Genomic DNA, 57,030 nt, shown 5'->3' with positions numbered 1-57,030 from the left:
CCCCTCGGCCGGATCATCCCGAGCCGCCCGGGTCGCATCGTGACCACGGACCGGACCGTGAACGAGCCGTCCAGATAGGCCACGTCGATCGGGAACCGCATGCCGAAGGTGTGCACGCTGTTCGTCCGCACGATGAGCAGCGCCCCCGCGATCCCGTCCCGGCCGAGCAGCCCCCGCCGCCGTGTCCGGTACGAGGCCGCCACATCCAGCGGGATCTCCCGCGCGGCCACCGTCAACGTCCCCGTCCCGTCCGCCCATTTCCCCATGCGGCAGACCGTAGCGGCCCGGGCGCCTAGGGTCTCGTCCGTGTACGTCACGCTGATCGCCGTCGCCGCCCTGTGGGGGGCCGCCGTCGGGCTGCTCGTGCCCCGGGCCGCGTACCGTCTCTCCGTCGAGCCGGAGGAGCCGTGGCGGGACCGCTGTCCCGCAGGGCACGTCCTCGTCGGGCCCGGGCGCGGCTGGCTCGGCGGGCCCGGGCGGCAGGCCTGCGCGACCACCGCGAGCCCGTTCCTCGCGCCGCTGCTCACCGCCCTCGCCTGCGCCGCGCTCGCCGCCGCCACCGGCGGGCCCCGGCCCGAGCTCGCGGTCTGGCTGCTCGGCGCGCCCTTCGCCGTGCTCCTCGCCTGCGTGGACGCGCGCGTGTACCGGCTTCCGGACGCCCTGACCCTGCCGCTCGCCCTCGCCGTCCCGCTGCTCCTCGGCGGTGCCGAACTCCTCCCGTACGACGCCGGATCCTGGATCCACGCGTTGCTCGGCGGGCTCGTCCTCGGCGGGGCCTATCTGGTGCTGTTCCGGATCAACCCGAGCCAGCTCGGCCTCGGCGACGTGAAGCTGGCGGTCCCGCTGGGCGCCGCCCTCGGCTGGTACGGCTGGGGCGTGCTCTTCGCGGGGGCCTTCGCCGGCTTCCTCCTCGGCGCGGTGTACGGCCTCGGTCTCGTCCTGCTGCGCCGCGCCGACCGCTCCTCGGCGATCCCCTTCGGCCCCTTCATGCTGGGTGGCGGCCTGCTCGGCCTCCTCCTCGGCGCGTTCACCGCCCTCCCCTGAAGGCCCGCCCCCAGGGCCCGCCCCCAGGGCCCGCCCCCAGGGCCCGCCCCCAGGGCCCGCCCCCAGGGCCCGCCCCCAGGGCCCGCCCCCGGGGCCCGCCCTTCGGGTCTGCCTTGCGATCGCACGCGCCAGACACCGCTGCCTAATCCGGCCGGACCCGAAGGGCAGGCCCTAGCATCGCCGCACATGCGGACAATTGCGACCGAACCGCCCCTACGAGCCAGGGTGCCCGCGCGCCCCGTGCCCTGGTACCGCCGCCCCGCTCCCGTTCCCTGGGGCTGGGCCGCCGGGCTCTTCCTCCTCTACTCGGCCGTCGCCGTGCGCCGCCACCAGCTCCTGCGCACCACCGGCTACGACCTCGGCATCTTCGAGCAGGCCGTCCGCGCCTACGCCGAACTCCGGGCGCCCGTCGCCCCCTTGCGCGGCGAGGGCTTCCACCTCCTCGGCGACCACTTCCACCCGCTGCTCGCCGTCCTCGCCCCCCTCTACCGGCTCTGGCCCTCCCCGCTCTGCCTGCTCCTCGCCCAGTCCGCGCTGCTCGCCCTCGCCGTCGTCCCCCTCGCCCGCCGCGCCGGTGCCGTCCTCGGGCCCGCGGCCGCGCACACCGTCGCCGCCGGGTACGGGCTGAGCTGGGGCGTCGCCTCCGCCGCCGCCTTCGACTTCCACGAGGTCGCGCTCGCCGTCCCGCTGCTCTCCTTCTCCCTCGAAGCGCTCGCCCGGCGCCGCTGGCGTCCGGCCGTCGCCTGGGCGGCGCCGCTGCTGCTCGTCAAGGAGGACCTGGGGTTCACGCTCGCGGCCGTCGGCGCGTACATCGCCCTCAAGGGGCCTCGCGGTCTGGGGCTCGTCACCGTCGCCACCGGTGTCCTCGGCTCGCTCCTGGAGGTCGAGGTCCTGCTGCCGGCCTTCAACCCGGGCGGCTACGCCCACGGCGGCAACCTCGCCGACGGTCAGGGCTCCCTGCTCGCCACCCTCGCCCAGGCCCCGCTCGACCTGCTGCGCCCCGAGGTCAAGGCGGTCACCCTGATCCTGGTCTTCGCCCCGTCCGCGCTGCTCGCGCTCCGCTCACCGCTCGCGCTGATCGCCGTCCCCACGCTCGGCTGGCGGCTGCTCTCCGAGAACGGCTTCCACTGGGGCACGGCCTTCCACTACAGCGCGATCCTCATGCCCGTCGTCCTCGCCGGCCTCGTCGACGTGCTCGGCAGGCGGGCCCCCGACCGGCGTGAGCTGCGGGCCGTCCTCGCGACGGTGCTCGTCGTGACGGTCGTCCTGCTCCCGTCCTTCCCCCTCGCCCAGCTCGCCCAGCGGGCCACCTGGCACACCACGCCGCACGTGGCGGCGGCCCGCGCGCTGCTCGCCCGCATCCCGGACGGCGCCACCGTCGCGGCCTCGAACCGGCTCGCGCCGCAGCTGACCGCGCGCTGCACGGTCGTCCTGTTCCCGACGTTCCCGGTGGGCGGCGAGCTCTACCGCCGCGACGTCCCGCGCATCCCGGCGCCGACCGCCGCGTGGATCGTCCACGACGAGCGGGCGCCCGAGGCCTGGCCCCATCCCTCGGGCCACTGGCCCTACCCCCTGGAGCGGCAGCGGGCCGAGCTGGAGGCCGCGACCCGGACGTACGGCTACGAGGTCGTCGCCCGCCGTGACGGCATCACCCTGCTGCACCGGCGGGCGGACGCCTGACCTGCCGGAAGGCAGTCCTCCGCGGCCCCTCGCGTCAACGCCGCGCCCTTGCGGGGCGGTCCCTCTTCGGAGGGACGGAACCCCGCCGCCACGCCGGGGCGCAAACCCGCCACGGGGCCCCGGAGCCCTTGTGGCGCCTGGGATCCGGCCCATCGGGCACGGTTCGTTCGGCGCACGTGGCGCGCAACACGACTAACGAAGGGTTATGGTGGAAACCCCCCCCTCGGGCCGGTCCGTATCCCCCCCACGGACCGGCCCGTTTTTCTTGCTCCGGTTCCCCACCGGGGCCGTCAGCCCCGGCCGGCCCAGATGTTCGTGCCCTCGGTGTCGATGGCGAAGGAGTCGATCTCCTTCAGCTCCTCCTCCGACAGCGGCGCCCCGTGCAGGGCCGCCACGTTCTCCTCCAGCTGGGCGACGCTGGACGCGCCGATCAGCGCCGAGGTCATCCGCTCGTCCCGCAGCACCCACGACAGCGCCAGCTGGGCGAGGGACTGCCCGCGGCGCTCGGCGATGTCCGCGAGGCCGCGCAGTCGCCGCAGCACCTCGTCGGAGAGCAGGTTCGGGTCGAGGGACTTGCCCTGGGTGGCCCGCGAGCCCTCCGGGATGCCCTTCAGGTACTTGTTGGTGAGCAGCCCCTGCGCGAGCGGCACGAAGGAGATGCAGCCCATGCCGGCCGCCTCCAGGGTGTCGAGGAGGGCGTCCTCCTCGGTCCACCGGTTGATCATGGAGTACGAGGGCTGGTGGATGAGCGGCCGGATGCCCATGTCCTGGAGGATCCGGGCGGCCTCGGCGGTCTGCTCGCTGTTGTACGAGGAGACGCCGACGTACAGCGCCTTGCCCTGCTGGACGGCGGAGGCCAGGGCCCCCATCGTCTCCTCCAGCGGGGTGTGCGGGTCGAAGCGGTGCGAGTAGAAGATGTCGACGTAGTCGAGGCCCATCCGGTCCAGGGAGGCGTCGAGCGAGGACAGCAGGTACTTGCGGGAGCCCCACTCGCCGTACGGCCCGGGGTGCATCAGGTAGCCGGCCTTCGTCGAGACGATCAGCTCGTCCCGGTAGGGCGCGAAGTCCTGGGCGAAGATCTTGCCGAAGTTCAGCTCGGCGGAGCCGGGCGGCGGCCCGTAGTTGTTCGCCAGGTCGAAGTGGGTGACGCCGAGGTCGAAGGCGCGGCGCAGGATCGCGCGCTGGTTGTCCAGGGCCTTGTCGTCGCCGAAGTTGTGCCAGAGGCCGAGGGAGATCGCCGGGAGCTTGAGGCCGCTGCGGCCCGTGCGCCGGTACTCCATGGAGTCGTAGCGGTCCGCGGAGGCGCGGTAGAGGGGGGAATCAGTCACGTATCTCTGCTTATCACGGACTTGTGACAGTCCCGGGCTGGGAGCTCGTTACCCGTCCGCAGTAGTGTGGCGGCTTCGGGGGCCGACACTGCATGGAGGGGTAAAGAACAGTGAACCTGCGCGACCTGGTGTACGGGCTCTACGCACGCCGGGTGGAAGGCCGCCTCGACCACACCCAGGTGCCCAAGCACATCGGCGTCATCCTCGACGGGAACCGTCGCTGGGCCAAGGCGTCCGGCGGGACCCCCGAGCAGGGACACAAGGCCGGCGCGGACAAGATCCAGGAGCTGCTCGGCTGGTGCGCCGAGACGGACGTCGAGGTCGTGACGCTCTGGATGCTCTCCACGGACAACCTGAACCGCCCGGAGGAGCAGCTCGTCCCGCTGCTCGGCATCATCGAGAACGCGGTGCGCGCGCTGGCCGCCGACGGCCGCTGGCGGGTCCACCACGTCGGCACGATGGACCTGCTGCCCGCCCGTACGCAGACCGTGCTGAAGGAGGCCGAGCAGGCCACCCACGGCAACACCGGGATACTCGTGAACGTCGCCGTGGGCTACGGCGGACGGCAGGAGATCGCGGACGCGGTGCGCTCGCTCCTCCTGGAGCACGCGGAGCGGGGGACGAGCTTCGAGGAGCTCGCCGAGATCGTCGACGTCGAGCACATCTCGGAGCACCTGTACACGCGTGGCCAGCCCGACCCGGACCTGGTGATCCGTACCAGCGGCGAGCAGCGGCTCTCCGGGTTCATGCTGTGGCAGAGCGCCCATTCCGAGTACTACTTCTGCGAGGTCCACTGGCCGGCCTTCCGGAAGGTCGACTTCCTGCGGGCGCTGCGGGACTACGCGGCCCGGCACCGGCGCTACGGCGCCTGACCCTCCACGGACACCTCAACCGGACATTCCCGGTCGGAATCGATCACCTCGTGTTCATGAACACGTCGTCATATGCCATGGCATGGCAAGGCGTGTTCGAGGGCATATCCCCAGTGAAGTGAGCGGCACGGAGACCGCCACCCGGGAGGCCCCTTGCACCAGGACGACCGTGCGGGACACGTACGGGAGAAGCGGAGGGCCGTGGTTCGGCCCGCGCATGGCGGCCTGAGCCCGGTCCCATTCCGCAGCGACACCGGTTCCGTCGCACCCCGACCTCACAGGGGTCTTCCGAGGGGGTCTGTCCTTCCGTGGTGACCAGCACGAAGCGCCGCCTTTCCGACCGGCGCACCTATGTTCTCGACACCAGCGTCCTGCTGGCCGACCCCAACGCCGTCTCGCGCTTCGAGGAGCACGAGGTGGTGCTCCCGATCGTCGTCGTGACGGAGCTGGAGGCCAAGCGGCACCACCCCGAACTCGGGTACTTCGCCCGGCAGGCGCTGCGCCTGCTGGACGACTTCCGGGTCCGGTACGGACGCCTGGACGCCCCGCTCCCCATCGGGGACCTGGGTGGCACCCTGCGTGTCGAACTCAACCATTCCGACCCCGGCGTCCTGCCCGCCGGCTACAGGTTGGGGGACAACGACTCACGGATCCTCGCGGTCGCGCGCAACCTCCAGGCGGAGGGGTACGACGTCACGGTCGTCTCCAAAGACCTGCCGCTGCGCATCAAGGCCTCCTCGGTCGGGCTCCTCGCCGAGGAGTACCGCGCGGAGCTCGCCATCACGGACACCAACGGCTGGACCGGGATGTCCGAGCTGGCGCTCTCCGGGGAGCAGGTCGACCTGCTCTACGAGCAGAACACGCTGTACGTCCCGGAGGCCGCCGAGCTTCCGGTCCACACGGGCCTGGTGCTCCAGTCCGAGCGCGGCAAGGCGCTCGGCCGGGTCACCGCCGAGGGGAACGTACGGCTCGTCCGCGGCGACCGGGAGGCCTTCGGGCTGCACGGCCGCAGCGCCGAGCAGCGGATCGCGCTCGACCTGCTGCTCGACCCGGACGTCGGCATCATCTCGATGGGCGGCCGGGCCGGCACCGGCAAGTCCGCGCTCGCGCTCTGCGCGGGCCTGGAGGCCGTCCTGGAGCGCCGGCAGCACCAGAAGGTGATGGTCTTCCGTCCGCTGTACGCGGTCGGCGGCCAGGAGCTCGGATACCTGCCGGGCAGCGAGTCCGAGAAGATGAGCCCGTGGGCCCAGGCCGTCTTCGACACGCTGTCCTCGGTCGCGGGCCGGGAGGTCATCGAGGAGGTGCTCGGCCGCGGGATGCTGGAGGTCCTGCCGCTCACCCACATCCGGGGCCGCTCGCTCCACGACGCCTTCGTCATCGTGGACGAGGCCCAGTCCCTGGAGCGGAACGTCCTGTTGACCGTTCTGTCCCGTATCGGGGCGAATTCGCGGGTCGTCCTGACCCATGACGTCGCCCAGCGCGACAACCTCCGGGTCGGCCGGTACGACGGAGTCGTCGCCGTGGTCGAGAAACTGAAGGGGCATCCGCTCTTCGCCCACGTCACCCTCACCCGCTCCGAGCGTTCGCAGATCGCCGCGCTCGTGACGGAGATGCTGGAGGACAATCAGCTCTGACCGATTCGTACCCGTCTGTGCGGGTAAGGCAGTTGGCGCCGCCCGGCAAAGCCCAGGAGCTTAGCCGGGCGGCGCCCCGCTGTCCCGTGGATCCGTCAAAACACCTGCGTCCACTGAGGTGTGAGCTTTCACACGCAACACGGAATTGCCTTGCGGCCTCGCCGTCCGGCAGAGTCTTGCTTCCGTCAGGCCCCGCATACGGCACACGTGCACCCTCAGGGGTGCGCACCGCACCACACAACTCCACAGCCGTAGCCGTATGCCGCCCACAGCACCACGGGCCCGTGTCTTCTGTGACCCCGTACGTCGGAGACCAGTGCCAGGGGCAAGATTTCGCCCGCGTGGTCACCTGTGCGGGCGTGCTGGAAGGAAACCGTGTGAGCCGGATCTCGGTCCGGGGATTCGCGGTGGCTTCGGCCACTGCGGTCACCACTGTCGGCGCCATCGCCGGTGTTGCCACGGGCAACGCCGCGCAGCCTTCGGACGACAACTTCGAGGCCACCGCGGCCGGCACCACGCTGCTCGCGGACATTCCCGCGGGCGAGCAGGCCCAGGTGCAGGTCTCGTCCCTCTCGGAGCAGGCCGACGTCCAGGCTGCCGCCGCCGACGCCGCCGCCAAGAAGTCCGCGGAGGAGTCCGCCCGCATCCGCGCCGCCAAGGACGCCGAGGCGAAGAAGGAGGCCGCCGACAAGGCGGCCGCCGAGGCCAAGGCGGAGAAGGAGCGCAAGGAGGCCGAGGAGCGCGCCAACCGTTCCTCCATCCGCAGCGCCACGTCCTTCGCCACCCAGGGCTCGTACAGCATCGCCGAGGTCAAGGCGATGGCCCGGCAGATGATGCCGTCCGACCAGTTCTCGTGCTTCAGCAACATCGTGGACCACGAGTCCGGCTGGAACTACCGCGCGACCAACCCGTCCTCGGGTGCCTACGGTCTCGTGCAGGCGCTGCCCGGCTACAAGATGGCCTCCGCCGGCGCCGACTGGCAGACCAACCCGGCCACCCAGATCAAGTGGGGCCTCAACTACATGGACAGCCGCTACGGCAGCCCGTGCGGTGCCTGGTCCTTCTGGCAGGCCAACCGCTGGTACTAGTACCGCGCGCTCAACCTCCGAGAGCCCCTCGCCGTCCTACGGTGAGGGGCTTCTTGCGTGTAGGTTCGCGAGGAAGAGTGAGCGGGGGAAGAGGAAAGAGATGTCCGGAGTGCCAGGCTGGCTCGGCCGGCTGGGCGAGAGCCTGAGCCGCATGGGAGAACGACTCGACGAGGCCCGGGCGGAGGCGGAGCGGGAAGACCCGCTCGGTCCGCCCTACGAGGCTGTTCGCGAGGTCCCGCAGGACGCACCGCGCGCGGCCGCCCCCGCACGGCCGGACGTCGACCCGGACACCGCCGCACCCCTCCCGGACACCGGGACCGCGGCGACCGAGGCCGCCCCCGCCGAGCCGGGCCGCTCCGTGCCCGCACCCCCCTCATACGCACCGGCCGTCGCTGCCCGCCCCGACCCCGTCGCCGCCATCCCCTGGGGCATGCGCGTGGCCGCCGAGGCGGGCTGGCGGCTGCTCGTCCTCGCGGGCACGGTCTGGGTGCTGATGAAGGTGATCAGCTCCGTGCAGCTGGTCGTCCTCGCCTTCGTCGCCGCGCTCCTCGTCACCGCCCTGCTCCAGCCCACCGTGGCCATGCTGCGCCGCAAGGGCCTGCCCCGCGGACTCGCCACCGCCGTCACCGCCGTCTCCGGCTTCGTCGTCATGGGCCTCGTCGGCTGGTTCGTGGTCTGGCAGGTCATGGACAACATCGACAACCTGTCCGACCGCGTCAAGGACGGCATCGAGGAACTCAAGCACTGGCTGCTCGACAGCCCGTTCCACGTCACCGAGCAGCAGATCAACGACATCGCCAAGAACCTCAGCGAGGCCATCGGCGCCAACGCCGAGCAGATCACCTCCGCCGGACTCCAGGGCGTCACCGTCATCGTGGAAGCCATGACCGGCATCCTGCTGGCCATGTTCTGCACCCTCTTCCTGCTCTACGACGGGAAGAAGGTCTGGGAGTGGACGCTCAAGCTGGTGCCCGCCCAGGCCCGGCCCGGCGTCGCCGGCGCCGGACCGCGCGCCTGGCGCACCCTCACCGCCTATGTGCGCGGCACCGTCCTCGTCGCCCTCATCGACGCCGTCTTCATCGGCCTCGGACTCTGGTTCCTCGACGTGCCGATGGCGGTGCCGCTGGCCGTCTTCATCTTCCTCTTCGCCTTCATCCCGCTGGTCGGCGCGGTCATCTCCGGAGCCCTCGCCTGCGTCGTCGCCCTCGTCACCAACGGCGTGTTCACCGCCCTCATGGTGCTCGTCGTCGTCCTCGCCGTGCAGCAGATCGAAGGCCACGTCCTCCAGCCGTTCATCCTGGGCCGGGCCGTCCGCGTCCACCCCCTCGCCGTCGTCCTCGCCGTCGCCGCCGGCGGCCTCACCGCGGGAATCGGCGGCGCCGTCGTCGCCGTTCCGCTGGTCGCCGTCCTCAACACGGTCGTCGGCTACCTGCGCGCGTACAGCACCGAACAGGCCCTCCGCAGCACCCCGGAGCCGCGCGGGGCCACGGCCTTCGCCGTCGCACCGGTCCCGGCACCGGGCGCCGTCGACGGGGAACGCGTGTGATATCCGAGCCGGAGCTGACGGGCGGCGAGGAGTTCGACGCCCCGGAGCTGCTCACCGAGACCCCGCCGCCGCGCCCGCCCCGGGCCCGCCGCCCCTGGCTTTGGGCGCTGGGCGGCGCGGTGCTCGCCTCGGCGGTCTGGGGCGCGGGACTGTACGCGTACGGGCAGAAGGAGGAAGCGGGCCCGGACTTCGGCGGCTACACCTCGAAGGCGGACATCTGCCGGGTGGCGAAGCTGAAGGCGCTCGGCGGGATCCTCGGCAAGCGCAGCGAGGACGGCCCCGGGCCCGAGATGGACGACCCCGCCGTGTACGAGACGTCCTGCTCGATGACCTACGGGGATCCGGACGCCGGGTACAGCGCCTCCGTGACGTACACCCTGCACAAGGTGACCGACCCGGGGCCCGAGTTCGCGGCGCGGGCGAAGTACTACGAGCTCAGCACGCCGATCGGCGGTCTCGGGGAACAGGCCTTCTTCGACGACCGCGGCGGCGAGGGCGGGGAGCTGAGGATCCTCGACGGGCAGGCCGTGATCGAGCTGAACATCTACCGGCAGTACTCGACGGACGCGCAGGGGAAACCGCTCGGGAAGGGCGAGGAGATCGACCTGTCCGGGATCGACGTCCCGATGACCGAGGACATGCTGGCCCTCATGGCCGCCCTGAAGAAGTGACGGACTGACGGAAGGGCCCCGGGGCGCGAAGCCCCGGGGCCCTTCTCGTACGGCTCGGACCTACTCGGCGAGCACGGCCTCCGCGTCCAGCGTGACGCCGACCGCCTGGATCACCGCGGCGATCTTCACGGCCTCCTGGATCGTGGCGCGGTCGACCCCGGCCTGGCGCAGGACCTGCTCGTGCGAGTCCAGGCACTGGCCGCAGCCGTTGATCGCGGAGACGGCCAGCGACCACAGCTCGAAGTCGACCTTCTCGACGCCCGGGTTGCCGATGACGTTCATCCGCAGGCCGGCGCGCATCGTCCCGTACTCGGGGTCCGACAGCAGGTGCCGGGTCCGGTAGAAGACGTTGTTCATCGCCATGATCGCGGCGGCGGACTTGGCGGCCTGGTACGCCTCGGGCTTCAGGTTGGCCTGGGCCTCGGGCTCCAGCTCCTTGAGCACCTTCGGCGAGCGCGAGGCGATCGCGCAGGCGAGGACGGTGCCCCACAGCTGCTGCTGCGGGAGGTCGCTGTTGCCGATGACCGAACCGAGGTTCAGCTTCAGGTCCTTGGCGAAGTCCGGTATGGCGGACTTCAGTTCGTCGAGAGCCATGTCGGGTCCGCCCTTACTCGCCGGAGAGGAGGGCGGCGGCGTCGAGGGTGCTCTCACCCTTGTTCCAGTTGCACGGGCAGAGCTCGTCGGTCTGCAGGGCGTCGAGGACCCGCAGGACCTCCTTGGGGTTACGGCCGACGGAGCCGGCGGTCACCATGGTGAACTGGATCTCGTTGTTCGGGTCGACGATGAAGACGGCGCGCTGGGCGAAGCCGTCCTCGCCGCGGACGCCGCAGTCGCTCATGAGCTCGTGCTTCGAGTCGGCCAGCATCGGGAAGGGCAGGTCACGCAGGTCGGCGTGGTCCTTGCGCCAGGCGTGGTGGACGAACTCGGAGTCGCCGGAGACGCCGAGGATCTGGGCGTCACGGTCGGCGAACTCGTCGTTCAGCTTGCCGAACGCGGCGATCTCGGTCGGGCAGACGAAGGTGAAGTCCTTCGGCCAGAAGAACACCACGCGCCACTTGCCCTCGTAGGACTTGTGGTCGATCTGCGCGAACTCCTTGCCGCTCTCCAGCGACACGCAGGCGGTCAGGTCGTAGGTGGGGAACTTGTCACCGACAGTGAGCACGCGCTCTCCTTGCAGGGTCGGAAGGATCCCTTTTGGGGGCTTCCGTGAGGGGTTGGACGTCTCACATACTGGCACGGGGTGCATTGATCAGTGAAATAGCTAGACTCGGTCGGGTTGATCGAAGGTGGTTATCAGTGGCATCCCCGTACAGCCCCCCGCACGGCCCGCACCGAGGCAAGCAGCCGAGCCTTTCGCAGCTCAGAGCCTTCGCGGCGGTCGCCGAGCATCTCCACTTCCGGGACGCGGCCGCCGCCATCGGCATGAGCCAGCCCGCCCTCTCGGGCGCGGTTTCGGCCCTCGAAGAGGCACTCGGTGTCCAGCTCCTCGAGCGTACGACGCGGAAGGTGCTGCTCTCGCCCGCCGGGGAGCGGCTCGCGGTCCGCGCCCGGACGGTCCTCGAAGCGGTCGCGGAGCTGATGGAGGAGGCGGAGGCGGCCCAGGCCCCCTTCACCGGCGTCCTGCGACTCGGCGTGATCCCGACCGTCGCGCCCTATCTGCTGCCCACCGTCCTGCGGCTCGTCCACCGGCGCTACCCCGACCTCGACCTCCAGGTCCACGAGGAGCAGACCTCCTCGCTCCTGGAGGGGCTCGCCGCAGGGCGGCTCGACCTGCTGCTCCTCGCCGTGCCGCTCGGTGTGCCCGGCGTCACCGAACTCCCCCTCTTCGACGAGGACTTCGTCCTGGTCGCCCCCGAGGGGCACGCGCTGGCAGGGCGGGACGACATCCCGCGCGAGGCCCTCAAGGGACTCCGGCTGCTGCTCCTCGACGAAGGGCACTGCCTGCGCGACCAGGCCCTCGACATCTGCCGGGAGGCCGGGCGCTCCGACGGTGCCGAGGTCACCACCACCGCCGCCGGGCTCGCCACCCTGGTCCAGCTCGTCGCCGGCGGCCTCGGGGTGACCCTGCTGCCGCGCACCGCCGTGACCGTGGAGACCGCCCGCAACACCGCCCTGTGGACCGGGACGTTCGCCGAACCGGCGCCCTCGCGGCGGATCGCCCTCGCGATGCGGACGGGCGCGGCCCGGCACGCCGAGTTCGAGGAGCTGGCCCAGGCCCTGCGCGGGGCGATGGAGGAGCTTCCGGTACGGGTACTGGCCTGAGCTCGTACGAGAGGGGCGCGGGTTCCCGACACCCCCCGGTGCCAGGAACCCGCGCCCCTCTCGTACATGCGAACGGTGGGTTACTCCGTCCGCAGCCCGTCCGCCCGCATCAGCCGCCACAGCACCGGCATGCTCAGCAGCGTCACGACCGCGATGAGGCCGAGGCCGATCCCGACGACGGGCAGGAAGACCCACCAGTCGTTCACCGGCTGCCCGCCCATCCTCAGCAGGACGAGCCCGAGGCCGAGGCCGCCCGCCACGGCCAGGGCCAGTCCGAGGAGGATCGGCACCGCGGTCTGCCACAGCACCGACCAGCTCAGGGTCGAGCGCCGGGTGCCGAAGGCCACGAGCGAGGACAGCAGCCGCTTGCGGTCCCTGAGCTGCTCCAGCGTCGCGACCAGGAGCGAGGCCGCCACCAGGAGCATCGTCAGGGTGGAGCCGACGAGGATGCCGGTGCGGACGCTGGAGAACGCCGCGTCGCGCTCGGTGTCCTTCAGGGTGCGCACCCAGGAGGTCGGATCGATGGCGTCCGCCGTGTTCCGTACGTGGTCGGCGGCGTCGGGCACGGCCGGGTCGAGCCGGACCATCGCCTGCGCGTCGGGCTCGTCGAGGAGCGCGGTGTCGATCGCCGACGGGGTGGCGAGGACGCCGTACTCGTACATGCCGGTCGGGTCCGGGCGGGAGTCCACGACCTTGGCGGTGGCGGGGATGCGCCACTGGGGCAGCGGGGCGCCCTTCGGGCGCTGCGGCTCGCTCGGGTGCGGATGCGGGTCGCCCAGGGCGACGGTGGCGCCGGGCCGGGCCACCCTGGTGACGAAGGAGTCGTCCGGATTGCCCTGTGCGCCGTGCGCGAGGAAGACGAAGACGTCCCCGTCGGCGCAGGAGGGAAGCGTGGCGAACTCCCGGAGGGAGGCGCAGTCGCCGACCCGGATCGAGGCCCTCGGGGAGAACTCCTCGCCGCCCTTCAGGGGGCCGGGCCGCCACACGGTCGACTCGATGATGCCGATCACGCCGGCGACGCCCTCGGTCCGCCGGAGCCGGTCGATCATCCCGCGGGCCTCGTCGGCGTTCTCGGCGTCGACGCCGATCGCGATCTGGGCGCGTGAGGTGTCCTCGCCGGTGGGCTGCGTGAAGTCGCTCTCCATCGCCTGGAAGAGCATCTGGAGCGCGATCGCCCCGGTCGCCGCGACGACGATGCCGCTGACCGCGCGGGCCGCCGTGCCGCTGCTCAACTGGAGCCTGCGGACGGCGAGCTGCCAGGCCACCGGACCGGCGTGCAGCCGCTTCACGCCGGCCTCCACGAGCCAGGGCAGCAGGGTGGTGAGGCCGATCAGGGCGAGCGTGGTGCCGAGCACGACGCTCACGCTGTCGATGCTCGTCTGGTTCGCGCGGATGTCGCCGATGAGCGGGACGAGCAAGGCCACGCCGGCCGCGAGGAGCAGCAGCCGCCACCACAGCCGGCGGCGGCGCGGGGTGGAGGTGCGGACGACGCCGAGCGGTTCGATGGCCACCCCGCGCAGGGCGAAGAGGGTGACGACGACCGAGGCGACCGGGACGACGGCGAGGACGAGCACGGCGAGCGCGGTCATCGGCACGACGTCGCCGGGGTAGGCGTTGACGTCCCAGATGGTGAAGATCCCCGCGAACTGCCGGGCCACCGCGAAGAGTCCGAGGCCGACGAGGAGGCCGAGCAGCGCGCTCGCGAGGGATTCGCCCGCCGCGATCCGGCGGGTCATGGTGGTGTCCGCGCCGATCAGCCGCAGCGCCGCGAGCCGCCGGTCGCGCTGCTCGCCGCCGAAGCGGACGGCGGTCGCGACGAAGACGAGCACCGGGAGGAGCAGGACGACGCAGGCGACGACGACGAGGAGGATAAGGAACGCGTTCATCGGTTCCTCGGGCACCGACCAGCCGTAGCGCGTGCCGCGCCCGTCGAGGTTCTCGGCGTCGAGGAAGTCGACGTGGGCGACGTACCGGAGCTCGGCGGGGCCGATGAGTCCGGCCGGGCCGATCGTTCCGGCGACCTTGTAGGGGAGCCGCTCCTTGAGGAGGGCGCCCTCGGGGGAGTCGAGCAGCTCGCCGAGCGCGGGGGAGACCAGCATCTCGCCGGTCCTGGGGAAGGCCGGGGCGCCGGGCGGGAGCGGGGGTGCGTCGCCCTCGGGGCGCAGCAGCAGTCCGCTGATGACGTCGTCCCGGTAGACGGTGGTCCGGCTCAGGTGGAGGAAGGAGTCGGGGCGGGGCGAGGTGACCTGCTCGCTGCCGTCGACGGCCCGGACGGACTCCCGGACCTCCCGCTGGAAGAGCATGTTCGGGAAGGAGGCGGCGAGCAGCAGCAGGGCCACGCCGAAGCCGACGCCGGTCGCGGTCAGCACGGTGCGGAGCAGGCCGGAGCGGCCGCCGGTGACCGCGAACCGGGCGCCGAGCGTCAGGTCGCGGGCCCAGGTGCCGAGGCTCATGCCGCCCACTCCGAGTCCCGTACCGAACCGTCCCGTACGACGACCTCGCGGTCGGAGTACGCGGCGACCCGGGCCTCGTGGGTGACGAGGACGACGGCGGCGCCGGTGTCCCGGGAGGCGTCGGTGAGGAGGTGCATGACCCGCTCGCCGTTGAGGGAGTCGAGCGCGCCGGTCGGCTCGTCGGCGAAGATCACGCGCGGGGCGGTGACGAGGGCGCGGGCGACGGCGACGCGCTGGCCCTGGCCGCCGGATATCTCGCCGGGGCGCTTGCCGGCGACGGTGTCGACCTCCAGGCGGGCGAGCCACTCGGCGGCCCTGGCCTCGGCCGTCTTCCGCTTCTCGCCGTTCAGGCGGAGCGGGAGGGCGACGTTCTCGACGCAGGTCAGCTCGGGGACGAGCTGGCCGAACTGGAAGACGAAGCCGAAGTCGGTGCGGCGCAGGGAGCTGCGCGCGCCGTCGGAGAGCGCGGTGAGCTCGCGTCCGTCGTAGGTGATGGTGCCGGCGTCGGGGCGCACGATGCCGGCGAGGCAGTGCAGGAGCGTCGACTTGCCGGAGCCGGAGGGGCCCATGACGGCGACGACCTCGCCGGCCCGGAGGGCGAAGTCGGCGCCCGCGAGCGCCGGGGTCGGGCCGTAGGCCTTGTCCAGGCCGGTGGCCTGCAGGAGCGGCGTGGGACTCATCGGCGGATCTCCTCGGCGAGCGCGTCGAGGCGGGCGGCGGTCAGTTCGAGCCAGCGCAGGTCCGCTTCCAGGTGGAAGAGGGCGTGGTCGCAGATGAGCTGGTCGGCGAGGTCGCCGTCGCGCTTGCGCCGGGTGAGCTCGCGCATCAGGCGGAGGTGCTCGGCGCGCTGGGTGTCGAGGAGCTCGGCGGCCCCGCGGCCGGTGAGCAGGGCCAGGACGACCTTGGTGTAGAGGGTGGACTGGAGGTACGGCTCCGGCTTCTCGGGGGTGGCGAGCCACTGGGCGACATCGGTGATGCCGGCCTCGGTGATCGCGTACCGCTTCCGCTCCGGGCCGCCGCCGGCCTCGATGCCGTCGACGACGACCAGGCCGTTCTTCAGGAGCCGGGACATCGTCGAGTAGACCTGGCCGTAGTGGAGCGGCCGGTCCTGGCCGAACTTCTCGTCGAAGGCGCGCTTGAGGTCGTAGCCGTGGCGCGGGCCGGACTCCAGGAGCCCGAGGAGGGTGTGACCGATGGACATGGGGACCACTCTACACGGGGTGTATACGCACGATGTATAGCCGAGCGTCGACCGCTCGGGCGTGCCGCCGGGCGGGCGTTGACCATGAACCGTCACTAACCGGAATCAAGCCTTCACGCAACCATCCGCCCCGCCCGAGCGTCGGTTCCTCTGGGCGTGGGTGCTGATTCTCACGTCCGGAAAAGACGTGATCGGTTGTCCTTTGTCCGCCTCGTCGGTGTTAGCTAGCCGAGCTGACCCGGCGCGCACGGGCACAGCACCGAGGCGCCGGACACACGACGAGCGGAGCGACTGGACACATGGGCCGACCGGACAAGGGCAAGGCGAAGAAGCGCGGCATACGCCGCCTCTTCACCTGGAAGAAGCTCCTGGGCACCTTCTTCGTGTTCTGCCTGCTCGGAATGGGCGCCCTCTACGTCGTCTACCTGCTGGTCCCGGTGCCGTCGGCCAACGCCGAGGCGACGATGCAGAGCAACATCTACAAGTACTCCAACGGCAAGATCCTCGCGCGCACCGGCAAGATCAACCGTGAGATCGTCGGCCTCGACAAGATCCCCCTGCAGGTCCAGAAGGCGTTCGTCGCCGCCGAGAACAAGACCTTCTACAAGGACAACGGCGTCGACATCAAGGGCACCACCCGCGCCGCCTGGAACACCGTCACCGGCAAGGGCAAGCAGGGCGGTTCGACCATCACCCAGCAGTACGTCAAGAACTACTTCCTGAGCCAGGACCAGACGGCGACCCGCAAGCTCAAGGAAATGGTCATCGCCATCAAGGTCGACCAGAAGATGAGCAAGAGCGACATCCTCGCCGGGTACATGAACACGAGCTACTACGGCCGCTCCGCCTACGGCATCCAAGCCGCCGCCCGCTCGTACTACGGCGTCGACGCCACCAAGCTCACCACCGCCCAGGGCGCCTACCTCGCCTCGCTTCTCCAGGCGCCCAACCAGTACGACTGGACGTCCGCGAGCCCCACCGGCCGCAAGCTCGTCGAGGAGCGCTGGAACTACGTCCTCGACAACATGGTCGGCGAGGGCTGGCTGAGCCCCTCCGAGCGGGCCGGCATGAAGTTCCCCGTCCCGCAGAAGCCCAAGCCCGCCCCCGGCATGGAGGGCCAGACCGGCTACATCGTCGAGGCCGCCAACCAGGAGCTGATCCGCCAGGGCGTCAGCGAGGAGGACATCAAGGCCGGCGGCTGGACGATCACCCTCAACATCGACGAGAAGAAGCAGAAGGACCTCGTCAAGGCGGTCGACAAGCAGCTGGAGTCCAAGCTCGACCGCAAGGGCGACAAGAAGCAGGCCACCGTCCAGGCCGGCGCCACCTCCGTCGACCCGAAGACCGGAGCGGTCGTCGCGATGTACGGCGGCGTCGGCGCCACCGAGCACTGGATGTCCAACGCGACCCGCCGCGACTACCAGCCCGCCTCCACCTTCAAGCCGATCGTCCTCGCCTCCGCCGTCGACAACCAGGCGGTCACCCAGGACGGCCGGAAGATCGGCCTCGGCACGATCTACGACGGCGACAGCCAGCGGCCGGTCGTCGGCAGCCCCATCGCCTTCGCGCCGGAGAACGAGGACGACCGCAGCTACGGACCCGTCACCGTCCAGAGGGCCACCAACAGCTCGATCAACTCGGTCTACGCCCAGATGATCGTCGACGTCACCCCGGCCAAGGCCAAGAAGACCGCCCTCGCCCTCGGCATGAAGGACGGCGCGGGCTTCCCCGAGACCCCCGCCATCTCCCTGGGCACCATGGGCGCCTCGACCATGGACATGGCCGGCGCCTACGCCACGCTCGACAACCACGGCAAGAAGGTCACCCCGACCCTGGTGAAGACCGCCGAGCACAAGGACCGCACGGTCAAGGGCGCCCCGGCGATCGGCGACCAGGTCATCAGCCGCGAGGCCGCCGACACCGCCACCCAGGCCATGACGGGCGTCGTGCAGAGCGGCTCCGGCACCCGCGCCGCCGGAAACTACGAGGCCGCCGGCAAGACCGGCACCTCGGAGAACAACCGCTCCGCCTGGTTCGTGGGCTACACCCCCGAACTCGTCACCGCCGTCGGCCTCTTCGGCGAGGACGCCCAGGGCAACCAGGTCACCCTCACCAACACCATCAACGAGGGCCGCGCCAACGGTGGCCGCACGCCCGCCCTGATCTGGGGCGACTACACCGAGCGCGCGCTGAACGGCGGCTCGGACGCCACCTTCGACCTGGAGACCGACGGCGCCGCCCCCGACGGCACCCTGCCGGACCCCACCAGCACCAGCGAGGCCCCGCAGACCGACGAGCCGACCGGGGAGCCGACCACGGCCACCACCGGCCCGACGGCCCCGCCGACCGCGACGGCCACCACGCCGCCGCAGCCGACGGGCGACCCCGTCACCACGCCGCCGGAGCCCACCCAGGAGCCCACGGCGACCCAGGAGCCGACGGCCCCGCCGACGACGATCCAGCCGCCGGACGGCGGCGACCCCGTCACGAACACCACCGTGCGCCCGCCCCGCTGACGACCGACGACACGACCGAAGGCCGGACCCCTCGCAAGGGGTCCGGCCTTCGGTCGTGAGAGACGGCGTACGGGAAGCGTCAGGGGCTCAGGTACGGGTCGCCAGCTCGAACCAGACCACCTTGCCGCCCGAGAGCCGGGTCGCCCCCCACCGCCGGGCCAGCCGGTTCACCAGGAAGAGCCCGCGCCCGCCCTCGTCCGTGTCGCGCGCCCGCCGCTGCCGGGGCAGCTGCGGCGAGTCGTCGCCGACCTCGCAGCGCAGCACGTCCGTCCGCAGCAGCCGCAGGGTCACCGGACGCTCCGCGTACCGCACGGCGTTCGTCACCACCTCGCTGATCAGCAGCTCGACCGAGTCCGTCAGCTCCTCCAGGTCCCAGCGGGCGAGCGCCCGCCGGGCGAGCCGCCGGGCCCGCCCCGGAGCCGCGTCCTCCGGCTCCAGGAACCAGTACGCGACGTCGCTCGGCGCGATCCCGTCGAACCGGGCCGCGAGCAGCGCGATGTCGTCGTCCCGGTCGCCCGGACCCAGCATGTCCAGGACGTCGTCGCAGAGCGCCTCGAGCGGCGGCGAGTGGTCGGGGCCGGTCAGCTGCGCGGTCGCCGCGAGGCGCTCCCGCAGCTGCTCGATCCCCGTCCACACGTCCCGCAGCCGGGACTCGACGAGACCGTCCGTGTAGAGCAGCAGCGTGGCGCCCGCCGGGGCGTCCAGCTCGACCGCCTCGAAGTCCACCCCGCCGACCCCGATCGGGGCACCGGGCGGCACCCGCAGCACCTCGGCGCGGCCGCCCAGGTGGAGCAGTATCGGCGGCGGATGGCCCGCGTTGGCGACGGTGATCCGGTGCGAGACCGGGTCGTACACCGCGTACATGCAGGTCGCCATCCGGTTCTCGCCGAGCCGCTGCGCCTGCTCGTCCAGATGGTGCAGGACCTCCTGCGGCGGCAGGTCGAGACCGGCCAGGGTCTGCGCGGTGGTGCGCAGCTGGCCCATGATCGCCGCCGAGGTCATGGAGTGGCCCATGACGTCGCCGACGACCAGGGCGACCCTGCTGCCGGGCAGCGGGATCGCGTCGTACCAGTCGCCGCCGACCCGGGCCGTCTCGGCCGCCGGCAGATAGCGCGAGGCCAGCTTGACGCCGGTCGGCTGCGGCAGCGAGTCCGGCAGCATCGTCCGCTGGAGCTCGTCCGCGATGTACGCCTCGCGGCCGTACAGCACGGCCTTGTCGATGCCGAGCGCGGTGTGCGTGGCCAGCTGCGCCGCGACGAGCAGGTCGTTCGGCTCGAAGCCGGCCCGCTCGGGGCGGCGCAGGAACACGGCCGCGCCGATCACCCGGCGGCGGCCGCGCAGCGGTGCCAGGACCGCCCGCAGCCCGCCGGGCAACGGATGCTCGGGGCCGAGCAGTTCGGTGAGGGCCGACTTGGCGGCCGCGGAGTCGCCGAAGACCGGCCGCACCCCGCGCAGCACCTCGGCGAGCGTCCCGCCGTTCCGCACCTCGCAGAGTTCGGCCGCGGGGGTCGGATCCGGATCGGGTACGAGGACGAGCTCCTCGCCCTCCAGATCGCTTAACCGCAGCCGGTCGGTGCGGCGCAGGCGCAGCACGAACGGCGCCACCGGCCGCTCGTCGCCCACCGGGAGCGGGTCGCGGAGGTAGACCAGGATCTCGTCGGAGAAGGTCGGCACGGTGGCCCGGCACAGGCCGAGGACGATCTCGTCCAGGTCGATGCCGCGCGCGATGCGCCGGGTCGCGGCACCGACGAACCGCAGCCGGTCGCCCTCCCGCCGCGCGGCGGTGTCCCCACCGCGCGCCCCGCCCTGAGGCTGCGGGGAGACGGCGACGGCGACGGCACCGGGGCCGCCGGGGTGGCCCGTACCGCCGGCGTCGGTCGGATGGCCGGGGGCGCCCGGGTGACCCGTGCCGCCCGGGGTGTCCGGTGCGGTGGGCTGTGCGGGTGCCTCCGCGCCCGGGGTCGCGGGGGTCGCCGGGCCGCCCGCCTGGGCGGGCACGTCGGAGGGCAGGCCGGCCGCCGCCTCCTGGCGAGGGCGCGCACGTTCCTGCGACCGGGCAGCCAGGGGCTGCCGGCCTTCGTGGGAGGTGGGATGCTCCGTCACGCGTGGGGTTCCGTCCGTCCGGGCCGGTGGTGCGATGCACTCGCTCTTCTCGCCGATGCCGCGCCTTCGGCGGGGGTAAACCCCTCGTATGCAGCGGATGTGGACGTTCCGCGAGCTGCGGCAACGGCAGGGGTCGGAACACCCGGGCGCACGTCCGGCACTGCTCTCCCCCTCGTGGATGACTTCTGGTCAGGTCCTGCGCTGTGCTGAGTCGTTGACGTGCTGTTCGGTCGGTCTGACGTGGTGTTCGGTCCGTCTCTGCCGTGCGGAGGACGATCCTACGTTTGAACCCCGGGGGCGCATCAAGGGTCTCACGGCGCCGTGTGCGCCGGAGTGCGATCCCAGTCCGCCGGCAGGTGCGGAACCCGCCAGCCCGGATCGGGCCGCCAGTCCTCCCAGCCGTCCGCGAACGGCGTCCCCCACGTCTTGATCCGCTCCACCGCCCGCTCCCCGGCCGCCCGCACCCGGGCCGCCTGCTCCGGGCTCATCAGGCCGGACCGCTGGGCCTGCGCGAACTCGTCCTCGTCCCGCCACAGCCAGCTGCGGTCGGGGTAGACGGAGATGTCGAGGAAGTGGTCCTCGGAGTCGAAGCCGCCCGACCACCGGACCCGCGGCTCCTCCAGGTTCACGTACCAGCTGCGGAAGCGCCAGCCGCGCTCCCAGAACAGCCACACCGACCACGGCTCGCCGGGCCGCGCCAGCTTGAGCACCCCGCTGCCGGCCCAGCGGGTCCGCTCGGTGGTGCGCGGGGCGGTGTAGCGCGTGGCGAGCGGCTCCTCGTGGACGGACGTGCCGTCGGCGAGCACGGGGCGGACGCACTCGGTGCCGGGCGCCATCCAGACCGCGAGCAGCTCGGGCGTGTCCTGGACGACCGTCACCGGCCGGCAGATGTGCACCGCTCCGGTGCCGTTGCCGCGGTAGCGCCAGAGGATGTGATCCCCCGGCGCCCAGTGCTGAGAGCCGCCCGATCCTGTCATGCGCAGATCTTAGGGGCGCGCTCCCACGACCGCTGCGGCACAGATCACGGAGGAGTCGGCTACCGGACATGGACGATCCGGCTACCGGCCGGTCACCACCGGCCGGTCGCGCGCCTAGGGGCGCGTCATGCGCAGCACGTCCAGCGCCTCGTCGAGCTGCTCGACGGTGAGGTCGCCGCGCTCCACGTAGCCGGAGTCGAGGACGACCTCGCGGATGGTCCTCCGCTCGGCGAGGGACCTCTTCGCGACCTTCGCGGCCTCCTCGTAGCCGATGTACTTGTTCAGCGGGGTGACCACGGACGGGGAGGACTCGGCGTACTCGCGGGCGCGCTCCACGTTCGCCGTGATCCCGTCGACCGTGCGGTCGGCGAGGAGCCGGGAGGCGTTGGCCAGAAGCCGTACGGATTCCAGCAGGTTCTTGGCCATCACCGGGAGCATCACGTTGAGCTCGAAGTTCCCGGCCGCGCCCGCCACCGCGACGGTGGTGTCGTTTCCGGTCACCTGGGCGGCGACCATCAGGACCGCCTCGGGGATCACCGGGTTCACCTTGCCCGGCATGATCGAGGAGCCCGGCTGGAGATCGGGCAGGTTGATCTCGGCGAGGCCGGTGCGCGGGCCGCTGGCCATCCAGCGCAGGTCGTTGGCGATCTTCGTGAGGGAGACGGCGATGGTCCTCAGCTGCCCGGACGTCTCCACCAGGGCGTCGCGGGCGCCCTGGGCCTCGAAGTGGTCGCGGGCCTCCGTCAGCGGCAGCCCGGTCGCGCGGGCGACCTCGGCGATGACGGCCGCGGAGAAGCCGGCCGGGGTGTTGATGCCGGTGCCCACCGCCGTACCGCCGAGGGGGAGTTCGGCGAGCCGGGGGAGTGCGGCGCGCAAGCGCTCGACGCCGTATCCGACCTGGGCCGCGTAGCCGCCGAACTCCTGGCCCAGGGTGACCGGGGTGGCGTCCATCAGATGCGTACGGCCGGACTTGACCACCGACGCGAATTCGGCCGATTTTCGCTCCAGGGAGGCGGCGAGGTGGTCCAGGGCGGGGATCAGGTCGCGGGTGACGGCGGCGGTGGCCGCGATGTGGATGGAGGACGGGAAGACGTCGTTCGAGGACTGCGAGGCGTTGACGTGGTCGTTGGGGTGGACCTCGCGGCCCTCGGGGAGCCGCTCGGTGGCGAGGGTGGCGATCACCTCGTTGGTGTTCATGTTGGACGAGGTGCCCGAGCCGGTCTGGAAGACGTCCACGGGGAAGTGCTCGTCCCAGCGGCCCTCGGCGACCTCCTCCGCGGCCGAGGCGATCGCCTCCGCGCGGTCCTTCTCCATCACGCCGAGCTCGGCGTTGACCTTGGCCGCGGCGGCCTTGATCCGGGCCAGGGCCTCGATGTGGGCGCGCTCCAGGCGCTGTCCCGAGACCGGGAAGTTCTCCACCGCCCGCTGGGTCTGGGCCCGCCACTTGGCGTGCGCGGGGACCCGCACCTCGCCCATGGAGTCGTGCTCGATCCGGTAACCGTCTGCCTCGTTCATGTTGTTCAACCTCCGTAAAAAGCTGAGCACTTGTCTTGTTCGATGTATTCCCAAGGCGCGTACCGGCCAGTAAAAACCGTGGGTAACCCCACTTCCAGGAGGCGCAGTGAAGCGCACCAGGTACAGACTCCGCTGGCCCGTCGCGGCCGTCGCCGCCGCCGCGGCGGCCCTCGGCAGCATGACCGCAGCCGCCCCCGCCGGCGCGGTCGACACGAGCACCGCGGCCGGAATCACCTCCGTACCGCTCTCTCCCGAGCTGGAGGCGATCCGGGCGGCCGAGGCCACCAAGATCTACGGCAGCCCCGAGGAGCGCCCGCTCGCCGAGCGCAGGACCGGCCTCATCTCGCTCGGCGACAGCGAGATCTCCGGCGAGGGCACCGGCACGTACGAGTCGCCCACCAACGGGCCCACCAACTGGTGCCACCGCTCCCCGGACGCCGCCATCCACCGCACCGGGATCCCCGCGGACCTCACCTTCAACGTGTCCTGCTCCGGCGCCTACACCGGGAACATCCGGATCGGCGGCTCCAAGCAGTACGCCGACGAGCTCGTCCAGAGCGACAACCTCGCCATCAAGGCCCGCAACACCCGGATCAAGATGGTCCTGCTCGTCGCCGGCGCCAACGACGACCTGCAGTTCGGGCCCGTCATGACCGACTGCGTCCAGCGGTACGTGCTCAGCCAGGGCACCTGCGAGCCCAAGTACGCCCCCGGCTGGCAGGCCCGCGTGGACGGACTCGTCCCCAAGGTCGAGCAGACCGTCCGCGACCTGAGGACCGTCATGCGCGACGCCGGATACGCCGACGGCGACTACAAGCTCGTCGTCATGGGCTACCCCAGCCCGATCGGCCCCGACTTCTACGACAACCCCGGCTTCCCCGGCAAGCTCGTCTGCGGCGGCATGGGGTACGACTCCGACACCAAGTGGGGCCGCAACTCCGCCGTCCCCGCCTTCGAGCGCGGCATGCGCAGGATCGCGGCCGACACCGGGGCCACCTACCTCGACAACTCGCGCCTCTTCCACGGCCACGAGGTCTGCATGGAGGACACCTGGGCCCGGGGCCTCTACATCGACCTCTCCAAGCCCGGCGGCCTCGACGAGAACTCCGTACGCCAGTCGTTCCACCCCAACAAGAGCGGCCACGGAGCCTTCGCGTCCTGTCTGACCCAGATCTACAACTCGGGCCTGCGCGAGGCGAGCTGCGCCGACGTCAACTCCTCCGGCACCCCGACGCTCTTCCCGCTCGCCTGGGACGACGCGTACCAGCCGCTGAGGAACCAGGCGACCGGCAACTGCCTCGACGTCAACGCCTCCGAGTCGGCCAACGGCACCGCCGTCCTCGGCTGGGACTGCCACGGCGGCCGCAACCAGGGCTGGTGGTACGACTCCGCCCGGAAGACCGTCCACACCCAGCTCACCCAGGACCGCTGCCTGGACGTGCCGGGAGCCGCCTACCAGGCCGGCAAGGCCCTCATCGTCTGGAACTGCAGCGGCGCCGCCAACCAGAAGTTCGTCCGGGACGGTGCCACGATCCGGCCCGCCGCCGCGACCGGACTCTGCCTCGCCCAGGGCGCGGCGAAGGAGCCGATCCGGCTCCAGAACTGCGACGGCTCCGCGAACCAGAAGTTCGCCTAGGAGCCTCCGAGTCGCCGTGGCCCCTCGTCCGGTGCGGGACGGGGGGCCACGGTCACGCCCGGGGAGCGCGCGGCGCGCTCAGAGCGCCTTCGTCGTGCTCTTCGCCAGCTCGTAGGCCGGGAGCATCGCCCGGTGTTCGTCGGTGTCGAGCCCGCCGAGATGGACGATGACCGTCCCCTTCGGGGTGGAGACGGCGAAGGCCCGCTCCTCCTTGGACTCCTCCGTCAGCTTGTCGGAGACCGTGTAGGTCACCTCGGTCGCGGGCAGCGCGCCCGCCTTCGTCTCCCGGTACGAGGCCGCCGAACTGCCCTTCTCCGCCTTCACGAAGCCTTCGAGAGCCGTCCGTGCCGGGCTCTTCGGGGCCGTCCACACCCGCAGGTAGCCGATGTTCCCGGAGGGCTTGGCGTCGACCTCGCAGCGGACCGTGGCCGGGCCCTGCCGGGTGAGCGCCGCGAACTCCGGGTCCTCGGGGTTCTTGATGGCCTCCGGCTTCCAGTCCTCCGCGAGCGCGAACGAGACGGGCAGGGCGCAGGCCGAACCCGGACCGCCGAGGGTCACCGCGGCCCGGGGCGTCGTCGGGGGCTTCGGCGAGCCGGCCGCCGGGGCGTCCGGCATCGGCGTCGTTCCACAGGCGGTCAGCAGCAGCCCGGCCGCCACCAGGGCGGCGGGGACGGCGGACGTACGTATCGGGCGGGCTCTCTCGGGCATGGCGCCATGATCCCCGACGCGCCCGCCGGGAAATACGCCGGACGGGCGAATCCGGCCTGACCGCCGGAGAATGTGAAGCGTGCCGAGGGGGACCCCATCCCACGGGAGGCAGGACATGATCCGCAGCTTCAGGAGGACCGGCGTGCTCGGCGTCTGCACGGTGGCGGCCGTCGCGGCCGTCTCCTTCGCCGCCGCCCCCGTCTCCGCCTTCGCCGACAACGGAGACGGTTTCGAGTTCACGCTCTACGCCAAGGAGGTCCCGGCCGCCGGGGCGAGCGAGAGCGGGCCGCCGCCCAAGGCCGGGGACGTCTTCACGCTCGCCGACGACCTGTACAAGACCAAGGGCGGCACCAAGGTCGGCCGCGACGGCGTGACCTGCGCCGTGGTGCGTGTCTCCGGTGACCAGGCCGACGTGAACTGCGTGGGCACCTTCGTCCTGAACGGCGGACCGGGCGGACAGCTCACCGCCCAGGCCCTCGTCACCTTCGACATCTCGAACGAGGCGCCGGCCGCCTACGACGTCGCCATCACCGGAGGCACCGGTGACTTCACGCAGGCGCGTGGATACGTGAGTACGACCCCCGACGGGGATTACTCGCGGCTGGAGTTCCACGTCACCTCGCGCTGAGCCCGTTACGACAGCTTGCCGCCGTAGTCCGGGAGCTTGAAGGTGCGCTCGGCGTGTCCGCCGACGAGGTCGGTCGTGTTGTTGCCGATGTTCGCGATGATCGTGTAGCCCTTGGCCTCGATCTCGGCGCGCTTCTCGGTCTTGTACGCGCTGACCTCGGCGAACAGGTCGGGGAGCGAGCGCACGTACAGCCCGTCGACGGGGTAGCCGGCCTTCTTCAGGTTCCAGTCCGTCAGGGAGTGGATGATGCCCGGGCGGGCGGTGACGAAGAAGACGGCCACCCCGCGCGCGTGGGCGTCGCCGACCAGCGCGCGCACGTCCGCGATGGCCGGGGTCGGCAGCTCCCAGAACGGGTGGAAGTCCGTCTCCAGGGAGCTGTTGTCGATGTCGAGGACGATGGCCTGCTTCTCGCGGCCGGCGTTCTCGGAGCGCGCCTCGATGTACGGGCGGGCCTCGGAGACGACGGCCGCGACGTCGTGGCGCCAGGTCGTGTAGTCGACGTCCGCCAGGGCCGCGGCCGAGGTGACGTGGGTGTCGGGGTCGGCGGCGGAGGCGGCGGGCGCGGCGCCGACGACGAGGACGGCGGTCAGGCCGAGGGCCGCGGCGGTGGTCTTGGCGGAGGGCATGGGGGGCTCCCGAGGGGTCGAACCGGCTCAGTGGTTGACATGCTCGCGACCCATACTGACCAGTAGGCAACGGGAGGGCTACCGGTCGGTAGCGACTTTCTGAGCGAAGATCGACGACGCGGGACGACATCGACGACACACGCGACATCGACGACACGGAACGACGATCGACGACCCGGGACGACGGCGCCCCCCGGCCCGGAGGGGCCGAGGGGCGCCGTGAGAGCCCTGGGGGCCTGGGGCCCTGGGGGATCAGCCGAGGCCGGGACCCCGCACCGGGATGTGCGTGAACGTCGGCTCCGGGGCCGGGTTCTGGAAGAAGTCGTTGCCCTTGTCGTCGACGACGATGAAGGCCGGGAAGTCCTCGACCTCGATCTTCCAGACCGCCTCCATGCCGAGCTCCTCGTACTCGACGACCTCGACCTTCTTGATGCAGTCCTGCGCGAGACGCGCCGCCGGGCCGCCGATCGAGCCGAGGTAGAAGCCGCCGTGCGCACCGCACGCGTCCGTGACCTGCTTGCTCCGGTTGCCCTTGGCCAGCATGACCTTCGAGCCGCCCGCCGCCTGGAACTGCTCCACGTACGAGTCCATGCGGCCGGCCGTCGTCGGGCCGAAGGAGCCGGAGGCGTAACCCTCGGGGGTCTTCGCGGGGCCCGCGTAGTAGACCGGGTGGTCCTTCAGGTACTGCGGCATCTCCTCGCCCGCGTCCAGACGCTCCTTGATCTTGGCGTGCGCGATGTCGCGCGCCACGACCAGCGGGCCGTTGAGGGACAGACGGGTCTTCACCGGGTACTTCGTCAGCTCGGCGAGGATCTCGTCCATCGGCTGGTTCAGGTCGATCGTGACGACGTCGCTCTCCTCGGAGAGGTGCTCGTCCGTCGTCTCCGGCAGGAAGCGCGCCGGGTCGGTCTCCAGCTGCTCCAGGAAGACGCCCTCGGCGGTGATCTTCGCGACGGCCTGGCGGTCGGCCGAGCAGGACACGGCGATCGCGACGGGCAGCGAGGCGCCGTGGCGGGGGAGACGGACGACGCGGACGTCGTGGCAGAAGTACTTGCCGCCGAACTGCGCGCCGATGCCGATCTTCTGCGTCAGCTCGAAGACCTTCTCCTCCAGCTCCTTGTCGCGGAAGCCGTGGCCGGTCTCGGCCGAGCCCTCGGTGGGCAGCTCGTCCAGGTAGTGCGCGGAGGCGTACTTCGCGGTCTTCAGCGCGAACTCGGCGCTCGTGCCGCCGACGACGATCGCCAGGTGGTACGGCGGGCAGGCCGCCGTGCCGAGCGAACGGATCTTCTCCTCCAGGAACTTCATCATGGAGGCCTCGTTCAGGACCGCCTTGGTCTCCTGGTAGAGGAAGGACTTGTTGGCCGAGCCGCCGCCCTTGGCCATGAAGAGGAACTTGTACGCGCCGCCGTCGGTCGCGTACAGCTCGATCTGCGCGGGCAGGTTCGAGCCGGTGTTCTTCTCCTCCCACATGGTCACCGGGGCCATCTGCGAGTAGCGCAGGTTCAGCTTGGTGTACGCGTCGTAGATGCCCTTGGACAGGGCCTCCTCGTCACGGCCCGGGGTCAGCACGTTCTGGCCGCGCTTGCCCATGACGATCGCCGTGCCGGTGTCCTGGCACATCGGCAGCACGCCGGCGGCGGCGATGTTCGCGTTCTTGAGGAGGTCCAGCGCGACGAACTTGTCGTTGCTGGACGCCTCGGGGTCGTCGATGATCCGGCGCAGCTGGGCCAGGTGGGCCGGGCGCAGGAAGTGCTGGATGTCGTGGATCGCCTCGGCGGCCAGCTTGCGCAGCGCCTCCGGCTCCACCTTGAGGAACGTACGCCCGTCGGCCTCGAAGGTGGAGACACCTTCGGAGGTCACCAGGCGGTAGGGCGTGGTGTCCTCTCCCAGGGGGAGCAGATCGGAGTACGCAAACTCAGGCATGACGGCGGCCATTCCTCACTCGGCAGACAGCTGCGCCGCCTCCGTTGGCGGCGCGCCCTCCAGCGTAAGACGCGGGGGCGGCGCCGATCCTGTGAGGTAAGGCTCAGTAGGGGGTGCGACCGCACCGGAATGGCGTGTTCGGGTCGCGGAGGCGCGCCCCTGTCCCGGTGCCGTCCCCTAGGGGATGGCACCGGGGTGTTCCCCCTGGTTGCGATCTATCGCGTTTCGCTACGCTGGCTCCGTGGACCTCGAAAAGCAGCCCGAACCCGAGAAGCAGCCGCAGCCGCAGCGGCCGGCCGCCCCCGCCGCCACCTCCCCCTCCTTCGTCGATCCTCAGGGCTCGCTGCGGGCCTCGGACGCGGACCGGGACCGGATCGCGGACATTCTCAGGGACGCGCTCGCCGAGGGACGGCTCGACCCCGAGGAGCACTCGGACCGCATCGACGCGGTCTACCGGGCCAAGACCGTCGGGGAGCTGGAGCCGATCGTCCGCGACCTGCCGGCCGCCCGGACCGTCCGCGAGACCGAACCGGCCCTGGTCTGGGGCTCCGACGAGACCGAGGGTCCCGCGGACAACCTCGTCGCGATCTTCTCCAGCACCACCCGCAAGGGCCGCTGGCGGGTGAGCCGCCGGACGAACGCCTTCGCCCTCTTCGGGAACGTCGAGATCGACCTGACCGAGGCGATCTTCGCCCAGCGGCTGACCACCATCAACGCCACCTCCATCTTCGGCAACGTGGAGGTGCGGGTCCCGGAGAACATCAGCATGCGCGGCAGCGGCACCGGCGTCTTCGGGAACTTCGAGGTCGTGACCCTGGAGGGCGCCGACCCGCAGGCCCCGGTCGTCGTCGTCAACGGCTACTCGGTCTTCGGGAACGTCGAGGCCAAGCCCAAGCGCGGCAAGTGGATCACCAACCTCCAGGGCAGGCTCCGGAAGAACCTCGGGCACTGACGCCGGGAGCCGCCCGGAGGTGACCGGAATTCGCCCTCGGGTATCCGCAGTGCGGAACGGCGGGGCACGCAGTGCATAGGCGCGCGCACAGCGGGTAGGGCTGGTGCATCGCCGCTCGCTCGCGAAGCCGTCGTCAGGAGTAGACCGTGCTGCAACTGCCGCATCAGCCCCTCCAGGTCGCCGCCGTACCCTCTCAGCGCGCCCCTGCCCGGGAGGACGAGGCCGGTCCATGGCACGCGGAGGCGGTGTGCCGCCGGGACGAAGCCGGGCTCTTCTTCGCGCCCTCCAAGGAGCCGACCGCCGCGCGGCTCGCCCGCGAGGAGGCGGCCAAGCGGGTCTGCGCGCGCTGTCCGGTGATGGTCGAGTGCCGGGAGCACGCACTGCTCCAGCCCGAGCCGTACGGGGTGTGGGGCGGGCTCACCGCGGCGGAGCGCCGCGTCGTCCTCGCCCGGCGCCGGCGCCGTGAGGTGGAGCTGCGGAAGGCCGCCGCGACCGAGCGGATCGCCCAGGCGGGCTGACGGGACCGCGGAGACCTTCCCGCGTGCCCGTACGAGAAGGGGCGCCCCCACCGCACATGGGGGCGCCCCTCTTCGTACCGTCGCGCGGAAGCGTTACTTCGCGCGGTCGAAGTCGATCGCGCTGTACGCGCGCAGCTTCGAGAGGCGGTGCGTCGAGTCGATCTGGCGGATCGTGCCGGACTTCGAGCGCATGACCAGCGACTGCGTGGTCGCCGTCTCGGCGCGGTAGCGCACCCCGCGCAGCAGCTCGCCGTCGGTGATGCCGGTCGCGACGAAGAACACGTTGTCGCCGCTGACCAGGTCGTTCGTGGAGAGCACCCGGTCCAGGTCGTGGCCCGCGTCCAGCGCCTTCTGGCGCTCGGCGTCGTCCTTCGGCCACAGCTTGCCCTGGATCACGCCGCCGAGGCACTTGATGGCGCACGCGGAGATGATGCCCTCGGGGGTGCCGCCGATGCCCATGAGCATGTCGACGCCGGTGCCCTCGCGGACGGCCATGATCGAACCGGCGACGTCGCCGTCCGAGATGAACTTGATCCGGGCGCCGGTCTCGCGGATCTCCTTGACGATGCCCTCGTGGCGGGGGCGGTCCAGGATGACGACCGTGATGTCCTCGGGCGAGGAGTTCTTGGCCTTGGCGACCCGGCGGATGTTGACCGAGACGGGGGCGTTGATGTCGACGAAGTCGGCGGCCTCGGGGCCGGTGACCAGCTTGTCCATGTAGAAGACCGCGGACGGGTCGAACATGGTGCCGCGGTCGGCGGCGGCCAGGACGGCGATCGCGTTCGGCATGCCCTTGGCGTTGAGGGTGGTGCCGTCGATCGGGTCGACGGCGATGTCGACCTCGGCGCCGGTGCCGTCGCCGACCCGCTCGCCGTTGAAGAGCATCGGGGCTTCGTCCTTCTCGCCCTCGCCGATGACGACGACGCCGTTCATCGAGACGGTGGAGATCAGGGTCCGCATGGCGTTGACCGCCGCCCCGTCCGCGCCGATCTTGTCGCCGCGACCGACCCAGCGGCCGGCTGCCATGGCGGCGGCCTCGGTGACGCGGACCAGCTCAAGGGCGAGGTTGCGGTCGGGGGCCTCGGGAGAAACGACAAGCTCGGGCGGAAGGTGGTGGTGCTCGGTCATCGGAGCGCACCTTTCTGTACGGCGACGGCCGGGAAAAAGAGGGTGATGCGACTCTATCGGTACGTCGACAAAATGAGCAGAGGGGCCCACGTATGAGCACAACACCATGATGCGACCATGGTGGGCGTGGCAGGTATGCGAGGCAGGCAGACGGTACGCGGGATGTTCCAGTCCCTCGGGGTGATCATGATCGCCGCGGGCGTGATGTATCTCTTCATCCCGCACGACGAGAGCGCCGACCCGGTCAAGGCGAAGGACTACCGGGTCGAGCTCCTCACGGCCCAGCGGGCGGCGCCCTATCCGGTGCTGGCCCCCGAGGGCCTGGGCGAGGGCTGGAAGGCGACGGTCGTCTCGTACAAGCGCGAGAAGTCCAACGCCTGGCAGCTCGGTTTCCTCTCCCCGGACACCCAGTACGTGGCCGTGAACCAGTCGACGGCCGAGCCGGGGAAGTTCGTGCCCGAGGTGACCCAGAAGGCGAAGGACACCGGGAAGACCCAGACGGTCGCCGGCCAGGTCTGGCAGCGCTGGGAGGGCCCGAAGTACGACGCGCTCGTCCGCACGGAGAACGGCGCGACGACCGTGGTGACCGGCACGGCGTCCTTCGAGCGGCTGGCCGAGATGGCCGGCTCGCTCCGGTCGCAGAAGGTCTGATCCGTATAGGTGCGTATACGCACGGGAAGGGCCCCGCACTCGTGGAGTGCGGGGCCCTTCCGTGTGCCGCTCTGTGTGCCGTCAGGCTCAGACGGTGGTGACGACCTCGTCGTAGGAGAGGCGCGGGGAGCGCGGGAACCAGGCGTCCTCGCCCGGCTTGCCGATGTTGATGACCATCAGCGGGGTGTGGTCGTCGTCCAGGAACTCCTTCTGGACGCCGGCGAAGTCCAGGCCGGTCATCGGGCCGGCGGCGAGGCCGGCGGCGCGGACGCCCACGATGAAGTACGCGGCCTGGAGGGCGGCGTTCAGGAGGGCGGAGCCCTCGCGGACCGGGCGCTCGGCGAAGAACATGTCCTTGGCCTGCGGGAAGTGGGGGAGCAGGGCCGGGAGGTCCTCGTGGAACTCGTTGTCGGCGGAGAGGATCGCGACCAGCGGGGCGGCGGCGGTCTTGGCCTGGTTGCCCTCGGCCATGTGCTTCACCAGGCGCTCGCGGGCCTCGGGGGAGCGGACCAGGGTGATGCGCAGCGGGGTCTGGTTGAAGGCGGTCGGGCCGTACTTCACCAGGTCGTAGATCGCCTGGACCTGCTCGTCGGTCACCGGCTCGTCGGTGAACGTGTTGGCGGTGCGGGCCTCACGGAAGAGGAGGTCCTGGGCGACGGCGTCAAGGGCGAGAGACATGCTGCGTACCTTCCGGACTGCAAAGGGGGTTCGCTCGTACGAGGTTCGAGCGATGTCTCGACAGTACGCCCAGAATTGGTGAAAATTCAACTAACGCATCCGGATAGTGATCCGCTTCACTTGGAGTCTACATGTGCGGGTGTGGGGGGTGAGGGGGCGGCCTGTGCCGGGGGCGGCCGTGGAGGGGCGCGGCTCTTGCCGGGGGCGGCCGTGACGGGGCGCCGCCGTGAGTGGGTGCGGCCACGAGGGGTCGCGGCCTCTGCCGAGGCTCGTCGGTGACGGGCGTAGTGGGGGGTGCCGGCTGTGCCGGGGCAGCCGCGAGGGGGTGCGGCTGAGCCGGGGCCCGGGCCCGTGACGTGGGCGCCGCCCGCGCTGCGGGTCGGGGCGCTCGCCGGGCTGGGGCACGGCCGCTGCCGGGGCCCGGCCCGTGCCGGGCGCTGCCCGCGCCGAGGGCCGGGGGGCGTAGGGGGCGCGGCCTGGATGGGGCGCGACCTCTGCCGGGGCCTGTGTCGGGGGCCGTTTGACGGCCTCTGCCAGGGTGCGGCCTGTGCCGGGCGCCGCCCGTGCCGAGGGCCGGGGTGTGGTCGTGAGGGGGCGCCGCCTGACGGCCTCTGCCGGGGTGCGGCCGTGCCGAGGGCCGGCATGTGGCCGTGCCGGGATGCGGCCGGGCCGGGGCGCGGCCTCTGCCGGGGGCCTGTGCAGGGGGCGCCGCCTGACGGCCTCTGCCGGGCGTGGCCAGTGCCGGGTGCCGCCCGAGCCGAGGGCCGGGGTACGACCGTGAGGGGATGCAGCCTGCGCCGGGTGCGGCCTGACGGGATGCGGCCTGACGGGATGCGGCCGTGACGGGGTGCGGCCTCTGCCGGGCGTGGCCGGTGCCGGGTGCCGCCCGTGCCGAGGGCCGGGGTACGACCGTGAGGGGGTGCAGCCTGTGCCGGGGTGCGGCCTGACGGGATGCGGCCGTGACGGGGCGCGGCCTGACGGGAAGGGCCGGGGTGTGGTCGTGGCCTGTGCCGGGATGCGGCCGGGCCGGGGCGCCGCGCTCGCCGAGGGCGGGGCTACTCCTCCTCGTCCTCCGCCTCCGCCGCGCGCTCCGCCGCCAGTGAGGCGTCGAGTCGGGCCCGCGCCCCCTCCAGGCGGCGCCGGCACACCTTCGCCAGCTCCTCGCCGCGCTCCCAGAGCGCGAGGGACTCCTCCAGGGACGTCCCGCCCGCCTCGAGCCGCCGGACGACCTCGATCAGCTCGTCCCGCGCCTGCTCGTAGCCGAGGGCCGCCTCTTCCGCGCTGGTGTCCGTACCCACGTCCGTACCCGCGTCCGTTCCCGCTGCCATGTGCCGCTCCATCCTTGGTATCCGTTTCTCTTCGCTCAGGCCGGATCGGCCACGCGCCGCACCGTGAACTCGCCCTCGGCGACCCTGGCCCGCAGCTCCTCGCCCTCCGTGACCTCCGCGGGCGAGCGGACCACCGCCCCGTCCGCCCGCTGGAGCACCGCGTACCCCCGCTCCATCGTCGCGGCGGGCGACAGCGCCCGGACACGCGCCCGCGTGTGCGAGAGCTCCGAGTCCGCCCGGTCCAGGAGGTGCCCGAGGACCCGCCGGCTCCGCGCGAGGAGCGCCGCGAGCTCGTCCTCGCGGACCTCGACCATGCGCTGCGGGTGCTCCATGACGGGCCGCGCCAGCGCGTGCGCCAGACCGCGCTCCTCGCGCTCCAGGAGGCCGCGCACGGTCCGCAGCGCCCGGTCCCGCAGCCCCCGCACCCGGTCCAGCTCCTCGCCGACGTCCGGGACGACCTTCTTCGCCGCGTCCGTCGGCGTCGAGGCGCGCAGATCGGCCACCAGGTCGAGCAACGGCGAGTCCGGCTCGTGCCCGATCGCGGACACCACCGGCGTCCGGCACTCGGCGACCGCCCGGACCAGCTGCTCGTCCGAGAACGGCAGCAGGTCCTCGACGCTGCCGCCGCCCCGGGCCACGATGATCACGTCGACGTCCTCGTGCGCGTCCAGCTCCTTGACCGCCTCGACGACCTGCGGGACCGCCTTCACGCCCTGCACCGCGACGTTCCGCACCTCGAAGCGGACTGCGGGCCAGCGCCGGCGCGCGTTCTCCAGGACGTCCCGCTCGGCCGCCGAGGCGCGGCCGCAGACCAGGCCGACGAGGTGCGGCAGGAACGGCAGCGGCTTCTTCCGGTCGAGCGCGAAGAGACCCTCCGAGGCCAGGCTCCGCTTCAGCTGCTCCAGGCGCGCGAGCAGCTCGCCGATCCCGACCGGCTTGATCTCCACCGCCCGCAGCGACAGCTGCCCGCGCGGCGCGTACCACTCGGGCTTGGCGTGCACGACGACCCTGGCGCCCTCCGAGACGACGTCGGCGACCGCGTCGAAGACCTGGCGGTAGCAGGTGACGCCGATCGAGATGTCGTACGAGGGATCCCGCAGCGTCAGGAAGACGACCCCGGCGCCGGGGCGCCGCGACAGCTGCGTGATCTGCCCCTCGACCCAGATCGCCCCGAGCCGGTCGATCCACCCCCCGATCATCCGGGAGACCTCACCGACGGGAAGCGGTGCTTCTGCGGACGTAGTCAGACCCATGGACCGAGCGTAACCGCGCGGTACGACAACGTCAGGGGCGCGCGGGCGGTCCGGCGCGGTCGGGGCGCGCCGGGCCGCTTCACGCGCGCGTGGACGTCCGGGTCGCGCCCTGGACCGCCAGGACGACGAGGCCCACGCCCAGCCACACCACGCCCACCAGCTGCGCGGCGGCCGAGGCCTCGACGATCACCGCGATCAGGATGGCCGCGCCGGCCACCGGCATCACGACGTGCTGGAACCAGTGCGGCGGCCCCTCCGCCCGCCGCACGGCGAACCAGCCCACCACGCTCGCGTGCAGCAGGACGAACGCGGTCAGCGCGCCGACGTCGACCACCGAGACCAGATGGTCGAGGCCGTCGTCGCGGCGCGCCGCCCACAGCGCCGCGATCATCGTCACCGTCGCCGACACGAGCAGCGCCACGCGCGGGACACCGCCGTCGGTGCGGGCGAGCAGGTGCGGCAGGCGCCGGTCGCGGCCCATGGCGAACAGCAGCCTGCCGCCCGCCGCCTGCCCCGCGAGCGCCGCGAAGGCCGCGCCGATCGCCTTGGAGGCGGCCACCAGGTCGTGCAGCCAGCCGCCGACCGAGGCGTCCACGGCGTCGTAGAAGGCCGAGCCCTGCTTGGCCGGATCGGCGGCGAGCTCGGCCGAGGAGACCGGTTCCAGGAGCGCCACGAGCCAGGTCTGGGCCACGAACAGGACGCCCGCGAGCGCCAGGCAGAACAGCACCGCCCGCGCCACCTTCCGCGAACCTCCCGTGACCTCCTCGGCGAAGGAGGCGATCGCGTCGAAGCCCAGGTACGACAGGACGGCCACCGACACCGCGCCCACCACCGCGGCGAGCGAGAACGAGCCGTCACCGGTGAGCGGCGACCACCAGTCGCGCCGCGCCCCGTCCCGTACGAGCATCACCACGGCCGAGCCGGCGAAGACGAGCAGGACCACGATCTCCATCGCGAGCACCGCGAAGCCGACCCGGGCCGCCGCCCGCACGCCCCACAGGTTCAGCAGGGTGGTGACCACCACGGCGATCCCGGTCCACACCCACCGGTCCACCTCCGGGACCAGCGCCTCCATCGCGATGCCCGCGAAGAGGTAGGCGACGGCCGGGATCAGCAGGTAGTCGAGCATCGCCATCCACCCGGCGATGAAGCCCGGCCCTTCGCCGAGGCCCTTGCGCGCGTACGTGAAGACGGAACCGGCCTGCGGTGCGACCCGCACCATCTGGGCGTAGCTGAACGCCGTGAACGCCATGGCGACGGTGGCCACGACGTACACGAGTGCGACGGCCCCGCGCGACTTCGCGTCGAGGGTGCCGAAGACGCCGACCGGTGCCATGGGGGCGATGAACAGCAGTCCGTACACCACGAGGTCGCGGAATCCGAGGTTCCGTCGAAGCCCCTCGTGGTCCGCCACCTGCGTCTCCTGAACCATGGCGCCAGTTTCGGCCAAGGCGCCGCTCCATCCGCTCACCGACGCGGCCTTACGATGGGACCCATGACTGCAACGCCCGCGACGAACCGCCCGAAGCGTGTCCTGCTCGCCGCCCCCCGCGGCTACTGCGCGGGCGTGGACCGTGCCGTGATCGCCGTGGAGAAGGCCCTTGAGCAGTACGGGGCGCCGATCTACGTCCGGCACGAGATCGTCCACAACAAGTACGTCGTCCAGACCCTGGAGCGGAAGGGCGCGATCTTCGTCGACCAGGCGACCGAGGTGCCGCCCGGCAACATCGTGATGTTCTCCGCGCACGGCGTCGCCCCGACCGTCCACGAGGAGGCCCGTGTCGGCCGCCTCGCGACCATCGACGCCACCTGCCCGCTGGTCACCAAGGTCCACAAGGAAGCCGTCCGCTTCGCCAAGGACGACTTCGACATCCTCCTCATCGGCCACGAGGGCCACGAGGAGGTCATCGGCACCTCCGGCGAGGCCCCCGACCACATCCAGCTGGTCGACGGCCCCGAGGACGTGGCCAAGGTCGAGGTCCGCGACCCCTCCCGGGTCGTCTGGCTCTCCCAGACCACGCTCTCGGTCGACGAGACGATGGAGACGGTCGACGCGCTGAAGGAGAAGTTCCCGCAGCTGATCTCCCCGCCGTCCGACGACATCTGCTACGCCACGCAGAACCGCCAGACCGCCATCAAGGAGCTCGCCGGCCAGGCCGAGCTCGTGATCGTCGTCGGCTCGAAGAACTCCTCCAACTCGATCCGCATGGTCGAGGTCGCCAAGCAGGCCGGCGTCCCCGCCGCGTACCTCGTCGACTTCGCCAGCGAGATCGACGAGGCCTGGCTGGAGGGCGTGACCAGCGTCGGCCTCTCCTCCGGCGCCTCCGTCCCGGACGTCCTGGTGCAGGAGGTCCTGGAGTGGCTCGCCGAGCGCGGCTACGCGGACGTGGAGATCGTCAAGACGGCCGACGAGTCGCTGACCTTCTCGCTGCCCAAGGAGCTCCGCAACAAGGACCTGCGGGCCGAGGCGGAGAAGCTCGCGGCGGCCGCCGCGCCCGCCGCGCCCACCGCGTCCGTCAAGGAGTAGCGCGGCGCGCCAGCCCTTACCGTGGGGTCCATGAACGTCTTCGGAGTGGACATCGGCGGCTCGGGCATCAAGGGCGCCCCCGTGGACCTGGAACGCGGCACGCTCGCCGAGGAGCGCCACAAGGTACTGACCCCGCAGCCCGCCACACCCGACGGTGTGGCGGGCTGCGTCGCGGAGGTCGTGGAGAACTTCGGCTGGACCGGGCCGGTGGGGGTGACCTTCCCCGGCGTGGTGACCGGCTCCACCATCCGTACGGCCGCGAACGTCGACAAGTCCTGGATCGGCGTCGACGCCGGCACCCTCCTGAGCGACCGCCTCGGCGGCCTCCCCGTGACCGTCCTGAACGACGCCGACGCGGCCGGGATCGCGGAGATGACCTTCGGTGCCGGCCGGGGCCGCAAGGGCACCGTGATCCTGCTGACCCTCGGCACGGGCATCGGCTCCGCCCTCTTCGTCGACGGCCGGCTCGTCCCCAACACCGAGCTCGGCCACCTGGAGCTCAAGGGCCACGACGCGGAGACCAGGGCCTCGACGAAGGCCAAGGAGGACGAGGACCTCAGCTGGGAGCACTGGGCGACCCGGCGGCTGCGCAAGTACCTCGCGCACGTGGAGATGCTCTTCTCGCCGGAACTGTTCATCATCGGCGGCGGCGTGAGCCGCAAGGCCGACAAGTTCCTGCCGCTGATCGAGGGCATCCGCGCGGAGATCGTCCCGGCGGAGCTGCAGAACAACGCCGGGATCGTGGGGGCGGGGATGGCGGCGGGGGCGGCCTGAGGGGCCGGGATCCAATATCCAACATACGAACACCAAATATTGGATCCAACTACTGGATACCGGCTACCGAATACCGGATATCGAATACCGAATACCGGATCCGACTACGCGACCGGGCGACGCCCCGCCGCCGGTGCCCGCCCGCCCGGGCCCTCGCCCGACCCCGCACGGGGCGCGGTGCGCCGGTGGCGGCGCCCCATGTCCCGGACCTTGCGGACGCTCGCGATGACGCCGGCGACGAGGGTGCCGCCGTAGAGCCAGCCGGCGTGCACGGCGAGGGCGGTCACGACGGCCATGGCCTGGCCGCCGAAGCCGCCCGTGCCGCCCGCGATGGGGACGACGCCGACGGCGAAGGCGATCGGGACGCCGATCGGGGCGGTGACCAGGTCGGCGGTCCGGACCCAGAGCGCGGTCAGGGCGCTGACCGGCAGGAACAGCAGCCCGTAGACGACGGGGGAGCCGTCGAGGAGCAGCTCGTCGAGGAGGCCGAGCGTCAGCATGACGGCCGAGGCGAAGAGCCCGGCGCCGAGCCCGGTGAGGCGGGGCGAGGGGAGCCGGCGCAGGGCGAGGACGACGGGCGGCACGGGCCGCCGCCCGGCGGGGGTGCCGGGCGCGGCCGGCGCTCCGGCCCGTTCCACGCGGGCGCGCCCGGGCGCGCGCCCGGCCCTGCCGGTCACGCGGTAGACGGCCGCGCCCTCCACGAGCGCGCCGGGCGGTGCGACCGGCGTGGCGGGGGTCTGCGGCCTTCGGCGGCCTTGCGGCTGACTTGTCCTGTGCTGCTCCACTCGACCAACGTAGGTCGGAAGGGGGCGGGAACGGGGTCCGGGACACGCCCTTTGGGTGACCTTGCCCATGAGAACGACCGAAGGTCGGCGTCACTGGCCGGTTCGGCCCGCCCGTAAACTGGGGGATCGGCCCACCATCCACACCTTCAGGAAGTCGCCACCGTGTCGCTCACGATCGGAATCGTCGGTCTGCCGAATGTCGGCAAGTCGACCCTGTTCAACGCCCTGACCAAGAACGACGTGCTGGCGGCCAACTACCCGTTCGCCACGATCGAGCCCAACGTCGGCGTCGTCGGTGTCCCCGACGCCCGCCTGACCAAGCTCGCGGAGATCTTCGGCTCCCAGCGCATCCTCCCGGCGACGGTCGACTTCGTCGACATCGCGGGCATCGTGCGCGGCGCGAGCGAGGGCGAGGGCCTGGGCAACAAGTTCCTCGCGAACATCCGCGAGTCGGACGCGATCTGCCAGGTCATCCGCGCCTTCAAGGACGAGAACGTCGTCCACGTCGACGGCAAGGTCTCGCCGAAGGACGACATCGAGACGATCAACACGGAGCTGATCCTCGCGGACCTCCAGACGATCGAGAAGGTCCTGCCGCGCCTCCAGAAGGAGATGCGGATCAAGAAGGACACGGCGCCCAAGGTCGCCGCCGTCGAGGCCGCCCAGGCGATCCTGGAGAAGGGCGACACCCTCTTCTCGCAGGGGATCGTCCAGGGCTCGGAGAAGGCGGAGCTCCTGCACGACCTCCACCTCCTCACCACGAAGCCGTTCCTGTACGTCTTCAACGTGGACGAGGACGAGCTCACCGACGACGCCTTCAAGGCCGAGCAGAGCGCCCTGGTCGCCCCGGCCGAGGCGATCTTCCTCAACGCCAAGCTGGAGCAGGACCTCGCCGAGCTGGACGAGGAGGACGCCATGGAGCTCCTCCAGTCCGTCGGCGCCGAGGAGCCCGGCCTCGCCACCCTCGCCCGCGTCGGCTTCGCGACCCTCGGCCTGCAGACCTACCTGACGGCCGGCCCGAAGGAATCCCGCGCCTGGACGATCAAGCAGGGCGCGACGGCCCCCGAGGCGGCCGGTGTCATCCACACCGACTTCCAGAAGGGCTTCATCAAGGCCGAGGTCATCTCCTTCGCCGACCTCGTCGACACGGGCTCGGTAGCCGACGCCCGCGCCGCCGGCAAGGCCCGCATGGAGGGCAAGGAGTACGTCATGCAGGACGGCGACGTCGTGGAGTTCCGCTTCAACGTGTAGTGACTCCGTCCGCACGTCGGCCGATGTGTCGGGAGTGCGGGTGACGGAAGTGCAGGCCGGAAGGGGCCCGGGCTCGTTGAGTCCGGGCCCCTTTCGTCGTCCGTGCCCGCTCCGGGCTCAGGGGTGGTTGACCGCCGTGGCCAGGACCACCTCGAATTCCTCCAGGCTCGTGGTCGTCGCGCGGGACTTCGCCGTGGCCTCGCCGCGGACCGCCGCGACGGGGCCGCGTGAGGCCACGAGTGCGTCGTGTTCGCCGTAGAGGGCGCCGACGGCGGCTCTGCCCCGGGCGCGGTCGACGAGCAGGGAGATGCCGTTCAGTCCGGGGACCTTCTGGACCTTGGGCAACGCGGTCTCGCGGAAGGTCTCCACCAGCAGATCGATGTCGGCCGGATCGACGTCCATGCGGACCAGCCGGAACCCGCCGCCGGGCCCCACGTCCTCTCCGCGGCGGGCGACCGCCGCTTCCCAGTTGTCGACCGTCGTCGTCAGCGCGAAGGGCGCGAACAGCTCGTTCCGCCGCTTGCTCAGGGTCTCGAAGCTGGCCTGCCGGGAGGCCTCGTCCTCCCACCACGATCCCACCAGGAGCTTGCCGACCTCGCGGTCGACGAACAGCCCCATCCCGCGGAAGCCCGGCTGCGACGACAGCAGCTCGCGCCCCTCGGTCCGGAGCGCCTCGGCGACCCCGTCGAGCTCGGCCGGATCACCCGTTGCGTAGATGCTGCGAACGTACATGGTTCCCTTTCCTGCCGTCTGCCCCCACTCCATGCGATGACCGGGGCCGATACCGGGCAACGCGGCAGGGGGCAATCAGGTGAACCCCCGGCTGCGATGCCCCGCCCGCCCACCCACGTATCCTCGATTCCTCGGGAATGGGGGAGAGGGATCGCGGAGGTATACAGGTGGAGTTCCGGCTGCTCGGCTCCGTCGCGCTGGTGGCGGAGGACAGGGACGTAGCCTTGGGGCCCGCCAAGCGGTCCAGTCTGCTCGCCATGCTCCTGCTGCGGCCCAACAGCGCCGTGAACGTCGGTCAGTTGATCGACGCCCTGTGGGAGGAGGAGCCGCCCACGCACGCCAAGACCGTCCTCCAGGGGCACGTCTCGCGGCTGCGGGCCCTGCTCGCGGAGCACGGGGCCGAGGCGTACGGGGTGGAGCTCGCCACCCAGGGGTCCGCGTATGTGCTGCGGATGCCCGAGTCGCTCGTCGACGCCCACCGCTTCGAGGAGCTCGTCGGGCTCGCCGGGGTGCAGCGCAGGCCCGCCGACGCCGTACGGATGCTGCGCGAGGCGCTGTCGTACTGGCAGGGGCCCGCCCTGACCGGGACCGTGCACAGTCGGCCCCTCGAAGCCGCCGCCGGCGGCCTGGAGGAGCTGCGGCTCGCGTCGGTGGAGGCGCTGGCGGAGGCGTACGGGCAGCTCGGCGAGCACGGCAGGGCCGCCGCCGTCCTCCGTACCGAGGCCGTCGCCCACCCGCTGCGCGAGTCCCTCGCCGCCGCGCTGATGCTGGCGCTCGCCCGCTCCGGCCGTCAGTCGGACGCGATCGACTGGTACCACCGGACCCGGCGGCTGCTCGCCGAGGAGCTGGGCGTCGACCCCGGTGAGACGCTGAGCGAGGCGTACGCGACGCTGCTCCGCTCCGCCGCGCCCGTCTCCGTGCCCCGCCCCGCCGCCGAGGTCAGGGTCCCGGTGCCCGAGGGCCTGCCGCGGGCGCCGCGCGGCTTCACCGGGCGCGGGGCCGAGCTGGCCGCCCTCGACCGCGCGGCGCGGGCCGGCGACGGGCCCGTCTGTCTCGTCACCGGGCCCGCCGGCGTCGGCAAGACCGCCTTCGCCGTCCACTGGGCCTACGAGCGGCGCGCCGACTTCCCCGACGGGCGGCTCTTCGCCGACCTGCGCGGCTTCAGCGACACCGCGGCGCCGGAGACCGCCGCCGTCCTGCGGGAGTTCCTGCTCGCCCTCGGAGTCGCGCCGCAGAAGGTCCCGGAGACCGTCGACGCGCGCGGCGCGCTGTTCCGCTCGCTCACCAGCGGGCGGCGGCTTCTCGTCGTCCTCGACAACGCCCGCTCTTCCGAGCAGGTCCGGCCGCTGCTGCCCGGCGGCGCCCCGTGCACGACGCTCGTCACCAGCCGCGACCGGCTCGGCGGCCTCATCGCCTCCGACGCGGCCCACCCGGTGCCGCTCGGACACCTCAAGGCAGCCGCCTCGGCGGCCCTGCTCACCAGCGTGCTCGGCGAGGATCGGGTCGCCGCCGAACCGGCGGCCGCCACCCGGCTCGCCCGGCTCTGCGACGGACTGCCGCTCGCCCTCCGGGTGACCGCCGCCCGCCTGGCCGAGCGGCCGCACTGGACGCTCGGCGCGATGGTCGGCGAACTCGCCGACGAGCAGGGCCGGTTGGCGCTGCTCGACGTGGAGGACCGGGGGGTGTCCGCGGCACTCCACCTCACCGTGCAGCAGCTGCCGGAGTCCGCCGCACGACTGTTCCGCGCGATCGGTCTGCACACGGGATCCGATCTGGACCGGTTCGCGGCGGGCGCGCTCGCCGGGACGACGCCCGGGCAGGCCTCCGGCGACCTCGACCGGCTCGCCGCCGCCCATCTGCTCACCGAGGCCGTCCCCGGCCGCTGGACGCCGCACGACCTCGTACGCCTCTACGCCCGGCATCTCGCCCCGCAGGCCGACCCCGAGGGCCTGCCCCGGCTCCTCGACCTCTACCTCTACACGGGCCTCGCGGCCGACGCCGCCGCGGAGCCCGGCTCGCAGCCCTGCTACGCGCTGCCCGCCGACGCCCGACGGCCCGCCGCCACCCGGGAGTTCGAGGACCGTACGGCGGCGCTCGACTGGTACGCGGCCGAGCGCCCCGCCCTGGAGGGCGCGGTCGCCGCCGCGGCCGCCCTCGGGATGCACGACCGGGCCTGGCGGCTCGCGCTCGTGCAGTGGCCGCTGATGCTCATGCGGATCGGGGACGGCTGGACCCCGCTCCTGGAGGCCGGGCTCGCCTCGGCCGAGGCGATCGGGGACCTGGACGCGCAGTCGCGCACGCGTGCCCTGCTCGGCTGGATCCTGCACGAGGAGGGCCGGGACGCCGAGGCGCTCGTCCACCTGGAGAAGGCGCCCGGCCTGGCGGCCCGCGCGGGCGACGCGATCAGCGAGGCGATCGCCTACGTCAACCACGCCGCCGTCCTGGACGCGACCGGGGAGCACGAGCGGGCCGGGCTGCTGATGCTGCACGCCGTCTCCCTCGCCGACCGCACCGGCCACCCCTCCACCCAGGTGCTGACCCTCCAGCACCTGGCGGGCCACTGCCTCAAGGCGGAGGAGTACGAGGCGGCGCTCGCGCACACCGTTCGCGCCGGGGAACTGGTGGCGCCCGACGCGGTCGTCACCCGGGCCTCGCTGCAGATCACCCGGGGCGAGGCGCTGGCCGGCATCGGCCGTCTCGACGAGGCCGCCGACCAGCTGGAACGTGCGATCGTCGCCGCCGACGCGGCCGGATTCGCCGAGGGTTCGGCGCGGGCGGCGGCGCACCTCTCGCGCCTGTCAGCGGATCGTTAGCGGTACGCAAGCGGGACGGCAGCGCGGGCCGGGAAGCTGGATACAGCACCGAGTGAGGTGCACCGGCGCGCGTGGACCGCACGCGCCGACCGAACGCGTCAACGGGGGAGTACCACCATGCGCAACCACCGCAAGAACACCGTCCTGGCCGCCGCCGCCATCGCCGCCCTCTCGCTGGGCCTGACCGCCTGCGGCGGCGGGGACGACGCCACGGGCGCCAAGGACGCGGGCAGCGCGAGCTCCGCCCCGTCCACCGCGGGTACGGGTGAGGCCGGCGCGGCCGGCGGCGGTACGGCGGACCAGACCGCGACGAAGAGCGGCTCGGGCTCCACGGGCGGCTCGACGGCGGGCGGTTCGACCGCGACCGGCTCCACCGGCTCCACGGGCTCCACCGGCGGCTCGAAGGCCGGCTCCACCACCGGCTCCACGAGCGGCCAGAGCTCCACGAAGGCCCCCGCCTGCGCCTACGGCGACATCAAGGTCACGGCGGCGAAGGCGGACGAGGTCCCGACCGAGCACATCGTGCTCACCGCCACCAACACCTCCGGCCGCTCGTGCACCCTGATCGAGTACCCGCTCATCGCCTTCGGCCCGATCCAGACCGCCAAGGACGTCCCGGCCGTCGCGAAGAGCAAGCCGGGCACGCCGATCGTCCTGAAGGCCGGCGAGCCCGCCTACGCGAACGTGCGGATCGCGCTCGGCGGCGTCCACGAGGACAACAAGGTCGTGAACGAGTTCAACGTGAACCTCTTCGCCGCCGAGGGCCCCGCCGAGGGCAGCATCGTCGTGAAGGCCCCCGCCGGCGGCCTCGCGGTCGACGAGTCCGCCGCGAAGACGGGCTACTGGACGTACGAGCTCCGCAACGGCGCCGACGAGTTCTGAGCCGTCACCCCGCGAGACCCGTCTCCTGGGTCGCGAGACCCGTCCTCTACGCCGCGAGACCCGTCCTCTACGCCGCGAGGCCCATCACCTCTACGCCGCGAGACCCGTCTTCGCGCCCGCCCCGCACAGCGGCACCACCGTGAGCCCGGGGCGGGGCGGGGTCGCGCTCACCGCCGCCCAGCAGGCCACGCCGGTCGCCTCCACGAAGAGGCCCCGGCGGGCCAGGTCCCGCTGGGCGGCGCGGATCTGTTCCTCCGTCACCGTCAGGAACGTGCCGCCCGTCGCGCGCACCGCCCGCAGGATCTGCCGGGCGCGGGGCGGGGCCGGGATCGCGATGCCCTCGGCGAGGGTGGCGCGCGACGGGGCCGGTTCCGTGAGGTCCTCCGCGCCCGCGTGGAAGGCGGCGGCCAGCGGGGACACGGCCTCGGCCTGGACGGCGACGAGCGCGGGCCGGCGCTCGACGAGCCCGTGGCCGTACAGCTCCTCGACGGCGAGGGCGGCGCCGAGGAGCAGCGTGCCGTTGCCGACGGGGACGACGATCGTGTCCGGGAGGCGCCCGCCCAGCTCCTCCCACAGCTCGTAGACGTAGGTCTTGGTGCCGTGCAGGAAGTACGGGTTGTACACGTGCGAGGCGTAGAAGACCCCCTCGTCGTCCGCCGCCTCGCGCGCCGCCCGGGCCGTCGCCTCGCGGTCGCCGGGCACCTCGACGACCCGGGCACCGTGCGCCCGGATCTGCTCCAGCTTCTTCGGGGACGTGCCTTCGGGGACGTACACGACGCAGTCGAGCCCGGCCCGCGCGCCGTACGCGGCGATCGCCGTTCCCGCGTTGCCGCTGCTGTCGGCGAGGACCGTGCGGGGCTCCAGGCGACGGGCGTGCGCGGCGAGCAGCGCGGCGCCCCGGTCCTTGAAGGACAGGGTCGGCATGAGGAAGTCGAGTTTGGCCGAAACCGAGTCGGTGAGACGGACGAGCGGTGTGCGGCCCTCGCCGAGGCTCACCTCGGGCCCGTACGGGAGCGGAGGCAGCGCCTCCTCGTAACGCCACAATGAATTCACACGTGATGCGAGTGACGGGAGGGAGACCGGTGCACTCGTGAACGCGAGGTCCCAGGGGCCGCGGCACTTCGGACAACACCAGGTGAGGGCGGAGACGGGGGACTGGATCCGGCAGCGAGGGCACTCGTAGGCGGTCATGAGTGCCAGCATGTCAGCGGCGTGGCCCGGGTGTTGCGGAGTTGTGCGGGCCCTTGTGCGATTCCTATGGATCAGTCAACCTTTCGCTCGGCAGCCGGACGTTCGGGACGGCGCGGGCTTCCCGTGTCGTATTGACATGTCCATGCCGCACTCCTGCCTTACCCCCCACGAGGAGGACCCCCCACATGTCAGTGATGCGCGCACCACGCCGCCGGACGGCCACCGCCGCGGCCATCGCCGTAGCCGCCCTCGCGCTCGGCTCCCTCACCGCCCTCCCGGCGGCCGCCGCACCGGCCGCCCCCGAGGGCGTCATCGAGAACGCCGGGGCCGAGGGGACCGTCCCGGGCAGCTACATCGTCACCCTCGACGAGTCCGCGCAGGCGGAGACCGCCAAGGGCCGGGCCGTCGCGGCCAAGTTCGGCGCGAAGATCAGGCGGACGTACACCTCGGCGATCAACGGCTACTCCGTCGAGCTCTCCGAGGCGCAGGCCCGGAAGCTCGCGGCCGACCCGGCCGTGAAGTCCGTCGTCCAGAACCGCGTCTTCCACATCGACGGCACCCAGCCCTCCCCGCCCTCCTGGGGCCTGGACCGGATCGACCAGAAGGCCCTTCCGCTGAACCAGAGCTACACCTATCCGGACTCCGCGGGCCAGGGCGTCACCGCGTACATCATCGACACCGGCGTCCGCATCACCCACACCGACTTCGGCGGCCGCGCCTCCTACGGCTACGACGCCATCGACAACGACAACACCGCCCAGGACGGCCACGGTCACGGCACCCACGTCGCCGGCACCGTCGCGGGCACGTCGTACGGCGTCGCCAAGAAGGCGAAGATCGTCGGCGTCCGTGTGCTCGACAACTCCGGCTCCGGCACCACCGAGCAGGTCGTCGCGGGCATCGACTGGGTCACGCGGAACGCCGTCAAGCCGGCCGTCGCCAACATGAGCCTCGGCGGCGGCGTCGACTCCGTCCTCGACGACGCCGTCCGCAACTCGATCGCCTCCGGCGTCACCTACGCGGTCGCCGCCGGCAACGAGACCGACAACGCCGCCAACCACTCACCCGCGCGCGTGGCCGAGGCCATCACGGTCGGCGCCACCACGTCGAGCGACGCCAAGGCGAGCTACTCCAACTACGGCAGCGGCCTCGACCTCTTCGCCCCGGGCTCCTCCATCACGTCCTCCTGGGGCACCGGCGACACCGCCACCAACACCATCTCCGGTACGTCGATGGCGACCCCGCACGTCGCCGGCGCCGCCGCCCTGTACCTGGCGGACAACCCCACGGCGACCCCGGCGCAGGTCTCCACGGCCCTCGTGAGCGCCGCCACCCCGAACGTCGTCACCAGCCCCGGATCGGGCTCCCCGAACAAGCTGCTGTACGTCGGCGGCGGCACGACCCCGCCGCCCACCGGCCCGAAGTTCGAGAACACCGCGGACTATGCGATCAACGACAACGCGACCGTCGAGTCCCCGGTCACCGTCAGCGGCGTCTCGGGCAACGCCCCCTCGGCGCTCCAGGTGCCCGTGAACATCGTCCACACGTACATCGGTGACCTCCAGGTCCAGCTGATCGCCCCCGACGGTTCGGCGTACACGCTGAAGGCCTTCGGCACCGGCGGCAGCGCGGACAACATCAACACCACCTACACCGTGAACGCCTCCTCGGAGGTCGCCAACGGCACGTGGAAGCTCCGGGTCACGGACAACGCGAACTACGACACCGGGAAGATCGACTCCTGGGCCCTGCAGTTCTGATCGGCAGCTGACGCAAAGAGGGGGGCGGTCGCCTGCGGGCGGCCGCCCCTTCCGTACGATGCGCGCCCGAGCGTTTGTTCGCATCGCCCGTCCGCAACAGGAGCACGCACCCGTGGAGCCGAGCCAGCCGAGCCAGCCGACCCCGCCGCCCGCAGGAGGACCGCCGCCCGCAGGCAGTCCGCAGCCCGGGGGTGGTCCGCAGCCCGGGGGATGGCCCGCCCCGGGGCCGTACACCTCCCCGGGGATGCCCTACACCCCGTACGGCCAGCCCGGCGCCGTCCCCTACGGGCAGCCGCCGCGCCGCTCCACCAACGGACTGGCCGTCGGCTCCCTCGTCTCCGGCATCGTGTGCTGCCTGCCGCCCCTCGGTCTGGTCCTCGGCCTCGTCGCCCTGCCGCAGATCAAGAAGAAGGACCAGACGGGCAAGGGGCTCGCGATCGCCGGCATCGTGCTCTCCGCCCTCAGCTCCTTGCTGCTCGTCGTCGGCCTCGCGACCGGCGGCATCGGCTCGGCCTGGAACGGCTTCAAGAAGGGCGTGGACGAGGCCGCCGGCGCCAGGACGCCGTTCCAGCTGCGGACCGGGCAGTGCTTCAGCGGCGACGGCAAGCTGGAGGACTACACGACGGACATCAAGATCGTCGACTGTGACCGCCCGCACGACGGCGAGGTCGCGGGCGACTTCAAGGTGACCGGCTTCGACAGGTTTCCCGGTGACGACGCGCTGGACGACCTCGCGGCGAACCGCTGCGAGAAGGTCAACGCGGGGTACGCGATGGACACCTGGGCGATCCCGGAGCACGTCTGGACCTACTACTACCAGCCGAGCAAGGAGAGCTGGCGGACCGGCGACCGGTTGGTGACCTGCGTCTTCGCCAGCGAGAAGAAGCAGAAGTTCTCGGGCTCGCTGCGCTCCGACAGCACCACGCTCAACCTCGACCAGAGCTTCTTCCTGATCACCGTGAACCCGATCGAGAAGAGCGTCTACGAGGAGCCGGAGGAAGACCCCGACGAGGACTTCGCGTCGAACAAGGAATGGGCCGCCGAGCTTCTGGTGGCGATCGACGCGGCCCGTTCGGGCCTCGGGCAGCACACCTGGCCGGGCGACTCCGCAGCCCCGGTCGCGGCGCTCCGCAAGCAGCTCGACACGGCCTCGAAGCGCTGGAGCAAGCTCGCCGGCGCCACCGACGCGGACGCCTACTGGGACGCGTACGAGACCGCCTGGGACGCCCTTCCCGAGGACCTCGGCGCGGAGGCGCGGACCGCGCTCGGCCTGACGGGCACCCCGCCGAAGGGCGAGGGCACCCAGGCCTGAGCCGGGCGTGGGACGGACGAACGGGGCCGGGTCTCCCTCCGCGGGAGGCCCGGCCCCGTCGTGTGCGGACCGGGGACGGCGGACCGGGGACGGCGGCCCGTGACCGACCGCCGTTCCGGAACACCGTGAGCGGCGGGGTGCCCGGTCCGCGGCTCATGGGGAGGTGGGGCGAGGGGTGTCAGCGCCGGGTCAGGCCCCGGTCGATGGCCGTGATCAGCTCGCCGTCCGCGGTGTCCCCGTCGAGGGACCAGACCATCGCGCCGCCGAGCCCGCGCTGCCGGACGTAGGACGCCTTGGCGCGCAGCACGGTCGGGTCGTCGTACGTCCACAGGGTGGTGCCGTCGAAGAGCCAGGCGTGGCCGTTCCGCGGCCCGCGATACAGCGTGTACGTCCCCGAACCGGCCAGCTTCTTCAGGTGCTTGTAGTCCTCCGAGCCGGCCGTCCAGGTCGCCGGGGCGGGGCCGGCCGCCGGCTGCCCGAGTCCGTCGCCGCCGCCGGTCACACCGGTCCAGCCCTGGCCGTAGAAGGGCATGCCGACCACGAGCTTGTGGGCGGGGGCGCCGCGCCGCAGCCAGGCCCTGACGGTCTGGTCGACACTGAAGTCGTCCTTCGCGAAGAGCGCGGACTGCTGGGCGGTGGTCTTCTCGCCGGAGACGTGGAAGTCGTAGCCCTGGAGGTTCACGAAGTCGAAGTCCCGCATGATCGCGGCGACTTCGAAGCCCGCGTCGATCTTGGCGGGGGCGGTGGGCACGTACGCGCTGAGGTCGTAGTGCCTGCGCTGCGGCAGCGAGCGCCCGTACGCGTCGAGCTGTGTGCGGAACTCCCGTACGAGCTGGGTGAAGTGGCGCTTGTCCTCGGGGCGGACCACGTTCCCCGGGGCGCCGTCCGAGCCCGGCCACTCCCAGTCCAGGTCGACGCCGTCGAAGAGTCCGGCGGCGGCCCCGGCACCGCCGCGGGCGCCGTCGACGGGCAGGTCGCCCTTGATGTACGTGTCGAGGCATGAGGCGACGAGGGCCTTGCGTCCGGCGTCGGTGCGGACGGCGTCGGAGAAGTGCGCGGAGCCGCTCCAGCCGCCCAGCGAGATCATGACCTTGAGGCCGGGGTTCTTCGCCTTGAGTTCGCGCAGTTCGTTGAAGTTCCCGGCGAGCCGCTGGTCGGCGGTGTCGCCGACGCCGTCCACGGAGTTCGCGGCGTCGACGGGGCGGACGTAGTCGGCCCAGGGGTCCGAGCCGGGGGCGTTGCCCATGAGGCACTTTCCGTCCGGACCGACCACGCCGAAGGCGTAGTTGATGTGGCTCAGCTTGGCGGCGGTGCCGCTCGCCTGCAGATCCTTGACCTGGAAGTTCCGGCCGTAGATGCCCCATTGGGTGAAGTAGCCGATCCGCTTGGACGCGGACGCGGACGCGGACGCGTGCGGGGGCCGTGGGTCGGCGTCGGCGGCGGGGGCCAGGGTGGCGAGGAGGCCGAGGGCGGCCGCGGCGGCGGTGCCGAGGGTCAGCTTGGTCAGGGCTCTGGGGCGCATGGGCTCGTTCCTGTGCGAGGCGGGAGGGAGCGTGCGGGCAGGAACCTATTGGTCTGGACCAATAGAGCGCAAGGGGTGTGGCGGAACCCCTCGGGGGTGACCGCGGGTAGCCGGGAGCGTCATCACTTCGAGTGAAACTTTGGCCCATGCTTGCGGATCGCGACGTTCGGTTGTCAGGCTGTAGCTGTCAGTCAACCTGAGGGGAGTGTCCAGTGACGTTCGGTGAGCAGCCCGCCTATCTGCGCGTGGCGAGCGATCTGCGGGAGAAGATCGCCAACGGCTCGCTTCCGCCGCATACCCGCCTCCCCTCGCAGGCACGCATCCGCGAGGAGTACGGGGTGTCGGACACCGTCGCGCTGGAGGCCCGCAAGGTGCTCATGGCCGAGGGGCTCGTGGAGGGGCGTTCGGGTTCGGGGACCTATGTGCGCGAGCGCCCCGTCCCGCGGCGGATCGCCCGCTCCGGGTACCGTCCGGCGTCCGGCGCCAGCCCCTTCCGGCAGGAGCAGGCCGCCGAAGGGGCCCGCGGCACCTGGGAGTCGCGCAGCGAGCAGGAGCCGGCGAGCGCCGAGGTGGCCGAGCGGCTCGGCATCGAACCGGGGGAGCGGGTGATGCGCACGCGGTACGTGTACCGGGACGGGGGTGAGCCCATGATGGTCTCCACCTCCTGGGAGCCCCTCGCCGTCACCGGCCGGACGCCGGTCATGCTGCCCGAGGAGGGCCCGCTGGGCGGCTGCGGAGTCGTCGAGCGCATGGCGGCCATCGACGTGGTCGTGGACAACGTGGTGGAGGAGGTCGGGGCCCGGCCCGGCCTCGCCGAGGAACTCCTGGCCCTCGGCGGGGTGCCGGGGCACGTGGTCATGGTCGTGGAGCGCACGTACTACGCCTCGGGCCGCGCCGTCGAGACGGCCGACGTCGTCGTCCCGGCCGACCGCTACCGCATCGCGTACCACCTGCCGGTGAGGTGACGCCGGGGCGGTGACCGTTCAGCGGGGCCCGGCGTCCGGGGGGTGTGACCCGGAGTTAACGGGGCGTCAGCTCGTGTAACGGCCCGGCAATCACGTGCCGTCGGCCGTCGTCACGCGCGGCTCCTACCTTCCTCGTCCGTACCCGCGACCCGGTCGGACGACAGGAACCCCCATGACGGACACGGTCACCACACCCACCCCGGACCAGGGCGCGGCCGCCCCGCCGCCCGCCGGACCCCGCCGCAGCTACGCCAAGCTGGCCGCGGACGAGAGCCGCGAGGACTACTCCCTGCGGTACGCCCCGCACTCCTTCCGGCGCTGGTCGCCCGGGACCGTCGCCGGCACCGCGCTCGGCGGCATCGCCTACCTCGCCGACTTCGCGATCGGCGCCTCGATCGTCTTCACCTACGGCTTCGGCAGCGGGCTCGCCTCGATCCTCACCGCCGCCGTGCTCATCTTCCTCACCGGCATCCCCATCGCCCGGGCCTGCGCCAGATACGGCCTGGACATGGACCTCATCACCCGCGGCGCCGGCTTCGGTTACTTCGGCTCCACGCTCACCTCGCTCATCTACGCCTCCTTCACCTTCATCTTCTTCGCCCTCGAAGGCTCGATCATGGCCCAGGCCATGCACCAGGCCGTCGGTCTGCCGGTGGAGATCGGCTACCTCGTCACGACCCTGATCGTCATCCCGATCGTCTTCCGCGGCATGGGCGCCCTCGCCAAGGTGCAGGCCTGGACCCAGCCGATCTGGATCGTCGGCCTGGTGCTGCCCTTCGCCGTCCTGGCCTTCGAAGCCCCCGACGCCTGGGGCGCCTTCGCCTCCTTCGGCGGTACGGAGGGCGCCGGCGCGGGCTTCTCGTGGATCGGCTTCGGTCTCGGCACCGGCGTCGCGCTCTCCCTGATCGCCCAGATCGGCGAGCAGGCCGACTACCTGCGGTTCATGCCGGCGAAGACGGAGGCGAACCGCCGCCGGTGGAACCTCGCCGTGCTCGCGGCCGGCCCCGGCTGGGTCGTCATCGGCGCGGCCAAGCAGCTCGGCGGCGCCTTCCTCGCCTTCGTCGCCCTGGAGGCCGTCGGCAAGACCCATGCCCTGGAGCCGATCGCCCCGCAGATCGAGGCGCTCAGGCCCTGGCTCGGCTCCTTCGCCCTGCCCGCCGCCGCGCTGTTCGTGATCGTCTCCCAGGTCAAGATCAACGTCACCAACGCCTACAGCGGCTCGCTGTCCTGGTCGAACTTCTTCTCCCGCGTCACCCACCGGCACCCCGGGCGCGTCTGGTACATCTTCCTCAACCTCGCCATCGCGCTGACGCTGATGGAGATGAACATGTTCGCCGCCCTGAACAAGCTGCTCGGGTTCTACTCCAACGTCGGCATCGCCTGGATCGCGGCCGTCGCCGCCGACCTCGTCATCAACAAGCGGGCCGGCTGGAGCCCCCCGTACATCGAGTTCAAGCGCGCCTACCTGTACGCCGTGAACCCGGCCGGCTTCGGGGCCATGGTCATCGCCTCCGTCGTGTCGATCCTCGCCTTCTTCGGCCTCTTCGGCACCTACGCCGAGGCGTTCTCCACCTTCATCGCCGCCGGGCTCGCCGTCGTCCTCTGCCCCCTCATCGCGTGGGCGACCAAGGGCCGCTACTACCTGGCCCGCCCCAACACCGTGAACGGTCCCGGCGCCGAGGTCGCCGACGAGCGCGCGACCCACACCTGCGCCGAGTGCGAGACGGCCTACGAACTGCCGGACATCGCCGACTGCCCGGTGCGCTCCGGCCCCGTCTGCTCCCTCTGCTGCTCGCTCGACGCCACGTGCGGGGACGTCTGCCGCAAGGACCCCGAGGCCGCGGGCGGCCCCGTCCTCATGCCGGTGCCGACCGTCCCCGCGGCGGCGCCCGGGGTGTGACCTTCGGCCTCCCTCCGTCGGTTCCCGGCCGATCCGTGCCTCTTTGTGAAAACCCGTATCCGCTGTGTGAAGGTCAGGCGTAAGCTCCGGCATATGCGGATTGCGGTTTCCCGGAGATCCTTAGAGGCGCCCGGACCGGCGGAGGGAGAAGCCTGATGACCGACAGCGGCCCCGTCCTTCCCTGGCTCGTCATACGGCAGGACGACAACGGCAACCGCTACCGGGTGGGGCGGTACGCGACCAAGGACGAGGCGCAGAAGATCGCGGACAGTCTCGACGACCGCGGCCACAAGCAGCTCTACTGGGTCGAGCGCATCGGCAGCCCCGCCCTCTGACCCCGGCGGACGCCGACCGGGCCGGGCTACGCTCGCGCCCATGACGGAACGCACCACCGACCCCACCACGCCCCACGAGCCCCACCGCGACGCCGGCCCCGGCCAGGGAGCCGGCGTCGTGGTCGTCGTCGCGGGCGCCCTGTACGACCGGGGGCGGCTGCTCGCCGCGCGCCGCAGCGCCCCCGTCGAGCTCGCCGGCCGCTGGGAGCTGCCCGGCGGCAAGCTCGAACCGGGCGAGAGCCCGGAAGAGGCCCTGGTCCGCGAGCTCCGGGAGGAGCTCGGCGTGGAGGTCGAGCCGGGTGAGCGCATCCCCGGCGAGTGGGCGCTGAAGCCCGGATACGTCCTGCGGGTGTGGACCGCCCGACTGCTCTCCGGCGACCCGCGCCCCCTGGAGGACCACGACGAGCTCCGCTGGCTCTCCCGGTACGAGCTGGACTCCGTGGACTGGCTCGACCAGGACCGCCCCGCCGTCGCCGAGGCCGCGCGGAGACTGCCGGCGGAGCCCGCCGACGGAGCGCGCGGCTGAGCCCCTACGCCGTTCGTGCCACCGTGCGCCCGCTGACGCCCCCGTCGGGATATCCCGTCCTAAATAGCGGGTATGTCCAGAATGACCCCTTGGGAGGGGGCATGGACCTTCCTGCTGAAGCACGGCTGGGGAAGTGATCGGGTGTGATCGACACCGACGGCGACCGCGCGGAGTGGAGCTTCCCGGCGGAAGCGAACGCCGTGCGCACGGCTCGCCACGCGGTGCGCGAGACCCTGCGTGCCTGGGAGCTCGACAAGGCCCTCGGTGACCTGACCGTCCTGCTGGTCAGCGAGCTGGTGACCAACTCCCTGCGGTACGCCTCCGGCCCCATCGGGGTCCGGCTCGTCCGTCCCCGCTCCGACGCCGCCGACCCGGCGCACCCGCCGGCACTCCTGGTGGAGGTCTCCGATCCGCTTCCGGATCCGCCCACCGAGCGGGCCCCCGGGCCCGAGGACGAAGGGGGCCGTGGCCTCGGTCTCGTGGCCTGTTCCGCACGCCGCTGGGGGACCCGTAGAGGAAGGACCGGCAAAACCGTATGGTTCGAGCTGGCTCTCCCTGGTGAGTAAACAGGGTGGGACAACGATCACCGGTACTCGGCGAGGGACGAACGAGACCACCCTGTGATCGGGAACGTCGTGCCGTCGGGGCCTGCCGTATTGAATACTGCGGGCATGGCCGGTCCGGTGCGGTGAGCTGGAGGGGACGGTCGCGTGAGCGAGATACCTGAGACGGCGAGCGGCGGCGTCGTGTGGCAGAGCAGCCCGCCCGGCTCCATCTATGACTACATACGGGTGGCGTCCTTCTCGATCGGGCCCGACGGCCTCGTCGAGCAGTGGAGCCGACGGGCCGTGGACCTCTTCGGAGTGACCGCAGAGGAGGCCAGGGGCAAGGACCCCGTCGAGGCCTTCATGCCCGCCGACCTGCGCGAGCGCGGCCACCGACGGGTCAAGGAGATCCTCGACGGCAAGGAGTGGACGGGCCTCGTCCCGTTCCGTATGCCCGGTGAGGACCGGCCCCGGGGCATCGCCGAGATGTACGTCATGCCGAGCGAGACGGAGGCCGGGGAACGGGCCGCGCTGTGCATCGTCGTCGACGTGCGCGCCCTCCGCCGCATCGAGACCGACCTCGCCGCCTCCCAGGCGATATTCGGCCAATCCCCCTTCGGCTTCCTTCTCTTCGGCACCGACCTCACCGTGAAGCGGGCCAACCGGCGCTTCGCCACCGTCTTCGGCGGCGAAGCCGACGACCACCGGGGCCGGACCGTCCATGACTACCTCAACCCCGCCGAGGCCGACCGGATGACCACCGCGCTCCGGCGAGTCCTGGAGACCGGCGAGTCCGTCACCGACTTCCAGATCGTCGGCGCCGCCCCCGGCGCCCGGGACCGCCGCCACTGGTCCATCAACCTCTACCGCGTCCACAGCGGCTCCGGCCGGCCGATCGGCGTCGCCGGGCTCGGCATCGACGTCACCCGCCGCCACAACGCCGCCAGGGAAGCCGCAAGCGCCCGCCGCAACCTCGCCCTCCTCAACGAGGCCGGCGCCCGCATCGGCAACTCCCTCGACCTGGAGGCCACCGCGCGCGAGCTCCTCGACGTCGCCGTCCCCGGCTTCTGCGACCTCGCCTCCGTCGACCTCTACCAGGGCCTCCTCACCGGCGACGAGGCACCGCCCGGCCGCTGGGGGAACTCCCACGACGTCGGCTACGGGGCGGGCAGCGCCGAACTCCGCAGGGTCGCCTCCGCCAGCGCCGTCTCCGACACCCCCCTCAGAACCGACGAGGGCCACGGCCCGGGCAGCGGCTGTTGCGGACCCGTCCCCATCGAGGTCGGGGCCGTCCACCGCTACCCCTTCAACTCGCCCTGCGCCGGAGCCCTGCGCACCGGACGGGTCCGCACGGTCCCCGGCTCCGACGGAGACCTCGTCCAGTCCACCCTGGTCGTCCCGATGACCGCCCACGACACCGTCGTCGGTCTCGTCCAGTTCTCCCGCACCAAGGGCAGCGAGCCCTTCGGGGAGCGCGACCGGGCCCTAGCCGTCGAACTCGCCGCCCGCGCAGCCGTCTGCATCGACAACGCGCGCCTCTACCGCCGCGAGCACGAGCGGGCCCTGATCCTGCAGCGCAGCCTGCTCCCGCCCGGCGACCCCGAGGCCGCCGGACTCGACATCGCCTGCCGCTACCTCCCCGGCACCGCCGCCACCGAGGTCGGCGGCGACTGGTTCGACGTCATCGAACTCCCCGGCCACCGCACCGCCCTCGTCATCGGCGACGTCATGGGCCGCGGCCTGCGCGCCGCCGTCGCCATGGGCGAACTCCGCACCGCCGTCCGCACCCTCGCCCAGCTGGACCTGGAGCCGGCCGAGGTCCTCTCCCACCTCGACGAGATCGCCCGCGGCCTGGGCGCCCCCATCGGCGCACAGCAGTCCCGCACCCACAAGAACCGGGGCCCCGAACTCTCCGAGGTCTACCTCGCCACCTGCGTCTACGCCGTCTACGACCCGGTCACCCGCCGCTGCACCTTCGCCAACGCCGGGCACCTCCCGCCCGTGCTCGTCGAACCGGGCGAGGAGGCCATGCTCCTCGACGTACCCCCCGGGATGCCGCTCGGCGTCGGCGGGGAACCCTTCGAGGAGGTCGAGGTCGAGCTTCCCGAGGGCGCCCTCCTCGCCCTCTACACCGACGGGCTCGTCGAATCCCGCGACCACCCGCTGGACGAGGGCCTCCAGGCCTTCCGGCGCGCCCTCACCGACCCGTCCCGCCCCCTGGAGGACGTCTGCGACCGGGTCCTCACCAGCCTGAACACCGGCCACGGCGAGGACGACATCGCCCTCCTCAT

Annotated in this window: 49 protein-coding genes (2 of these 49 only partly in view); 27 read left to right on the top strand and 22 right to left on the bottom strand. The window is 72.1% G+C overall.

The window, feature by feature from the left end:
• Window positions 1-266: the 5' portion of a DUF192 domain-containing protein gene (locus ACF07V_RS01045; RefSeq protein ID WP_392150786.1), read on the bottom strand. It extends 109 nt beyond the left edge of the window; only the first 266 of its 375 coding nucleotides appear in the window; its start codon is at window positions 264-266; the stop codon falls past the left edge of the window.
• A gap of 40 nt (window positions 267-306) precedes the next feature.
• On the opposite strand from ACF07V_RS01045, the gene ACF07V_RS01040 reads away from it, so the two are divergent.
• Window positions 307-1,044 carry a prepilin peptidase gene (locus ACF07V_RS01040; protein ID WP_392150785.1) on the top strand — a complete coding sequence of 246 codons (738 nt, stop codon included), beginning with the start codon at window positions 307-309 and terminating at the stop codon, window positions 1,042-1,044.
• A gap of 186 nt (window positions 1,045-1,230) precedes the next feature.
• The gene (locus ACF07V_RS01035; protein ID WP_392150784.1) at window positions 1,231-2,724 is read left to right on the top strand and encodes a DUF2079 domain-containing protein; all 1,494 of its coding nucleotides are present in this window, start codon (window positions 1,231-1,233) and stop codon (window positions 2,722-2,724) included.
• Window positions 2,725-3,014: 290 nt separating this feature from the next.
• Here the strand turns inward: ACF07V_RS01035 and mgrA are convergent, their stop codons facing one another.
• Complete coding sequence (mgrA, locus tag ACF07V_RS01030) at window positions 3,015-4,052, bottom strand: L-glyceraldehyde 3-phosphate reductase (protein ID WP_392150783.1); 1,038 nt, start codon at window positions 4,050-4,052, stop codon at window positions 3,015-3,017.
• 110 nt (window positions 4,053-4,162) lie between these two features.
• Here mgrA and ACF07V_RS01025 point away from each other — a divergent pair, with 110 nt between their 5' ends.
• The 5 genes from ACF07V_RS01025 (at window position 4,163) to ACF07V_RS01005 (ending at window position 9,863) form a co-directional block, all read left to right on the top strand.
• A complete protein-coding gene (locus tag ACF07V_RS01025) occupies window positions 4,163-4,924 on the top strand; it encodes an isoprenyl transferase (protein WP_392150782.1) in 762 nt (253 codons plus the stop codon).
• 308 nt (window positions 4,925-5,232) lie between these two features.
• On the top strand, window positions 5,233-6,558 hold the full coding sequence (locus ACF07V_RS01020; protein WP_392150781.1) for a PhoH family protein: 1,326 nt from the start codon (window positions 5,233-5,235) through the stop codon (window positions 6,556-6,558).
• Window positions 6,559-6,935: 377 nt separating this feature from the next.
• Complete coding sequence (locus ACF07V_RS01015) at window positions 6,936-7,646, top strand: transglycosylase SLT domain-containing protein (protein WP_392150780.1); 711 nt, start codon at window positions 6,936-6,938, stop codon at window positions 7,644-7,646.
• Window positions 7,647-7,746: 100 nt separating this feature from the next.
• Window positions 7,747-9,192: an AI-2E family transporter gene (locus ACF07V_RS01010; RefSeq protein WP_392150779.1), complete on the top strand. Its 1,446-nt coding sequence runs from the start codon at window positions 7,747-7,749 to the stop codon at window positions 9,190-9,192.
• Window positions 9,189-9,863, top strand: coding sequence for a hypothetical protein (locus tag ACF07V_RS01005; protein WP_392150778.1), 675 nt, complete (start codon window positions 9,189-9,191; stop codon window positions 9,861-9,863). The genes ACF07V_RS01010 and ACF07V_RS01005 overlap by 4 nt, the downstream gene beginning before the upstream one ends.
• Window positions 9,864-9,923: 60 nt before the next feature.
• On the opposite strand, the gene ACF07V_RS01000 is transcribed toward ACF07V_RS01005, so the two are convergent.
• On the bottom strand, window positions 9,924-10,457 hold the full coding sequence (locus ACF07V_RS01000; RefSeq protein ID WP_030222466.1) for an alkyl hydroperoxide reductase: 534 nt from the start codon (window positions 10,455-10,457) through the stop codon (window positions 9,924-9,926).
• A gap of 13 nt (window positions 10,458-10,470) precedes the next feature.
• Window positions 10,471-11,025, bottom strand: coding sequence for a peroxiredoxin (locus ACF07V_RS00995; RefSeq protein WP_352016772.1), 555 nt, complete (start codon window positions 11,023-11,025; stop codon window positions 10,471-10,473).
• 134 nt (window positions 11,026-11,159) lie between these two features.
• On the opposite strand from ACF07V_RS00995, the gene ACF07V_RS00990 reads away from it, so the two are divergent.
• Entirely contained in the window at window positions 11,160-12,125 is a 966-nt protein-coding gene (locus ACF07V_RS00990; RefSeq protein ID WP_392150777.1) for a hydrogen peroxide-inducible genes activator, read from the top strand.
• Window positions 12,126-12,205: 80 nt separating this feature from the next.
• Here the strand turns inward: ACF07V_RS00990 and ACF07V_RS00985 are convergent, their stop codons facing one another.
• The 3 genes from ACF07V_RS00985 to ACF07V_RS00975 are packed head-to-tail and all read right to left on the bottom strand — an operon-like array spanning window position 12,206 to window position 15,779.
• Complete coding sequence (locus tag ACF07V_RS00985) at window positions 12,206-14,578, bottom strand: FtsX-like permease family protein (RefSeq protein ID WP_392150776.1); 2,373 nt, start codon at window positions 14,576-14,578, stop codon at window positions 12,206-12,208.
• Window positions 14,575-15,258, bottom strand: coding sequence for an ABC transporter ATP-binding protein (locus tag ACF07V_RS00980; protein ID WP_392150775.1), 684 nt, complete (start codon window positions 15,256-15,258; stop codon window positions 14,575-14,577). The genes ACF07V_RS00985 and ACF07V_RS00980 overlap by 4 nt, the downstream gene beginning before the upstream one ends.
• Window positions 15,255-15,779, bottom strand: a complete 525-nt coding sequence (locus tag ACF07V_RS00975) for a PadR family transcriptional regulator (protein WP_225799388.1) — start codon at window positions 15,777-15,779, stop codon at window positions 15,255-15,257. The genes ACF07V_RS00980 and ACF07V_RS00975 overlap by 4 nt, the downstream gene beginning before the upstream one ends.
• Before the next feature lie 299 nt (window positions 15,780-16,078).
• Here ACF07V_RS00975 and ACF07V_RS00970 point away from each other — a divergent pair, with 299 nt between their 5' ends.
• Entirely contained in the window at window positions 16,079-18,295 is a 2,217-nt protein-coding gene (locus ACF07V_RS00970) for a transglycosylase domain-containing protein (protein WP_392150774.1), read from the top strand.
• Window positions 18,296-18,382: 87 nt separating this feature from the next.
• On the opposite strand, the gene ACF07V_RS00965 is transcribed toward ACF07V_RS00970, so the two are convergent.
• The 3 genes from ACF07V_RS00965 to ACF07V_RS00955 all read right to left on the bottom strand — a co-directional run bounded on the left by ACF07V_RS00965 (window position 18,383) and on the right by ACF07V_RS00955 (window position 22,890).
• Entirely contained in the window at window positions 18,383-20,398 is a 2,016-nt protein-coding gene (locus tag ACF07V_RS00965) for a SpoIIE family protein phosphatase (RefSeq protein ID WP_392150773.1), read from the bottom strand.
• A 311-nt stretch (window positions 20,399-20,709) separates the two neighbouring features.
• Window positions 20,710-21,375 (bottom strand): DUF402 domain-containing protein, encoded by a 666-nt coding sequence (locus ACF07V_RS00960; RefSeq protein WP_392150772.1) that lies wholly within the window; start codon window positions 21,373-21,375, stop codon window positions 20,710-20,712.
• 114 nt (window positions 21,376-21,489) lie between these two features.
• Window positions 21,490-22,890 carry a class II fumarate hydratase gene (locus tag ACF07V_RS00955; protein WP_392150771.1) on the bottom strand — a complete coding sequence of 467 codons (1,401 nt, stop codon included), beginning with the start codon at window positions 22,888-22,890 and terminating at the stop codon, window positions 21,490-21,492.
• A 106-nt stretch (window positions 22,891-22,996) separates the two neighbouring features.
• Between ACF07V_RS00955 and ACF07V_RS00950 the strand changes: the two genes are divergently transcribed.
• The gene (locus ACF07V_RS00950; RefSeq protein WP_392150770.1) at window positions 22,997-24,526 is read left to right on the top strand and encodes a ricin-type beta-trefoil lectin domain protein; all 1,530 of its coding nucleotides are present in this window, start codon (window positions 22,997-22,999) and stop codon (window positions 24,524-24,526) included.
• Between the two features lie 78 nt (window positions 24,527-24,604).
• Here ACF07V_RS00950 and ACF07V_RS00945 read toward each other — a convergent pair whose 3' ends face one another.
• On the bottom strand, window positions 24,605-25,234 hold the full coding sequence (locus tag ACF07V_RS00945) for a lipoprotein (protein WP_392150769.1): 630 nt from the start codon (window positions 25,232-25,234) through the stop codon (window positions 24,605-24,607).
• 115 nt (window positions 25,235-25,349) lie between these two features.
• Between ACF07V_RS00945 and ACF07V_RS00940 the strand changes: the two genes are divergently transcribed.
• On the top strand, window positions 25,350-25,862 hold the full coding sequence (locus tag ACF07V_RS00940; RefSeq protein WP_392150768.1) for a hypothetical protein: 513 nt from the start codon (window positions 25,350-25,352) through the stop codon (window positions 25,860-25,862).
• Between the two features lie 5 nt (window positions 25,863-25,867).
• Here the strand turns inward: ACF07V_RS00940 and ACF07V_RS00935 are convergent, their stop codons facing one another.
• Complete coding sequence (locus ACF07V_RS00935; RefSeq protein ID WP_392150767.1) at window positions 25,868-26,488, bottom strand: HAD family acid phosphatase; 621 nt, start codon at window positions 26,486-26,488, stop codon at window positions 25,868-25,870.
• A 252-nt stretch (window positions 26,489-26,740) separates the two neighbouring features.
• Window positions 26,741-28,411, bottom strand: a complete 1,671-nt coding sequence (locus ACF07V_RS00930) for a fumarate hydratase (RefSeq protein ID WP_392150766.1) — start codon at window positions 28,409-28,411, stop codon at window positions 26,741-26,743.
• A gap of 241 nt (window positions 28,412-28,652) precedes the next feature.
• Between ACF07V_RS00930 and ACF07V_RS00925 the strand changes: the two genes are divergently transcribed.
• Both ACF07V_RS00925 and ACF07V_RS00920 read left to right on the top strand, forming a co-directional pair.
• A complete protein-coding gene (locus ACF07V_RS00925; protein WP_392150765.1) occupies window positions 28,653-29,363 on the top strand; it encodes a DUF1707 domain-containing protein in 711 nt (236 codons plus the stop codon).
• Window positions 29,364-29,509: 146 nt separating this feature from the next.
• A complete protein-coding gene (locus ACF07V_RS00920) occupies window positions 29,510-29,881 on the top strand; it encodes a WhiB family transcriptional regulator (RefSeq protein ID WP_078908476.1) in 372 nt (123 codons plus the stop codon).
• 93 nt (window positions 29,882-29,974) lie between these two features.
• Here the strand turns inward: ACF07V_RS00920 and glpX are convergent, their stop codons facing one another.
• Window positions 29,975-31,009 carry a class II fructose-bisphosphatase gene (gene glpX, locus ACF07V_RS00915; protein ID WP_352023716.1) on the bottom strand — a complete coding sequence of 345 codons (1,035 nt, stop codon included), beginning with the start codon at window positions 31,007-31,009 and terminating at the stop codon, window positions 29,975-29,977.
• Window positions 31,010-31,126: 117 nt separating this feature from the next.
• On the opposite strand from glpX, the gene ACF07V_RS00910 reads away from it, so the two are divergent.
• Complete coding sequence (locus ACF07V_RS00910; RefSeq protein WP_392150764.1) at window positions 31,127-31,660, top strand: DUF4245 domain-containing protein; 534 nt, start codon at window positions 31,127-31,129, stop codon at window positions 31,658-31,660.
• Between the two features lie 87 nt (window positions 31,661-31,747).
• Here ACF07V_RS00910 and ACF07V_RS00905 read toward each other — a convergent pair whose 3' ends face one another.
• The 4 genes from ACF07V_RS00905 to ACF07V_RS00890 form a co-directional block, all read right to left on the bottom strand.
• Window positions 31,748-32,338 (bottom strand): malonic semialdehyde reductase, encoded by a 591-nt coding sequence (locus ACF07V_RS00905; RefSeq protein WP_392150763.1) that lies wholly within the window; start codon window positions 32,336-32,338, stop codon window positions 31,748-31,750.
• Between the two features lie 1,055 nt (window positions 32,339-33,393).
• Entirely contained in the window at window positions 33,394-33,666 is a 273-nt protein-coding gene (locus tag ACF07V_RS00900; RefSeq protein ID WP_392150762.1) for an exodeoxyribonuclease VII small subunit, read from the bottom strand.
• Window positions 33,667-33,701: 35 nt separating this feature from the next.
• On the bottom strand, window positions 33,702-34,919 hold the full coding sequence (gene xseA, locus ACF07V_RS00895) for an exodeoxyribonuclease VII large subunit (protein ID WP_392150761.1): 1,218 nt from the start codon (window positions 34,917-34,919) through the stop codon (window positions 33,702-33,704).
• A 79-nt stretch (window positions 34,920-34,998) separates the two neighbouring features.
• Window positions 34,999-36,351 carry an APC family permease gene (locus ACF07V_RS00890; RefSeq protein WP_392150759.1) on the bottom strand — a complete coding sequence of 451 codons (1,353 nt, stop codon included), beginning with the start codon at window positions 36,349-36,351 and terminating at the stop codon, window positions 34,999-35,001.
• 54 nt (window positions 36,352-36,405) lie between these two features.
• On the opposite strand from ACF07V_RS00890, the gene ACF07V_RS00885 reads away from it, so the two are divergent.
• Window positions 36,406-37,446, top strand: coding sequence for a 4-hydroxy-3-methylbut-2-enyl diphosphate reductase (locus ACF07V_RS00885; protein WP_392150757.1), 1,041 nt, complete (start codon window positions 36,406-36,408; stop codon window positions 37,444-37,446).
• 30 nt (window positions 37,447-37,476) lie between these two features.
• Complete coding sequence (gene ppgK, locus ACF07V_RS00880; protein WP_392150756.1) at window positions 37,477-38,220, top strand: polyphosphate--glucose phosphotransferase; 744 nt, start codon at window positions 37,477-37,479, stop codon at window positions 38,218-38,220.
• Window positions 38,221-38,324: 104 nt separating this feature from the next.
• Here the strand turns inward: ppgK and ACF07V_RS00875 are convergent, their stop codons facing one another.
• Window positions 38,325-39,005, bottom strand: a complete 681-nt coding sequence (locus ACF07V_RS00875; RefSeq protein ID WP_392150755.1) for a DUF6542 domain-containing protein — start codon at window positions 39,003-39,005, stop codon at window positions 38,325-38,327.
• Between the two features lie 162 nt (window positions 39,006-39,167).
• Between ACF07V_RS00875 and ychF the strand changes: the two genes are divergently transcribed.
• Window positions 39,168-40,256 (top strand): redox-regulated ATPase YchF, encoded by a 1,089-nt coding sequence (gene ychF, locus ACF07V_RS00870; RefSeq protein ID WP_369146265.1) that lies wholly within the window; start codon window positions 39,168-39,170, stop codon window positions 40,254-40,256.
• A gap of 117 nt (window positions 40,257-40,373) precedes the next feature.
• Here ychF and ACF07V_RS00865 read toward each other — a convergent pair whose 3' ends face one another.
• Window positions 40,374-40,988, bottom strand: a complete 615-nt coding sequence (locus ACF07V_RS00865) for an antibiotic biosynthesis monooxygenase (RefSeq protein WP_392150754.1) — start codon at window positions 40,986-40,988, stop codon at window positions 40,374-40,376.
• Between the two features lie 167 nt (window positions 40,989-41,155).
• Here ACF07V_RS00865 and ACF07V_RS00860 point away from each other — a divergent pair, with 167 nt between their 5' ends.
• Window positions 41,156-43,801, top strand: a complete 2,646-nt coding sequence (locus ACF07V_RS00860; protein WP_392150753.1) for a BTAD domain-containing putative transcriptional regulator — start codon at window positions 41,156-41,158, stop codon at window positions 43,799-43,801.
• 117 nt (window positions 43,802-43,918) lie between these two features.
• On the top strand, window positions 43,919-44,683 hold the full coding sequence (locus ACF07V_RS00855; protein WP_392150752.1) for a DUF4232 domain-containing protein: 765 nt from the start codon (window positions 43,919-43,921) through the stop codon (window positions 44,681-44,683).
• Window positions 44,684-44,773: 90 nt separating this feature from the next.
• On the opposite strand, the gene ACF07V_RS00850 is transcribed toward ACF07V_RS00855, so the two are convergent.
• Window positions 44,774-45,886, bottom strand: a complete 1,113-nt coding sequence (locus ACF07V_RS00850) for a threonine synthase (RefSeq protein WP_392150751.1) — start codon at window positions 45,884-45,886, stop codon at window positions 44,774-44,776.
• Between the two features lie 173 nt (window positions 45,887-46,059).
• Here ACF07V_RS00850 and ACF07V_RS00845 point away from each other — a divergent pair, with 173 nt between their 5' ends.
• On the top strand, window positions 46,060-47,634 hold the full coding sequence (locus ACF07V_RS00845; RefSeq protein WP_392150750.1) for a S8 family serine peptidase: 1,575 nt from the start codon (window positions 46,060-46,062) through the stop codon (window positions 47,632-47,634).
• 244 nt (window positions 47,635-47,878) lie between these two features.
• Window positions 47,879-48,946 carry a DUF4190 domain-containing protein gene (locus tag ACF07V_RS00840; RefSeq protein ID WP_392150749.1) on the top strand — a complete coding sequence of 356 codons (1,068 nt, stop codon included), beginning with the start codon at window positions 47,879-47,881 and terminating at the stop codon, window positions 48,944-48,946.
• Window positions 48,947-49,124: 178 nt separating this feature from the next.
• Here the strand turns inward: ACF07V_RS00840 and ACF07V_RS00835 are convergent, their stop codons facing one another.
• A complete protein-coding gene (locus tag ACF07V_RS00835; RefSeq protein ID WP_392150748.1) occupies window positions 49,125-50,468 on the bottom strand; it encodes a glycoside hydrolase family 18 protein in 1,344 nt (447 codons plus the stop codon).
• Between the two features lie 212 nt (window positions 50,469-50,680).
• Here ACF07V_RS00835 and ACF07V_RS00830 point away from each other — a divergent pair, with 212 nt between their 5' ends.
• The 6 genes from ACF07V_RS00830 to ACF07V_RS00805 form a co-directional block, all read left to right on the top strand.
• Complete coding sequence (locus ACF07V_RS00830; protein ID WP_041131058.1) at window positions 50,681-51,433, top strand: GntR family transcriptional regulator; 753 nt, start codon at window positions 50,681-50,683, stop codon at window positions 51,431-51,433.
• 172 nt (window positions 51,434-51,605) lie between these two features.
• On the top strand, window positions 51,606-53,333 hold the full coding sequence (locus ACF07V_RS00825; RefSeq protein ID WP_392150747.1) for a purine-cytosine permease family protein: 1,728 nt from the start codon (window positions 51,606-51,608) through the stop codon (window positions 53,331-53,333).
• A gap of 155 nt (window positions 53,334-53,488) precedes the next feature.
• Window positions 53,489-53,668, top strand: a complete 180-nt coding sequence (locus tag ACF07V_RS00820; RefSeq protein WP_093874257.1) for an SPOR domain-containing protein — start codon at window positions 53,489-53,491, stop codon at window positions 53,666-53,668.
• 40 nt (window positions 53,669-53,708) lie between these two features.
• Window positions 53,709-54,194 carry a (deoxy)nucleoside triphosphate pyrophosphohydrolase gene (locus ACF07V_RS00815; RefSeq protein ID WP_392150746.1) on the top strand — a complete coding sequence of 162 codons (486 nt, stop codon included), beginning with the start codon at window positions 53,709-53,711 and terminating at the stop codon, window positions 54,192-54,194.
• Window positions 54,195-54,337: 143 nt separating this feature from the next.
• Window positions 54,338-54,760 (top strand): ATP-binding protein, encoded by a 423-nt coding sequence (locus tag ACF07V_RS00810; RefSeq protein ID WP_392150744.1) that lies wholly within the window; start codon window positions 54,338-54,340, stop codon window positions 54,758-54,760.
• A 144-nt stretch (window positions 54,761-54,904) separates the two neighbouring features.
• Window positions 54,905-57,030, top strand: the 5' portion of a protein-coding gene (locus ACF07V_RS00805; protein ID WP_392150743.1) for a SpoIIE family protein phosphatase. It continues 445 nt past the right edge of the window; the window shows 2,126 of its 2,571 coding nt (coding positions 1-2,126); the start codon lies at window positions 54,905-54,907; its stop codon lies off the right edge, out of view.

Origin of the sequence: Streptomyces sp. NPDC015661, from assembly GCF_043077765.1 — a bacterium.
Classification (GTDB): domain Bacteria; phylum Actinomycetota; class Actinomycetes; order Streptomycetales; family Streptomycetaceae; genus Streptomyces.
This window is presented reverse-complemented; position numbering and strand designations above follow the sequence as displayed.

Coding starts and splice junctions, on each gene's coding strand:
- ACF07V_RS00815 (WP_392150746.1), top strand. CDS start 53,709: ATGACGGAACGCACCACCGACCCCACCACGCCCCACGAGCCCCACCGC.
- ACF07V_RS00845 (WP_392150750.1), top strand. CDS start 46,060: ATGTCAGTGATGCGCGCACCACGCCGCCGGACGGCCACCGCCGCGGCC.
- ACF07V_RS00855 (WP_392150752.1), top strand. CDS start 43,919: ATGCGCAACCACCGCAAGAACACCGTCCTGGCCGCCGCCGCCATCGCC.
- ACF07V_RS00935 (WP_392150767.1), bottom strand. CDS start 26,488: ATGCCCTCCGCCAAGACCACCGCCGCGGCCCTCGGCCTGACCGCCGTC.
- ACF07V_RS00820 (WP_093874257.1), top strand. CDS start 53,489: ATGACCGACAGCGGCCCCGTCCTTCCCTGGCTCGTCATACGGCAGGAC.
- ACF07V_RS01035 (WP_392150784.1), top strand. CDS start 1,231: ATGCGGACAATTGCGACCGAACCGCCCCTACGAGCCAGGGTGCCCGCG.
- ACF07V_RS00910 (WP_392150764.1), top strand. CDS start 31,127: ATGGTGGGCGTGGCAGGTATGCGAGGCAGGCAGACGGTACGCGGGATG.
- ACF07V_RS00905 (WP_392150763.1), bottom strand. CDS start 32,338: ATGTCTCTCGCCCTTGACGCCGTCGCCCAGGACCTCCTCTTCCGTGAG.
- ACF07V_RS00865 (WP_392150754.1), bottom strand. CDS start 40,988: ATGTACGTTCGCAGCATCTACGCAACGGGTGATCCGGCCGAGCTCGAC.
- ACF07V_RS00890 (WP_392150759.1), bottom strand. CDS start 36,351: ATGGTTCAGGAGACGCAGGTGGCGGACCACGAGGGGCTTCGACGGAAC.
- glpX (WP_352023716.1), bottom strand. CDS start 31,009: ATGACCGAGCACCACCACCTTCCGCCCGAGCTTGTCGTTTCTCCCGAG.
- ACF07V_RS00970 (WP_392150774.1), top strand. CDS start 16,079: ATGGGCCGACCGGACAAGGGCAAGGCGAAGAAGCGCGGCATACGCCGC.
- ACF07V_RS00940 (WP_392150768.1), top strand. CDS start 25,350: ATGATCCGCAGCTTCAGGAGGACCGGCGTGCTCGGCGTCTGCACGGTG.
- ACF07V_RS00835 (WP_392150748.1), bottom strand. CDS start 50,468: ATGCGCCCCAGAGCCCTGACCAAGCTGACCCTCGGCACCGCCGCCGCG.
- ACF07V_RS00955 (WP_392150771.1), bottom strand. CDS start 22,890: ATGAACGAGGCAGACGGTTACCGGATCGAGCACGACTCCATGGGCGAG.
- ACF07V_RS01010 (WP_392150779.1), top strand. CDS start 7,747: ATGTCCGGAGTGCCAGGCTGGCTCGGCCGGCTGGGCGAGAGCCTGAGC.
- ppgK (WP_392150756.1), top strand. CDS start 37,477: ATGAACGTCTTCGGAGTGGACATCGGCGGCTCGGGCATCAAGGGCGCC.
- ACF07V_RS00985 (WP_392150776.1), bottom strand. CDS start 14,578: ATGAGCCTCGGCACCTGGGCCCGCGACCTGACGCTCGGCGCCCGGTTC.
- ACF07V_RS00885 (WP_392150757.1), top strand. CDS start 36,406: ATGGGACCCATGACTGCAACGCCCGCGACGAACCGCCCGAAGCGTGTC.
- ACF07V_RS00930 (WP_392150766.1), bottom strand. CDS start 28,411: ATGCCTGAGTTTGCGTACTCCGATCTGCTCCCCCTGGGAGAGGACACC.
- ACF07V_RS00960 (WP_392150772.1), bottom strand. CDS start 21,375: ATGACAGGATCGGGCGGCTCTCAGCACTGGGCGCCGGGGGATCACATC.
- ACF07V_RS00850 (WP_392150751.1), bottom strand. CDS start 45,886: ATGCTGGCACTCATGACCGCCTACGAGTGCCCTCGCTGCCGGATCCAG.
- ACF07V_RS00980 (WP_392150775.1), bottom strand. CDS start 15,258: ATGAGTCCCACGCCGCTCCTGCAGGCCACCGGCCTGGACAAGGCCTAC.
- ACF07V_RS00840 (WP_392150749.1), top strand. CDS start 47,879: ATGCCCTACACCCCGTACGGCCAGCCCGGCGCCGTCCCCTACGGGCAG.
- ACF07V_RS00975 (WP_225799388.1), bottom strand. CDS start 15,779: ATGTCCATCGGTCACACCCTCCTCGGGCTCCTGGAGTCCGGCCCGCGC.
- ACF07V_RS01000 (WP_030222466.1), bottom strand. CDS start 10,457: ATGGCTCTCGACGAACTGAAGTCCGCCATACCGGACTTCGCCAAGGAC.
- ACF07V_RS00945 (WP_392150769.1), bottom strand. CDS start 25,234: ATGCCCGAGAGAGCCCGCCCGATACGTACGTCCGCCGTCCCCGCCGCC.
- ACF07V_RS00825 (WP_392150747.1), top strand. CDS start 51,606: ATGACGGACACGGTCACCACACCCACCCCGGACCAGGGCGCGGCCGCC.
- ACF07V_RS00900 (WP_392150762.1), bottom strand. CDS start 33,666: ATGGCAGCGGGAACGGACGCGGGTACGGACGTGGGTACGGACACCAGC.
- xseA (WP_392150761.1), bottom strand. CDS start 34,919: ATGGGTCTGACTACGTCCGCAGAAGCACCGCTTCCCGTCGGTGAGGTC.